The 56,141-nt window shown below is 37.0% G+C and carries 70 protein-coding genes and 5 tRNA genes (1 of these 75 running past the window's edge); 60 read left to right on the top strand and 15 right to left on the bottom strand.

The window, feature by feature from the left end:
• Positions 1-112 precede the first annotated feature (112 nt).
• Positions 113-1,075 (bottom strand): lipid A biosynthesis lauroyl acyltransferase, encoded by a 963-nt coding sequence (locus tag HZR84_03160; GenBank protein QNL20979.1) that lies wholly within the window; start codon positions 1,073-1,075, stop codon positions 113-115.
• Positions 1,076-1,215: 140 nt separating this feature from the next.
• Positions 1,216-1,289: transfer RNA gene (locus HZR84_03155), tRNA-Arg, on the bottom strand.
• Between the two features lie 169 nt (positions 1,290-1,458).
• On the opposite strand from HZR84_03155, the gene HZR84_03150 reads away from it, so the two are divergent.
• The 3 genes from HZR84_03150 (at position 1,459) to HZR84_03140 (ending at position 4,775) form a co-directional block, all read left to right on the top strand.
• Positions 1,459-2,097, top strand: a complete 639-nt coding sequence (locus tag HZR84_03150; protein ID QNL20978.1) for a TetR/AcrR family transcriptional regulator — start codon at positions 1,459-1,461, stop codon at positions 2,095-2,097.
• Complete coding sequence (locus HZR84_03145; protein QNL20977.1) at positions 2,098-3,402, top strand: AarF/ABC1/UbiB kinase family protein; 1,305 nt, start codon at positions 2,098-2,100, stop codon at positions 3,400-3,402.
• Positions 3,403-3,467: 65 nt separating this feature from the next.
• The gene (locus HZR84_03140; GenBank protein QNL20976.1) at positions 3,468-4,775 is read left to right on the top strand and encodes an adenosylhomocysteinase; all 1,308 of its coding nucleotides are present in this window, start codon (positions 3,468-3,470) and stop codon (positions 4,773-4,775) included.
• An 88-nt stretch (positions 4,776-4,863) separates the two neighbouring features.
• Here HZR84_03140 and HZR84_03135 read toward each other — a convergent pair whose 3' ends face one another.
• Genes HZR84_03135 through moeB form a run of 5 tightly spaced genes read right to left on the bottom strand, consistent with a single transcriptional unit; the run spans position 4,864 to position 8,674 of the window.
• Positions 4,864-5,742 carry an ATP-binding cassette domain-containing protein gene (locus tag HZR84_03135; protein ID QNL20975.1) on the bottom strand — a complete coding sequence of 293 codons (879 nt, stop codon included), beginning with the start codon at positions 5,740-5,742 and terminating at the stop codon, positions 4,864-4,866.
• A 1-nt stretch (position 5,743) separates the two neighbouring features.
• The gene (modB, locus tag HZR84_03130) at positions 5,744-6,400 is read right to left on the bottom strand and encodes a molybdate ABC transporter permease subunit (GenBank protein QNL23171.1); all 657 of its coding nucleotides are present in this window, start codon (positions 6,398-6,400) and stop codon (positions 5,744-5,746) included.
• Entirely contained in the window at positions 6,400-6,798 is a 399-nt protein-coding gene (locus HZR84_03125; protein QNL20974.1) for a TOBE domain-containing protein, read from the bottom strand. Before HZR84_03125 ends, modB begins: the two co-directional genes overlap by 1 nt.
• Positions 6,798-7,550, bottom strand: coding sequence for a molybdate ABC transporter substrate-binding protein (modA, locus tag HZR84_03120; GenBank protein ID QNL20973.1), 753 nt, complete (start codon positions 7,548-7,550; stop codon positions 6,798-6,800). Before modA ends, HZR84_03125 begins: the two co-directional genes overlap by 1 nt.
• Positions 7,550-8,674 carry a molybdopterin-synthase adenylyltransferase MoeB gene (gene moeB / locus HZR84_03115; GenBank protein ID QNL20972.1) on the bottom strand — a complete coding sequence of 375 codons (1,125 nt, stop codon included), beginning with the start codon at positions 8,672-8,674 and terminating at the stop codon, positions 7,550-7,552. Before moeB ends, modA begins: the two co-directional genes overlap by 1 nt.
• 81 nt (positions 8,675-8,755) lie before the next feature.
• Between moeB and moaC the strand changes: the two genes are divergently transcribed.
• Together moaC and HZR84_03105 are read left to right on the top strand one after the other, a co-directional pair.
• Complete coding sequence (gene moaC / locus HZR84_03110) at positions 8,756-9,235, top strand: cyclic pyranopterin monophosphate synthase MoaC (GenBank protein QNL20971.1); 480 nt, start codon at positions 8,756-8,758, stop codon at positions 9,233-9,235.
• A gap of 139 nt (positions 9,236-9,374) precedes the next feature.
• Positions 9,375-10,340 carry an NTP transferase domain-containing protein gene (locus tag HZR84_03105; GenBank protein ID QNL23170.1) on the top strand — a complete coding sequence of 322 codons (966 nt, stop codon included), beginning with the start codon at positions 9,375-9,377 and terminating at the stop codon, positions 10,338-10,340.
• Positions 10,341-10,369: 29 nt separating this feature from the next.
• Here the strand turns inward: HZR84_03105 and HZR84_03100 are convergent, their stop codons facing one another.
• Entirely contained in the window at positions 10,370-11,566 is a 1,197-nt protein-coding gene (locus HZR84_03100; protein QNL20970.1) for a molybdopterin molybdotransferase MoeA, read from the bottom strand.
• A 1-nt stretch (position 11,567) separates the two neighbouring features.
• Positions 11,568-12,563 (bottom strand): GTP 3',8-cyclase MoaA, encoded by a 996-nt coding sequence (gene moaA, locus HZR84_03095; protein QNL23169.1) that lies wholly within the window; start codon positions 12,561-12,563, stop codon positions 11,568-11,570.
• Between the two features lie 128 nt (positions 12,564-12,691).
• Here moaA and HZR84_03090 point away from each other — a divergent pair, with 128 nt between their 5' ends.
• Entirely contained in the window at positions 12,692-12,934 is a 243-nt protein-coding gene (locus HZR84_03090) for a MoaD/ThiS family protein (GenBank protein QNL20969.1), read from the top strand.
• A 1-nt stretch (position 12,935) separates the two neighbouring features.
• Positions 12,936-13,352 (top strand): molybdenum cofactor biosynthesis protein MoaE, encoded by a 417-nt coding sequence (locus HZR84_03085; protein QNL20968.1) that lies wholly within the window; start codon positions 12,936-12,938, stop codon positions 13,350-13,352.
• 155 nt (positions 13,353-13,507) lie between these two features.
• Here the strand turns inward: HZR84_03085 and HZR84_03080 are convergent, their stop codons facing one another.
• The 3 genes from HZR84_03080 to HZR84_03070 are packed head-to-tail and all read right to left on the bottom strand — an operon-like array spanning position 13,508 to position 17,112.
• Positions 13,508-15,340, bottom strand: coding sequence for an ABC transporter ATP-binding protein (locus HZR84_03080; GenBank protein QNL20967.1), 1,833 nt, complete (start codon positions 15,338-15,340; stop codon positions 13,508-13,510).
• Positions 15,337-16,323 (bottom strand): glycosyltransferase family 9 protein, encoded by a 987-nt coding sequence (locus tag HZR84_03075; GenBank protein ID QNL20966.1) that lies wholly within the window; start codon positions 16,321-16,323, stop codon positions 15,337-15,339. Before HZR84_03075 ends, HZR84_03080 begins: the two co-directional genes overlap by 4 nt.
• A 12-nt stretch (positions 16,324-16,335) precedes the next feature.
• On the bottom strand, positions 16,336-17,112 hold the full coding sequence (locus HZR84_03070) for a glycosyltransferase family 2 protein (GenBank protein QNL20965.1): 777 nt from the start codon (positions 17,110-17,112) through the stop codon (positions 16,336-16,338).
• A gap of 182 nt (positions 17,113-17,294) precedes the next feature.
• Here HZR84_03070 and HZR84_03065 point away from each other — a divergent pair, with 182 nt between their 5' ends.
• The 4 genes from HZR84_03065 to HZR84_03050 are packed head-to-tail and all read left to right on the top strand — an operon-like array spanning position 17,295 to position 19,324.
• Complete coding sequence (locus HZR84_03065; protein ID QNL20964.1) at positions 17,295-17,897, top strand: sigma-70 family RNA polymerase sigma factor; 603 nt, start codon at positions 17,295-17,297, stop codon at positions 17,895-17,897.
• Positions 17,898-17,901: 4 nt separating this feature from the next.
• Positions 17,902-18,186 carry a hypothetical protein gene (locus tag HZR84_03060; GenBank protein QNL20963.1) on the top strand — a complete coding sequence of 95 codons (285 nt, stop codon included), beginning with the start codon at positions 17,902-17,904 and terminating at the stop codon, positions 18,184-18,186.
• Positions 18,183-18,755, top strand: coding sequence for a guanylate kinase (gene gmk / locus HZR84_03055; protein QNL20962.1), 573 nt, complete (start codon positions 18,183-18,185; stop codon positions 18,753-18,755). The genes HZR84_03060 and gmk overlap by 4 nt, the downstream gene beginning before the upstream one ends.
• Positions 18,752-19,324 (top strand): nicotinate-nucleotide adenylyltransferase, encoded by a 573-nt coding sequence (locus HZR84_03050; GenBank protein ID QNL20961.1) that lies wholly within the window; start codon positions 18,752-18,754, stop codon positions 19,322-19,324. Before gmk ends, HZR84_03050 begins: the two co-directional genes overlap by 4 nt.
• Before the next feature lie 51 nt (positions 19,325-19,375).
• Here the strand turns inward: HZR84_03050 and frr are convergent, their stop codons facing one another.
• Genes frr through HZR84_03035 form a run of 3 tightly spaced genes read right to left on the bottom strand, consistent with a single transcriptional unit; the run spans position 19,376 to position 21,163 of the window.
• Positions 19,376-19,936 carry a ribosome recycling factor gene (frr, locus tag HZR84_03045; protein ID QNL20960.1) on the bottom strand — a complete coding sequence of 187 codons (561 nt, stop codon included), beginning with the start codon at positions 19,934-19,936 and terminating at the stop codon, positions 19,376-19,378.
• Positions 19,937-19,944: 8 nt separating this feature from the next.
• Entirely contained in the window at positions 19,945-20,652 is a 708-nt protein-coding gene (locus HZR84_03040) for a UMP kinase (GenBank protein ID QNL20959.1), read from the bottom strand.
• Between the two features lies 1 nt (position 20,653).
• Positions 20,654-21,163 (bottom strand): acetyl-CoA carboxylase biotin carboxyl carrier protein subunit, encoded by a 510-nt coding sequence (locus tag HZR84_03035; protein QNL20958.1) that lies wholly within the window; start codon positions 21,161-21,163, stop codon positions 20,654-20,656.
• Positions 21,164-21,273: 110 nt separating this feature from the next.
• On the opposite strand from HZR84_03035, the gene HZR84_03030 reads away from it, so the two are divergent.
• From HZR84_03030 to eno, 49 genes are all read left to right on the top strand, one after another.
• Positions 21,274-23,718 carry a M1 family metallopeptidase gene (locus HZR84_03030; GenBank protein ID QNL20957.1) on the top strand — a complete coding sequence of 815 codons (2,445 nt, stop codon included), beginning with the start codon at positions 21,274-21,276 and terminating at the stop codon, positions 23,716-23,718.
• A 130-nt stretch (positions 23,719-23,848) separates the two neighbouring features.
• Positions 23,849-23,931: transfer RNA gene (locus HZR84_03025), tRNA-Tyr, on the top strand.
• Positions 23,932-23,970: 39 nt separating this feature from the next.
• Positions 23,971-24,043 (top strand) — tRNA-Gly (locus HZR84_03020).
• A 15-nt stretch (positions 24,044-24,058) separates the two neighbouring features.
• A tRNA-Thr gene (locus tag HZR84_03015) sits at positions 24,059-24,130 on the top strand.
• A gap of 75 nt (positions 24,131-24,205) precedes the next feature.
• The gene (gene tuf / locus HZR84_03010; GenBank protein ID QNL20956.1) at positions 24,206-25,393 is read left to right on the top strand and encodes an elongation factor Tu; all 1,188 of its coding nucleotides are present in this window, start codon (positions 24,206-24,208) and stop codon (positions 25,391-25,393) included.
• Positions 25,394-25,489: 96 nt separating this feature from the next.
• Positions 25,490-25,562 (top strand) — tRNA-Trp (locus HZR84_03005).
• Positions 25,563-25,575: 13 nt separating this feature from the next.
• Entirely contained in the window at positions 25,576-25,767 is a 192-nt protein-coding gene (gene secE / locus HZR84_03000) for a preprotein translocase subunit SecE (protein QNL20955.1), read from the top strand.
• A gap of 9 nt (positions 25,768-25,776) precedes the next feature.
• The gene (gene nusG / locus HZR84_02995) at positions 25,777-26,331 is read left to right on the top strand and encodes a transcription termination/antitermination factor NusG (protein ID QNL20954.1); all 555 of its coding nucleotides are present in this window, start codon (positions 25,777-25,779) and stop codon (positions 26,329-26,331) included.
• A gap of 1 nt (position 26,332) precedes the next feature.
• Positions 26,333-26,776: a 50S ribosomal protein L11 gene (rplK, locus tag HZR84_02990; protein ID QNL20953.1), complete on the top strand. Its 444-nt coding sequence runs from the start codon at positions 26,333-26,335 to the stop codon at positions 26,774-26,776.
• 10 nt (positions 26,777-26,786) lie between these two features.
• Positions 26,787-27,476 (top strand): 50S ribosomal protein L1, encoded by a 690-nt coding sequence (locus HZR84_02985; GenBank protein QNL20952.1) that lies wholly within the window; start codon positions 26,787-26,789, stop codon positions 27,474-27,476.
• A 6-nt stretch (positions 27,477-27,482) separates the two neighbouring features.
• Complete coding sequence (locus HZR84_02980) at positions 27,483-28,010, top strand: 50S ribosomal protein L10 (protein QNL20951.1); 528 nt, start codon at positions 27,483-27,485, stop codon at positions 28,008-28,010.
• A gap of 27 nt (positions 28,011-28,037) precedes the next feature.
• Positions 28,038-28,421, top strand: coding sequence for a 50S ribosomal protein L7/L12 (rplL, locus tag HZR84_02975; protein ID QNL20950.1), 384 nt, complete (start codon positions 28,038-28,040; stop codon positions 28,419-28,421).
• 98 nt (positions 28,422-28,519) lie between these two features.
• A complete protein-coding gene (gene rpoB / locus HZR84_02970) occupies positions 28,520-32,395 on the top strand; it encodes a DNA-directed RNA polymerase subunit beta (protein QNL20949.1) in 3,876 nt (1,291 codons plus the stop codon).
• A gap of 24 nt (positions 32,396-32,419) precedes the next feature.
• On the top strand, positions 32,420-36,730 hold the full coding sequence (gene rpoC / locus HZR84_02965) for a DNA-directed RNA polymerase subunit beta' (GenBank protein QNL20948.1): 4,311 nt from the start codon (positions 32,420-32,422) through the stop codon (positions 36,728-36,730).
• A 2-nt stretch (positions 36,731-36,732) separates the two neighbouring features.
• The gene (locus HZR84_02960; protein QNL20947.1) at positions 36,733-37,053 is read left to right on the top strand and encodes a DUF3467 domain-containing protein; all 321 of its coding nucleotides are present in this window, start codon (positions 36,733-36,735) and stop codon (positions 37,051-37,053) included.
• Positions 37,054-37,148: 95 nt separating this feature from the next.
• Positions 37,149-37,523 (top strand): 30S ribosomal protein S12, encoded by a 375-nt coding sequence (locus tag HZR84_02955; GenBank protein ID QNL20946.1) that lies wholly within the window; start codon positions 37,149-37,151, stop codon positions 37,521-37,523.
• Between the two features lie 13 nt (positions 37,524-37,536).
• The gene (rpsG, locus tag HZR84_02950) at positions 37,537-38,004 is read left to right on the top strand and encodes a 30S ribosomal protein S7 (GenBank protein ID QNL20945.1); all 468 of its coding nucleotides are present in this window, start codon (positions 37,537-37,539) and stop codon (positions 38,002-38,004) included.
• Positions 38,005-38,010: 6 nt separating this feature from the next.
• Positions 38,011-40,143 (top strand): elongation factor G, encoded by a 2,133-nt coding sequence (gene fusA, locus HZR84_02945; GenBank protein ID QNL20944.1) that lies wholly within the window; start codon positions 38,011-38,013, stop codon positions 40,141-40,143.
• 10 nt (positions 40,144-40,153) lie between these two features.
• Complete coding sequence (rpsJ, locus tag HZR84_02940; protein ID QNL20943.1) at positions 40,154-40,459, top strand: 30S ribosomal protein S10; 306 nt, start codon at positions 40,154-40,156, stop codon at positions 40,457-40,459.
• A gap of 144 nt (positions 40,460-40,603) precedes the next feature.
• A complete protein-coding gene (gene rplC, locus HZR84_02935) occupies positions 40,604-41,218 on the top strand; it encodes a 50S ribosomal protein L3 (GenBank protein QNL20942.1) in 615 nt (204 codons plus the stop codon).
• 1 nt (position 41,219) lies between these two features.
• Positions 41,220-41,846, top strand: coding sequence for a 50S ribosomal protein L4 (gene rplD, locus HZR84_02930; GenBank protein QNL20941.1), 627 nt, complete (start codon positions 41,220-41,222; stop codon positions 41,844-41,846).
• A 1-nt stretch (position 41,847) separates the two neighbouring features.
• On the top strand, positions 41,848-42,135 hold the full coding sequence (gene rplW / locus HZR84_02925) for a 50S ribosomal protein L23 (protein ID QNL20940.1): 288 nt from the start codon (positions 41,848-41,850) through the stop codon (positions 42,133-42,135).
• Between the two features lie 6 nt (positions 42,136-42,141).
• A complete protein-coding gene (gene rplB / locus HZR84_02920) occupies positions 42,142-42,969 on the top strand; it encodes a 50S ribosomal protein L2 (protein ID QNL20939.1) in 828 nt (275 codons plus the stop codon).
• Positions 42,970-42,972: 3 nt separating this feature from the next.
• Positions 42,973-43,251, top strand: coding sequence for a 30S ribosomal protein S19 (gene rpsS / locus HZR84_02915; protein ID QNL20938.1), 279 nt, complete (start codon positions 42,973-42,975; stop codon positions 43,249-43,251).
• Positions 43,252-43,659: a 50S ribosomal protein L22 gene (rplV, locus tag HZR84_02910; protein ID QNL20937.1), complete on the top strand. Its 408-nt coding sequence runs from the start codon at positions 43,252-43,254 to the stop codon at positions 43,657-43,659.
• Positions 43,659-44,381, top strand: a complete 723-nt coding sequence (rpsC, locus tag HZR84_02905; protein ID QNL20936.1) for a 30S ribosomal protein S3 — start codon at positions 43,659-43,661, stop codon at positions 44,379-44,381. Before rplV ends, rpsC begins: the two co-directional genes overlap by 1 nt.
• Before the next feature lie 12 nt (positions 44,382-44,393).
• Positions 44,394-44,816 carry a 50S ribosomal protein L16 gene (gene rplP, locus HZR84_02900; GenBank protein ID QNL20935.1) on the top strand — a complete coding sequence of 141 codons (423 nt, stop codon included), beginning with the start codon at positions 44,394-44,396 and terminating at the stop codon, positions 44,814-44,816.
• Between the two features lie 2 nt (positions 44,817-44,818).
• Positions 44,819-45,037: a 50S ribosomal protein L29 gene (gene rpmC, locus HZR84_02895; GenBank protein QNL20934.1), complete on the top strand. Its 219-nt coding sequence runs from the start codon at positions 44,819-44,821 to the stop codon at positions 45,035-45,037.
• Positions 45,015-45,275 carry a 30S ribosomal protein S17 gene (gene rpsQ / locus HZR84_02890; GenBank protein QNL20933.1) on the top strand — a complete coding sequence of 87 codons (261 nt, stop codon included), beginning with the start codon at positions 45,015-45,017 and terminating at the stop codon, positions 45,273-45,275. Before rpmC ends, rpsQ begins: the two co-directional genes overlap by 23 nt.
• On the top strand, positions 45,275-45,643 hold the full coding sequence (gene rplN / locus HZR84_02885; protein QNL20932.1) for a 50S ribosomal protein L14: 369 nt from the start codon (positions 45,275-45,277) through the stop codon (positions 45,641-45,643). The genes rpsQ and rplN overlap by 1 nt, the downstream gene beginning before the upstream one ends.
• Before the next feature lie 19 nt (positions 45,644-45,662).
• Positions 45,663-45,977 carry a 50S ribosomal protein L24 gene (gene rplX / locus HZR84_02880; protein ID QNL23168.1) on the top strand — a complete coding sequence of 105 codons (315 nt, stop codon included), beginning with the start codon at positions 45,663-45,665 and terminating at the stop codon, positions 45,975-45,977.
• Entirely contained in the window at positions 45,970-46,521 is a 552-nt protein-coding gene (rplE, locus tag HZR84_02875; GenBank protein ID QNL20931.1) for a 50S ribosomal protein L5, read from the top strand. The genes rplX and rplE overlap by 8 nt, the downstream gene beginning before the upstream one ends.
• A gap of 2 nt (positions 46,522-46,523) precedes the next feature.
• Positions 46,524-46,793 carry a 30S ribosomal protein S14 gene (gene rpsN, locus HZR84_02870; GenBank protein QNL20930.1) on the top strand — a complete coding sequence of 90 codons (270 nt, stop codon included), beginning with the start codon at positions 46,524-46,526 and terminating at the stop codon, positions 46,791-46,793.
• A gap of 68 nt (positions 46,794-46,861) precedes the next feature.
• Complete coding sequence (gene rpsH, locus HZR84_02865) at positions 46,862-47,254, top strand: 30S ribosomal protein S8 (GenBank protein QNL20929.1); 393 nt, start codon at positions 46,862-46,864, stop codon at positions 47,252-47,254.
• Positions 47,255-47,263: 9 nt separating this feature from the next.
• Positions 47,264-47,815 carry a 50S ribosomal protein L6 gene (gene rplF / locus HZR84_02860; GenBank protein ID QNL20928.1) on the top strand — a complete coding sequence of 184 codons (552 nt, stop codon included), beginning with the start codon at positions 47,264-47,266 and terminating at the stop codon, positions 47,813-47,815.
• Between the two features lie 8 nt (positions 47,816-47,823).
• Positions 47,824-48,174, top strand: coding sequence for a 50S ribosomal protein L18 (locus HZR84_02855; GenBank protein QNL20927.1), 351 nt, complete (start codon positions 47,824-47,826; stop codon positions 48,172-48,174).
• A 5-nt stretch (positions 48,175-48,179) separates the two neighbouring features.
• Complete coding sequence (rpsE, locus tag HZR84_02850) at positions 48,180-48,698, top strand: 30S ribosomal protein S5 (GenBank protein QNL20926.1); 519 nt, start codon at positions 48,180-48,182, stop codon at positions 48,696-48,698.
• A 4-nt stretch (positions 48,699-48,702) separates the two neighbouring features.
• Complete coding sequence (gene rpmD, locus HZR84_02845; protein QNL20925.1) at positions 48,703-48,879, top strand: 50S ribosomal protein L30; 177 nt, start codon at positions 48,703-48,705, stop codon at positions 48,877-48,879.
• Entirely contained in the window at positions 48,879-49,328 is a 450-nt protein-coding gene (rplO, locus tag HZR84_02840) for a 50S ribosomal protein L15 (GenBank protein QNL20924.1), read from the top strand. The genes rpmD and rplO overlap by 1 nt, the downstream gene beginning before the upstream one ends.
• The gene (gene secY / locus HZR84_02835; protein ID QNL20923.1) at positions 49,325-50,647 is read left to right on the top strand and encodes a preprotein translocase subunit SecY; all 1,323 of its coding nucleotides are present in this window, start codon (positions 49,325-49,327) and stop codon (positions 50,645-50,647) included. Before rplO ends, secY begins: the two co-directional genes overlap by 4 nt.
• Positions 50,647-50,865, top strand: a complete 219-nt coding sequence (gene infA, locus HZR84_02830; protein QNL20922.1) for a translation initiation factor IF-1 — start codon at positions 50,647-50,649, stop codon at positions 50,863-50,865. Before secY ends, infA begins: the two co-directional genes overlap by 1 nt.
• 6 nt (positions 50,866-50,871) lie before the next feature.
• On the top strand, positions 50,872-50,988 hold the full coding sequence (gene rpmJ, locus HZR84_02825) for a 50S ribosomal protein L36 (protein QNL20921.1): 117 nt from the start codon (positions 50,872-50,874) through the stop codon (positions 50,986-50,988).
• A 2-nt stretch (positions 50,989-50,990) separates the two neighbouring features.
• Positions 50,991-51,368, top strand: a complete 378-nt coding sequence (gene rpsM / locus HZR84_02820; protein ID QNL20920.1) for a 30S ribosomal protein S13 — start codon at positions 50,991-50,993, stop codon at positions 51,366-51,368.
• Positions 51,369-51,376: 8 nt separating this feature from the next.
• Positions 51,377-51,769 (top strand): 30S ribosomal protein S11, encoded by a 393-nt coding sequence (rpsK, locus tag HZR84_02815; protein ID QNL20919.1) that lies wholly within the window; start codon positions 51,377-51,379, stop codon positions 51,767-51,769.
• Between the two features lie 11 nt (positions 51,770-51,780).
• Positions 51,781-52,383, top strand: coding sequence for a 30S ribosomal protein S4 (rpsD, locus tag HZR84_02810; GenBank protein ID QNL20918.1), 603 nt, complete (start codon positions 51,781-51,783; stop codon positions 52,381-52,383).
• Positions 52,384-52,402: 19 nt separating this feature from the next.
• Positions 52,403-53,392: a DNA-directed RNA polymerase subunit alpha gene (locus HZR84_02805; protein QNL20917.1), complete on the top strand. Its 990-nt coding sequence runs from the start codon at positions 52,403-52,405 to the stop codon at positions 53,390-53,392.
• A gap of 2 nt (positions 53,393-53,394) precedes the next feature.
• Positions 53,395-54,150, top strand: coding sequence for a 50S ribosomal protein L17 (gene rplQ, locus HZR84_02800; GenBank protein QNL20916.1), 756 nt, complete (start codon positions 53,395-53,397; stop codon positions 54,148-54,150).
• Positions 54,151-54,218: 68 nt separating this feature from the next.
• A complete protein-coding gene (gene carA / locus HZR84_02795; GenBank protein ID QNL20915.1) occupies positions 54,219-55,319 on the top strand; it encodes a glutamine-hydrolyzing carbamoyl-phosphate synthase small subunit in 1,101 nt (366 codons plus the stop codon).
• A gap of 5 nt (positions 55,320-55,324) precedes the next feature.
• Positions 55,325-56,141, top strand: the 5' portion of a protein-coding gene (gene eno / locus HZR84_02790) for a phosphopyruvate hydratase (protein ID QNL20914.1). Its footprint extends 458 nt past the window's final position; only the first 817 of its 1,275 coding nucleotides appear in the window; it begins with the start codon at positions 55,325-55,327; the stop codon falls past the right edge of the window.

Raw genomic sequence — 56,141 nt, 5'->3', positions numbered from 1 at the left:
ACAAAAATTGGTAATATCCTATAATTATAGCCTTATTTTACTTTAAATGAATTAGTTATGATTTTAATCCAATTTTTGAAAATAATAAAACTTAGAATGATTGCATTAATTATCAAATGAAATCCTGAACTAAACTTGTGTCTTTAACTATACCTGCCTTTACTAATTCTTTTATGCTCTCGGGAGTTGTCTTCCACCTCTCATGCATCCATACCCATTGCGAAAGATCCATTTTAACAAACTCTTCAATTTCTGCACTAAAAAGTTTGGTGTTCTCCTTTAAGTCATGAATGCGATTGCCGGTTTTTACTAATTCCAGTTCCGGTCTAATGGTGAATTGGTGTTTGTCGTTTTTCTTTCTGTGCATCGACATGGGAACGACAGCAGCCTCTGTGTCCAAAGCCAACATTGCAGCACCAACGGGGGTGTATGCGGGATGTCCTAGGAAATCGACAAAGCAACTTTTGACTTTGGTATCCTGGTCTATCATAATTATCAGACAGTCGCCGGAATTCAAAGCCTCTACCAATTGTTTGTATGTATCTCCTCGATTTAAATTTTTCAGACCTCTGCTCTGTCTGTATCCTACAATCAAATCATTCATTTTCGGATGTCTTAATGCCTTGCTAACCGCTGTTGTTTCATAGCCCAAAATAGATGGCGTGATGGCTGAAAATTCCCATGAACCCGTATGACTCACAAGACAAATCACGCCTTTACCGCGGTCATAGGCTGTTTTTAAATGCGTTTCACCGACAATATCAACGTATTTTGCGAATGCCTCCCTGCTTTTAACCTTAATGGCATGCATATAATCCACAAGATTTTTTGATTGATGGATAAAAACTTTCTTTGCCATCTCGTGAATTTCTTTTTCCGAAAGCTTATCACCCAACGCAAAGCGGATATTGGCGATCGTTTTTTGTCTTTGTTTTTTAACAAGTAAAAAAGCAAGGTGGCCATAAAAGGTAAAAAAGAAAAGTCCTACTTTTCGAGGAAAAAAAGACACAAAGCTGACGAAGCCTTTGATTAGATTAACGAGTAAGTGGTATTTTATTTCTTTTCTTAGACGCAACTTGCTTCTATTTTGGGGTAAAAGTAAGTATTCTGTTTAAGCAGGTAGAATAATGGACATTTATGATAAGTATTTTTGGACACTTATTTTAATAATAAAAAAAAACCGCCGAATTGATATCAACGGTTTTTGAATAGAAGTACACCCGGAAGGAGTCGAACCCTCAACCTCTGGAGCCGAAATCCAGCGCTCTATCCAGTTGAGCTACGGGTGCATATAAATTAATAATCTTCAACCCCACTAATTCATATAGCTATCCAGCTTGCCCACCGAAGCCTTGGCGAAGGTGGGTTGAACTACGGGTGCATTTATGATGCAAATCTAATGTCTTTTTTTATTTAATAAATCTGAAACCAAAGCAATAAATAACTGTTTTTCTTTTAATGGATAAGAAAAAAATTTTAAAGCAATATATGGAGATGCTTCTTACGGATAAGGAAGCATTGAATTCAGTTCTTTCTTTTTGTAAAAAAATAAAGCTTGACGAAAAAGAATTTTACAATCATTTCAATTCGTTAAATGATCTTGACAAAGCAGTTTGGGAGCATATCTTTGGAGAAGTGGAATCTTCCCTTTCGAAAGAAGAGAACTATGTCAATGGATCTGCGAGGGAAAAAGTGCTGTTTTTCTACTATACCCTTGTTGAAATGCTCAAGTCTTATCGCAGTTATATTCTGTTCAAAAGGGGAGATGAACGACTAATAAAAGCAGCTAAAGATACAGCCGATCTTAAAAAATTTAAGGAAAAGTTTGAGGAATGGATGAAAGCTATTGTTGAGGAAGGTATTGAAAAGGAAGAAATTGCCGATCGCCCACGACTCACCGATCAGTATTTTCGGGTATTCTGGATTCACTTTTTATTTATCCTTGAATTTTGGATCAAAGACGATTCAAGAGGATTTGAAAAAACAGATGCTGCCATTGAGAAATCAGTTAATCTGGCTTTTGAACTTATAGGAAAAGGACCATTAGATTCAGCGATTGATTTCGCAAAATTCATCTTTCAAAATCAAAGTAAATAATTGAAATCACAAGAAAGTATACCTGCAAGTAAGGTTCAGAGAGCCACTGCATTCGTCAAGACGGGAGTAAAAGTTGGTGGTAACTACGTAAAGCATTACGCTAAGAAAGCGGTCAATCCGGAAAAATCTAAAGATGACTTGCATAATGATAATGCCGAAGAGATTTACGGCATGCTCAGCAATCTTAAAGGCAGTGCTCTAAAAGTAGCACAAATGATGAGTATGGATCAAAATATTCTTCCTACAGCTTATCAGGAGCGATTTGCAATGTCTCAATACAGTGCTCCGCCGTTATCAGGCCCGCTAATTGTGAAGACTTTTAAGAGTTATTTTGGAAAATCACCTTCAGATATTTTTGACACCTTTACTAAGGAGGCGGTCAATGCAGCATCAATTGGTCAGGTGCATAAAGCAAGTAAAGATGGGAAAGAGTTTGCTGTAAAAGTACAGTATCCGGGAGTCGCAGAAAGCGTTCAATCAGATTTGAAGATGGCCAAACCTTTTGCCAAACGATTAATGAATGTAAAAGGTAAAGACCTCGACAAATATATGAATGAGGTTGAAGAAAGACTTACTGAGGAGACCGATTATGAATTAGAACTAAAACGATCCGTGGAAATTTCAGAAGCCTGCAAGGACATAGGAGATGTTGTTTTCCCAAAATATTATCCTGAGTTTTCTGCGCGAAAAATTCTCACAATGGATTGGATTGATGGTGCACATATAAAAGAATGGCTCCTCACCAATCCTGATCAAATAATGAGAAACAAAGTGGGTCAGATTATGTGGGATTTTTATGACTATCAGGTGCATAAGCTGAAAATGGTTCATGCTGATCCTCATCCGGGGAATTTTATGATAACAAAAGAAGGAAAATTAGCCATTCTGGATTTTGGATGTGTAAAAGTTATTCCTGAAGAATTCTATATCAATTATTTCAAATTGCTTAGAGCTGATCGTCTGACAGGAAATGAAGAATTTGAAAAAATTCTTGAGGATATCGAATTAATTACGTCTAAAGATTCTCAAAAAATCAGAAATCTCTTTGTTGAAATTTATGCAGAATTAGGTGATTTGCTATCCAAACCTTACAGGTCTGAGAAATTTGATTTTGGTGACAATTCCTACTTTAAAGACATTTATGACTTGGGTGAGAAAACCGCGACAATGAAAGAATTGCGAGAAGCAGGCACTGCCAGGGGGTCTCAACATGCACTTTATGTAAACAGAACATATTTTGGTTTATATAATTTACTAAATCAAATAAAGGCTGAAATAGAGCCAAGAACTCATTGGGAGTTTTAAGAGGTTGGAATTTGCCTTTAATAAATTTATTTTTGCAGTCAATTTGAAATTATCAATCCAATAAAATGATCGAAACAAAAGAAAATTATAAAGTAAAAGATATCAATCTGGCAGATTGGGGAAGAAAAGAAATTAAATTAGCTGAAGCCGAAATGCCCGGTTTGATGTCGCTAAGAGAAGAGTTTGGAGGTTCAAAACCTTTAAAAGGAGCCAGAATAGCCGGATGTCTTCACATGACCATTCAAACTGCGGTACTAATTGAAACACTTATCGAATTAGGAGCCGAAGTATCGTGGTCTTCCTGTAATATATTTTCTACTCAGGATCAGGCAGCTGCAGCAATTGCCGAAGCCGGTATTCCTGTCTATGCCTGGAAAGGTATGACTGAAGAAGAATACGAATGGTGCATCGAGCAAACACTTCATGCTTTTGAAGGTGGACAACCTTTAAATATGATATTGGATGATGGTGGAGATTTGACCAATGTTGTTTTGGACAAATATCCAGAATTAGCTCAGAACATTAAAGGTATTTCTGAAGAAACAACGACTGGAGTCTACAGATTGTATGAAAGGGTAAAAAATGGTACTTTACCGATGCCTGCTATTAATGTAAATGATTCAGTAACTAAATCTAAATTTGACAACAAATACGGTTGCAAAGAATCTGCAGTAGATGCTATCAGAAGAGCAACTGATATTATGATGGCCGGGAAAGTTGCAATAGTTGCCGGTTATGGTGACGTAGGAAAAGGAACCGCTCAATCATTAAGAGGAGCCGGTGCTCGTGTAATTGTAACTGAAATTGATCCAATTTGTGCATTACAGGCAGCAATGGATGGGTTCGAAGTAAAACGAATGGAAACTGCTATTCCAAGAGCCAATATTATTGTTACTGCTACCGGAAATAAGGATATTTTGACAGGAGAGCATTTCCAAATGATGAACGATAAAACAATTGTTTGCAATATCGGTCACTTCGATAATGAAATCGATGTAGCCTGGTTAAATAAGAATCATGGTAATTCTAAATACACCGTAAAGCCACAGGTTGATGTGTACAATGTCAATGGCAATGAAATTATTCTTCTTGCCGAAGGACGTTTGGTAAACCTTGGATGTGCTACGGGTCATCCGTCTTTTGTGATGTCAAATTCATTTACAAATCAGACATTAGCACAAATGGAACTTTGGAATAACAATGATAAATACGAAAACAAAGTATACATTTTGCCAAAGCATTTGGATGAAAAAGTAGCAATGCTTCATCTTGATAAAATAGGAGTGGAGCTAACTACACTCAGTAAAGAACAGGCTGAATATATCGGAGTGGACACTAAAGGGCCATTCAAGTCTGAACAATACAGATACTAATTCATTTTTATAGAATTAAGTCTGCCCTATTGTGCAATTGGGTAGATTAAACTGAGAAAGCCACGAAGCAATTAAGTTTCGTGGTTTTTTATGGCCTTAGAATTTTGCTTACAATGGGATTGAATGCCTTTGATGCTAAACTAACCTTATCGCCAAGTTTAAAGTCTTCTTCGCTATTTTCACAAACAGCTTTTATCAAATTTTGCCCAACCTGTACATGCAGAATGGAAATAAAACCCTGCTTTTCGATGTTGACAATTTCGCCGGTAAATTGATATTTGGCGCTGATTTTATTCTTAAGAAAGACTTCTTCTGCTGTTCCGGAACGAATTATTTTCCCATTTTCCAGAATATGAACAACATCGGAAAGTTTTAGAATTTCCGATACATCGTGTGTCACCAACACCATGCTTAGATCAAACTCCTTATGAATTTTTAATATATAAGACTGCAATTCACTGCGCATCTTTCCATCAAGAGCAGATAGAGGTTCATCCAAAAGTAATAGATCAGGCTTATTGACAATGCTTCGCCCCAAAGCAAGCCGTTGTTTTTGACCTCCGGAAAGTTGATTAGGTTTTTGCTTTTCAAGCCCTTTTAAGCCCAGTAAATCCAGGGTTGAGTTAACAAGAATTGGATTTACGCCTTTATCCAAACCGTATTTTAAATTTTCAACAACCGACATATTGGGAAACAAGGAATAGTCCTGGGAGAGAAATCCAATTTTCCTTTTTTGGACGGCCATATTTATTTTCTTTTCGGAGTCAAATAAAATTTGTTCTCCTTTTATAATTTGCCCTTCATCGGGTTTCATTAGTCCACATATCATTCGCAGGATAGAGGTTTTTCCTGAACCCGATGCTCCAAAAAGACAAAGTAGTTGGCCTTTGCTGATATTGAAATTCACCTTCAATTCAAGTTTTCCTTCAGAAGAATTCAATTGCTTTTTGACATTGATATTTATCATATTACAGAATTCTTTTATTGAATAGATTTAGTCCAAATAATATGAGAAATGCAATTACAATAATCACAAGAGAATAGATATTGGCACTATTGTAATCCAGGGCTTCAACGCTGTCGTAAATTGCAATAGACGCTACCCTGGTTTTATCAGGAATATTTCCTCCAATCATCAATACGAGGCCAAATTCTCCTAATGTGTGAGCAAAAGCCATAGCAAAGGCAGTAATTATGGAATTCTTGGTATTCGGGATAATGACATTTAAAATCGTATTCAGCTTTGACTTGCCAAGTACCCATGAAGCTTCGATGATGGATTTATCCATACTGGCAAAAGCGGAACGAATTGGATTTACCATAAATGGCATGCTGTAAACCACAGATGCAAATACAAGACCTTGAAACGAAAAAAGGATATCGATCCCAAAATATTCTTTTAAGAAAGAAGCGGGAAATTTATCAGGACTGAAAAAAAAAAGAAAGTAAAATCCTAAGACAGTAGGTGGCAAAACCAAAGGCATGCTCACCAGGGTTTCGATAAATGATCTAATTTTATTTTTACTAAAGGCGAGCCAATAAGCAATGGGAATGCCTATTAACATCAAAATTAATGAACTAAAAAAAGCCAGTTTTAGCGAAAGCCATATGGGATTTAGATCGATCAATGCGATAAAATAATTTCATTGGTTTTAATCATGGCGAAAACCGTATCGTCAATCTTAAGATTTAGTCTTTCGGCTGAACCCCTGGTGATTATAGAGGTAATAGTACCCACCTCTGTTTTAAGAACTATTTTCGAAAGTATGGCAGTATGTTCTATTTTTTCAATATTTCCTAAAATGCGGTTTCTTAAACTGCTGTTATGATTTGTATTTGTGTCAATAATTACTTCAGTTTCTTTAAATAATATTTCTATTTCATTGCCTATGAAAAGATAATTTGAGTTCTGGGGATTGTCTAAAACAATACTTGTAAAAAAGTTATTTCCCGATTTCAATTTGACCAGACTCATGGATCCTTCCGATTCAACTTCTTCAATTATCGATTTAAAACGATTCATTATGGTCGAAAATAACCAAATTCTGATAGAATTTTGCGGCCATCATTTGAAAGAATAAAATTGGCAAAGCGATTGGAAATAGTATCTGGTTTAAGAACAATAAAAGCCTGAACAATTGGAGAATGAAGACTTGTATCAATTTCTAAATAATTGGATTCGTTTTTAAATGAGGAACCATACATTAATGATCTCGCAGTAAATCCAGCCTGTACAGCTCCACTTTGTATAAATAAAGCCGTTTGCGAAATATTTTCTCCAATCACTAATTTACTTTTTAGTGTTTCGTATTGATTAATAGCTTGTAAAAATTCTACAGTGGCTTTTCCATAAGGTGCAAGTTGCGGATTGGCGATTGCAATATTTTCGATGCTTTCGGATTTTAATTGTTCCAAGCTTATTTTTTCACTTAGGACAGTTGACCATAATATCAAACTCCCCTTCGCGTAATTTTTTGGAGGCAGGCAATTGGCATACTTTCCGTAAATGAAATCGGGATAATACCGGTCGGCAGAAATAAATATATCGTATGGCGCCCCCTGTAATATTTGAGCGGCGAGTTTTCCACTGGACGAACTTATTATCTCAATATTTACATCTTCAGTTATCTCGAATTCTTCCACCAAGGCTTTTACGACAAACTGTGCGTTTGAAGATACAGCTATGCTCAAATATTTTTCTTCTGTCTTCTCGCATGAAATGAATAATATGCCGTTGATTACAATGGCGAGAAAAGAATAAAACCGATGATCCATCAGGCAATTATCAGATCAGGATCGAAATGATTTTTCCATGCCGTTATTCCTCCTTCAAGGTTAATTAGATTATCATAAGCGTATTTCTCACTTAAAAATTTGATAATCGTTGCACTTCTCTGACCGCTTTTGCAGTAGAGTATGACTTTGCCAGACTTAGGTATCTCTTTGTAACTATTTTGAATTTCCGACATCGGAAGGTGTTGTCCTCCGAGATTGGAAAGTGTATGCTCATTAATTTCCCTAACATCGAAGAGTTGATATTCTTTATTATTCTCCTTCCATTTTTTAAATTCTTGAACATCAATGCTTTTCATTTTTTTTGACTTTAATCCACAAAATTCCTCATAGTCGATGAGTTCTTTTATAAGAGGTTTCTTTCCGCTGATTGGATTGTCGGTGTCTTTTTGAATATTTATTTTCCTGAATTCCATGTCTTTGGTTTCAACCAAAAGAAGTTTGCCCGATAGTGGTTCTCCAATGCCCGATAGCACCTTAATAACTTCTAGTGCCTGCATGGTTCCAAGTATCCCCGGCAAGACGCCCAAAACACCACCATCAGCACAGTTTGGTACGATTCCGGGAAGTGGCGGCTTAGGAAACAAATCCCTATAATTTGGACCTCCCATGTAATTAAAAACACTCAATTGACCTTCAAACTGAAAAATAGAAGCAAAGACATTTACCTTACCTGTTAAAACACAAGCATCATTAACAAGATATCTCGTTGGAAAATTATCTGTTCCATCGGCAATCACATCGAAATTTTGAAAGATTCTCAAGGCATTATCTGAGCTCAGTTTTTCATCGAAAATCTTATAATTTATATGTGGATTATTGTCTTTTAGCTTTTTTATGGCTTGCCTGCTTTTCTTTTTCCCAAGATCAGAAGTGCCGTAAAGAACTTGTCTGTGAAGATTGGAAACATCGACAATGTCAAAATCTACGATTCCAATTGTCCCAATTCCTGCTGCTGCTAAATACATCAAAAGAGGAGTGCCTAAGCCACCGGCACCAACGACCAGAACGCTGGAATTTTTTAATTTTTCCTGGGATTCCCTGCCAAATTCAGGCAAAATAATTTGTCTAGAATAACGTAATATCTCATCCTTTGAAAGCGACATAAAATCAAAAGTAATAGATTCAGGAATGATCAGCACATATGTCTCATACTATTCATAACTTCGAAATAGAAAATTTATATCATGTCAAAGGATTTTACACATTTGAACAAAAGCGGAGATCCCAAAATGGTGGATGTCACCGAAAAAAGTGAAACCTACAGAATGGCGGTGGCCCAATCACTGATAAGCATTGATCAGGAAATAATTAACAGGCTTGAAAATGACGAGATTCACACCAAAAAAGGACCTGTATTTCAAACGGCTATTATCGCGGGAATCCAGGCGGCCAAGAAAACCAGCGATTTAATACCACTTTGTCACCCTCTTCAATTGGATAACTGTGAGGTGGAAATTAAAATAAATGATCAGAAAATGATCGAAATAAGGTGTTCAACCAAAATAAAGGCAAAGACTGGAGTAGAAATGGAAGCATTAACAGGTGCCAGTATTGCCGCACTTACTATATACGATATGTGCAAAGGCTTTTCTCAGAATATTCAGATAAAACAAACCATGCTGATTGAAAAAACAGGAGGTAAAAGTGACTTCAAAAGAGCATAAAAAACACGCTGATCTGGAAAAGCCGTTGGGAGGAAAATATCATAGAAATGAAATTGCCTTTATCGGTGCTCCTTGTGTTGAAATTCAGGATTTAGTAAAAGACATCAGTCCAAAATTGAAAAATATCAATGTCGGTTACATGGATGCGGATCATGGGGAAGGTGAAAAAGCCCTGGACTTCAATTTGACTTACACCGATAAAATCTCTCATCATCAGGTCAATTTCAAAAGTGATTATTCGGAATTCGAACTGCGCTCGCAATTTCTGGATCTTGACCTCTTATTGATTAATGGAAATCATTTTTTGGGTGATAAGCAAATTGTCATAATCAATGAAAAGAAAAAAGAGTCGCTAAGCCGTAAACTAGACCGACTTAAAAATGTAGTAGCTTTTGTGTTTGCTGAAGGAGAGACTGAGATATATGATTTCCTGAAAGAAGCGATCAAAGACTGGAAAAGTATTCCAACATTTAAAATTAGGTGGATTGAAGGAATTGCAACGTTAATCAGAGGAATAGAAGAAACAAAGAGACCCAAATTAAAAGGCCTTGTATTGGCAGGAGGAAAGAGTTTGAGAATGGGTAAAGACAAAACAAAGATCGATTACCATGGCAAACCTCAAAACGAATATATCTATGAATTAATTTCGGGTTTTTGTGAAGAAACCTATTTATCTGTGGCCCAAAAATCTGATTCAAAACTTCCTCAGATAGAAGATAAAATCACAGGATTGGGACCTTATTCAGGAATTGTTTCTGCGTTTATACATGATCCGAATGCCGCATGGCTTGTTTTAGCGACAGACATTCCATTGCTTAATAAAGAGACGATCAATCAGCTGGTAGGTAATAGAAACACTTCAAAATACGCCACTTGTTTTCACAATCCTGAGACCAATTTTCCCGAACCGCTGATCACCATTTGGGAACCGAGATCTTATCCGCGCCTATTAAACTTTCTATCGCTTGGATTCTCATGTCCGAGAAAAGCATTAATCAATTCAGATGTTGAGGAGTTGGAGATTGAGAATAAGGAACATTTATTCAATGCCAATACACCTGAGGAAATGGCAAAAATCCGATCAAAAATAGATTCTTCAAAGTAAAAGTATTGGAATTGAATTGAGTAAATAATTTATCGGTAGATCAGGACAGGAAAAACTTCACCTTTTTTATAAATTTCACGTCCCCTTGGAAGAATAGTAAAAGCAGAGTTGTTGGTTAAATTCGCAAGATCTCCCGACCCATTCCCTTTGTTTGGGAAAGCTATGAGTTCAGCTTTTTCTGTATACTCCAGATTGACTTCCAAAAAATAAGTAAGATCTGCTTTGAATTCAATATCTCTACCCAATTTTGCTAATGGCCTTTGGTTTTTATAAGCTTCAATTGAACCGTTTAGCCAATCGAAAAAGTAATAATTGATACACAAAAAAGATGAAACCGGATTTCCGGGAAGTGCAAATACACTTACCTTATTTTCGAGGGTTCCAAACCAAAACGGTTTTCCGGGCCTTTGCGCAATTCTGTGAAAACATTTTTTCAAGCCCAATTCTTCTAACGCATTGGGGATAAAATCAAATTTTCCTTTCGATACACCACCGCTTAAAATAATTATTTCAAATTCATTTAAAAGTTCTTTGAGAATTTTGATTATGGTATCATAATCATCCGGTAAATGCATTGTATTCGCTTCAATTTGAACTTTTTTTAGAAGGGCCTGAATGGCATATACATTACTTTCTCTAATTTGATGTGCCTCGGGCTTATCGTTTATCCCTACAAGTTCTTTTCCTGTTGATATAATAATTGTTTTTGGAAGCCGACTGACCTTAACTACAGATTTTCCAACCGTGGCACAAAGGCCGATTTCAGCCGCTGAAATTTTCATTCCGGATTTAATCAATACATCCCCTTTTCTACGATCTTCTACCCTGAAGTGAATATTCTGTTTGTATTTAATTTCTTCTGTTTTCAGATAAGCTTTACCTTCTCTTATTTCTATTTTTTCATAAGGGACTACCGTATCCAGGCCATCTGGCATTATTGCTCCGGTCATTACTTCCAGACAAGCCCCTTTTTCTCTCAATGATTTTTGCGGATCACCGGCAGCAGCGGCACCTCTTATAGAAAAATCTTTTTCGCCTTTTTCAATAGCATTATATCGAATAGCGATGCCGTCCATTGTTACACGATCGAATGGCGGAAAATCGCGATCTGCTATTATATCTTCTCTTATAATTCTTCCGACTGATTTTTCAATGGGGATTTTTTCGGTCCCAAAATCTCTGTAATTCTCGGATAGAATTTTTTCGGCTTCTTCAACGCTGATCATATTATCCTCCTATGCTTGCCATGGATTCAAAAGATTGATTGACTCTTCTGATATGTTTCTCAGCTTCAAATCCATTTTTAGCCCTTTGATTTAAGACCACTTTTAAATGTTTTAGTAAATCTTCATCTTCGATCTCGCTTCTTAAAAGGTCTCGAATATTTAATACACCATTGCCATACAAACATGTACGTAAATCGCCTTGAGGTGTGATTCGTATCCGATTACAAGTTCCACAAAAAGTCCTGGTATAGGCGGCGATTATTCCAAAACTACCTTTGAACCCCTTAATCCTATAATTGTAGGATGTAGAATATTCAGGATCCGGAATTTTTTGGATCTCGTATTCGGATTGGATAAAATCGAGAATTTTCTTCATCGGCCAGAATGATGCATTTCCTCTGCCATCGGTTCCGTTAAATGGCATTTCTTCAATAAAACGAATTGATACCTTGTCTTTTTTTGCAAGTTCAAGCATGGGATAAATATCTTCAATATTCTTCCCGTCCATGACCACCATATTGACTTTCACATCAATTTTTGATTTTAATAATTCCAGGTAATTTGAATAAACTTTTTCGAATAGATTTTTTCTTGTTATTTGATAAAATCTTTCCTTGTCAAGACTATCAAGACTGAGGTTTAGAGATTTTATTCCTATTCGACGGAGTTCATCAATAACATCATTATCAAAAGTCCCATTTGATGTAATGTGAATTTGTTCTACATTCTGAATTTTGGAAGCCTCTTTTAGAAAGTCAATGATATTCTTCCTGGCAAAAGGTTCTCCTCCGGTAATGCGAAGTTTTGAAATACCGGCTGAAGCAAATACATGAATTGTCCTTAACAACTCTTCAAATGACATTAAATCTGTGCGTTTCACATATTGAATTCCATTTTCAGGCATACAATAAAAGCATCGCAGATTGCATCGATCTGTAACAGCTATTCTCAAATAGTTTATTCTACGACCGTGATTATCAAAAAGACTCAATGGAATGATTTAGTTTAATCTGATTAATTGTGAATATTGAATTATCCTTTGCAAGGTAAAAATTAAGATATTCAGACCAAAGCTTTAAATTTACACTGTCAATATTTTGAAATTTAGACATTAATTTGATTTTTATGCAGGTTAAGCTCTTGGCCTTTGGAATTGCAAAAGAAATACTAAAAAAGAAGGAGTTGACTCTTCATCTTGAATCGGGCACTAAAATAGCAGATCTAAAAAACAAACTGGTAAATGAATATCCTGGTTTTCATAAACTTAGAAGTCTAAAATTTGCAATAAACGAAGATTATCAGTCCGATGAATATCAGATCAAGGAAAACGAAGAAGTTGTGATCATTCCACCTGTAAGTGGAGGGTAATATGATTGAAATTAAGATAAAGGAGGAAAAATTAGATTGCGGATTCTGTCTTGATTTTGTCAGACATCATGAAGCCGGAGGGATAGCCACTTTTATTGGTACAGTTAGAAATCAAACCAATGGCAAAACTGTTGAACGTCTTGAATTTGAGTCTTATATTCCAATGGCAGAAAAAGAAATGCTTAAAATTGCTCAATTTATTGAATCAAAATGGGATGCCCATAATATCTGCATACATCATAGAATTGGGGTTTTGGAAGTCGGGGAAACGGCAGTAGTAATTGCTATTTCAACTCCACACAGAAAAGCCGCATTCGAAGCATGTCAATACGCTATAGATACATTAAAAGAAAACGTTCCAATCTGGAAAAAAGAGTTCTTTGAAGATGGTGAAGTATGGGTAGCTACACACCCTTAATCAATTACGAATTACGAATTATCAATTACGAATTATCAATTACGAATTATCAATGACGAATTATCAATTACGAAATTTTAATTGCGAGCTATATATTTTTTGAATATTGAATCAACCCTAAATTTATTCGTAATCCGTAATTGTCAATTCTAAATTCAGTTGAGGCTTTGCATTTGCTTTAATCGCGTATATAACCCGTGTTTATTTTCAATCAGATCAAAATGATTACCTCTTTCGATGATTTCACCTTCCTGAAGAACTATAATTTCATCGGCTTCCTGAATGGTACTTAAACGATGGGCAATTACCAATGAAGTTCGATTCATCATCAATTTATTTAATGCCTCTTGAACCATTCTTTCAGATTCGGTATCCAGAGCAGAAGTGGCTTCATCTAAAATAAGTATGGGAGGGTTTTTAAGCACTGCTCTCGCAATACTTATGCGTTGTCTTTGTCCGCCGGAAAGTCGCATACCGCGATCGCCAATTGTGGTATTGTAGCCGTCTTCAGTCGCCATGATAAAATCATGTGCATTGGCAATTTTTGCAGCCCGAATGACCGCTTCTTCACTGGCTTCTATTCCAAATGATATATTGTTGAAAATACTGTCATTAAATAAAATCGCCTCCTGTGTAACAATGCCCATTAGATTTCTGAGCGATTGGATGTCAATTTCTTTTAATTCATAGCCGTCAACCAGGATTTGACCACTTTTAGGATCTGCAAAACGGGGAATTAGATCGGCCAATGTAGACTTACCACCACCGGAAGGCCCAACAAGCGCGACCATCTTGCCTTTTTTGACTTCGAAGTTTATGTTTTTCAATACCTGCTTTTCACCGTAGTAAAAATTGATATTTTTTAATTCTATTTTGTCATTAAAATCTTTTATAAAAACAGGATTATCCGATTCAACAATTGGATTCTTCTTTTCCATCAATTCAATCACACGATCACCGGCAACCAAACTTCTTTGAACTGAACTAAATGCCTCGGTTATTGATTTTGCAGGACGCATAACTTGAGAAAATACAGCCAGATATGCGATAAATTCGGAGGCGCTTAATGAACTTTGATCTGCCAAAACAAAATACCCACCTATAAGTAATATACCTGATACCAAAAGAACGCCTAAAAATTCTGAAGTTGGACTCGCCAGTTCTTTTTTCACATTCATTCTTCTGACTTTGTGAGCATAATAGTCATTTTCTTTTTTGAAGTTCTTTTTAATAAACCCCGTCGCGTTAAATGCTTTTATAACCCTTAAGCCTGAAAAGGTTTCATCCATCATACTAATTAAGCGACTTAATGAATTTTGGGTGTTTTGTGAATCTTTTTTGAGCTGTTTTACCAATACGCCAATCATCCCACCCATGACCGGTATAATAATTAGAGAAAACAGTGTGAGTTTAATTGATAGTGAGAACAGAATAAAGAAATAACCCAAAAGCATTAATGGATCTTTGATAATGACTGATATTGTACTGGTTAATCTGTTTTCGATCTCTTGTATATCGGTGGTTATTCGTGAAATTATATCTCCCTTTCGCTCATTTGTGAAAAATCCAATATTGAGTGAAATCGTATGATTATATACCCTTTCTCTGATGTTTCTAACGATTGAAGCGCGAATGGTTTCAACCAGTCTTTGCGATAAATACCGAAACACATTGCTGAGAAAAGTAGCTGCAATTACTACAAGGCAAATAACCTTTAAAGCCTCAAAAGCACCGCTTTCTATAATTATATTTTTGAGATAATAATTAAATGAATTTTTTAAGTACTCAATAGAAAATTCAAATGCCCCCGGTTCGATGAGTTCTGCAGGTGTGGATTGGACCTTTCCAAATAATAGATCCAAAAGGGGCATGATCAGAATAAAATTAAATTGACTGAAAACAATATACAGTAGTGAGAAAAGAAAGTAGATTGGTATGTACTTCTTTATCGAAGGGGCAAAACCTAATAATCTGAAATAAGTTTTCATTCCTGTAAATCTCGTGAATTAAAAAATGAAACTAACTCTGATGTAACTTTTTCAGGACTTATCTTCTTCATACAATCGCAATTTGAAGGAATGGGGCAATTAATACAATTCGATTTTCCTGTCAATGTTTTAACATATTTTCCTATAGGAGCCCATCTGCCAGGGTGCATCGGCTTAATTGGTGGATAAAGCCCAAGGGCAAAAACGTTTTGAATGGCTGCGATATGCAGGGGGCCAGTTGAGCAAGCTACTACCGCATCAGAATCTCCAATAAAGTCAAACAATTGTTCCAGACTGTATTTCCCCATATGATTTTTTACACCTGAATCAATAAAAAATTGCGGATCTTCCTGATTTATAATCTCCTCTTCTTTTTCAGTGCCTGTAACTATAATTTCAAATTCATCATCGGGAAGAAGTAAGGCCAGTTTTTTATAATTGCCCAGTGGCCAGTCCCTGGCACTGCCTCTTGATTTAGGGTGAAAAAGAATCCTTTTTTTTGTCGATTTTTCCTTGGATTTTCTTTTAATTCCTAAATAGCTAGGTATTTCATCTAATTCAGGGACGAAATCAATTTCCAATCCCTTTAGCAATTCAAAATTGAGTTGAGACTCATGTAAACTCGAATTTTTTCTGGTGAAATCAACTCTTTTATTCAAATGCAACCAATGCCACCATCGATGTGAAGTCCCAATTCTTGTTTTGACCTTATATTTTTTAGCCAGCAATGATATTTTTTTATCTGGGAATACTATAATAATCGCATCCGGTTTATTCTTGTTGAAATATTCATCAACTTCTGTATCTAGTATTACCGAATCGATATTTTCTGAACGTTGTATTATGGCTTTAGTATAATTTCTTGCAATAAAGTCAATCTTAATTTCAGGATTGAGGGATTTGAGATACCCGCATAGTGGTAAGGTGAGGATTACATCTCCAATGGCATCGGTTCGGCTTATTGCAATTCGTGACAACTTCAATTCTTCCAAATTCTATTTGTCAATCCCCCTGCGATTAAAATCCATCAATTTCGCATATTTCAAAAATGAAGCATGGGCTGAATTCAAGGCAATTACCAAACCGTAATAGCCATCTAAAAATCCCAAGCGGACAAAATAAGCCATAACAAATTTAATCATAGGGCTAAAAATTAATTTCAAGTAGTTTGATTTTTTACCGGCCTTATGTAGATCTCTGGCCATGATTTCAGTGAAATAATCCATTTGTTTTAAATGGTCTGAAATATTATCCATGGTGTAATGAAGTATATCTCCTTTAATAAAGCTTATTTCTTTTCCTTCCATGACATCAAAACGGTCATGTGGATTTGATCCTTTCCAGGATCCTGCATCTTTTTTAAAAAGTCTTATTTTGCGGTCAGGATACCAGGTCCCGTGACGAATCCATTTTCCACAATAACTTGTCAATCGATTCATTTTATAGGCATCGGCTTGCCAACCAGACTTTATTTTCAAGATGTTTTTTCTTAGCTGTTCAGATAGTGCTTCATCGGCATCTAAAGAAAGGACATGTTCGTAATATGCATTTTGAAGGGCGAAATTTTTCTGTTCAATATGTCCTTCAAAAGTGTTTTGAATCACTCTTGCACCTAGTGATCCTGCAATTAGGACCGTTTGATCTGTGGAATAAGAATCAACGACCAAAATATCATCAACTACTTCCTTGGCGCTATTGATGCAATTGGCCAGCTTGTCTTCTTCATTGAATGCAATAATCACTAAAGATATCTTTACATCTGTTGCCTCCATAGCTCAATATTAGCCATTATCAATGAAATATAAGATCAATAGTATCGTAATATCATTTCAATCACAAGCAAACATAATTGATGTTTAGTTAATTAATATAATAAGTAGAGCCTGCGACAATTAATGGGTATTATAAAAACTTAAAATGGCTTGATCTAAATAGAATTCTTATTTTTGAAACAATGGCAGAAAAAAAAGTGGATATTTCAAATAGACCTCAAATTAACCTCAAAGGTGGAAAAAGACATAAACTTTTTATTGATGAGTTTATGGGTTATCTGGATTCACTTTACAATTTTGCATACCGACTAACCCTGGATGAAGATGACGCCAATGACCTGGTTCAGGACACCTATTTAAAAGCTTATCGTTTTTTTGATTCATATGAGCCGGGAACCAATGCTAAAGCATGGTTGTTCCGCATCCTGAAAAATAGTTTCATCAATGAATTTCGCAAGAAAAGCAAGCAACCAACAAAGGTTGATTATAGCGATTTAGAGCACACTTATAACTCTGAGGATGCAGATTCAAATAAAACGGTTGATTTAAGAACTGAAACTGAAAGAGATAAAATTGGTGATGAAGTAGCCACAGCTTTAAATGCGCTTGATGTTGATTTTAGAACTGCAATCATATTGTGTGATCTGGAAGGATTCACTTATGAAGAGATGTCCAAAATACTTGATATACCGATTGGCACGGTGAGATCACGACTTCACAGAGCAAGAAATTTGCTTAAAGAGAAACTAAAAATGTACGCTAAGACTTTAGGTTATAAGAGTTAGGCTTATGAATAAAACTACTACTAATGAAAATGGAATGAATGACGGTGAAAAATATACTTTATGTCCTGAGTTCATGAAACTGGCTCACCTCGTAATGGATGGAGAAGCAAATTCTGAAGAAGAAAAATTATTTTTAGCTCATGTTGAGGGAAGTAAGGATTGCAAGGACCACTATATGGAAGAGCAAAATATCCGTGCTGTCCTCAAAGAAAAATGTGGAAATGTTAGAGTTCCTGATAAACTGGTGAAAGCAATCCAGCTGAAGCTTCGGGAAATAACGATCGCATGAGTAAAAAAGGTAAGCTTCTCATTTTTTCTGCGCCATCTGGTGCAGGTAAGACGAGCATAGTAAAAAGGATTCTTTCAAAATACCCCAATATTGGATTTTCAATATCGGCCACCAGCCGCAATACCATAAGAGAGGGTGAACAAAACGGTAAGGACTATTATTTTTTGACATTGGATGAATTCAAAGAAAAAATAAAAAATGAGGAATTTGTCGAATGGGAAGAAGTATATGAAAACGCCTTTTATGGTACGCTAAAGTCTGAATTGGAGCGGATATGGACTGAGGGCCGCCATGTGATTTTTGATATTGATGTAAAAGGTGGTTTGAACATTAAAAAACAATACGGCGATAGAGCATTAGCAATCTTTGTACAACCTCCATCAGTTCAAACCTTAGAAGAAAGACTAAAAAAACGCGGAAGCGAAAATGATAAAAGTCTGCAGGAAAGAATTAATAAGGCCGAGTCAGAAATGAAATATGCTTCGCATTTTGATGTGGTGATAGAAAATGATAATCTGGATCATGCCGTTCAGGAAGCCGAAAAATACATAAACAAATTTCTCACTTGAAAGTAGGACTATTTTTTGGCTCTTTTAATCCCATCCATATTGGACATTTAATTATTGCCAATACAATTTTGGAGAAAACAGATATTCAAAAGGTAATGTTTGTTGTTTCTCCTCAAAGTCCTTTTAAAAAAAATACTTCACTTATTCCCGAATACGACAGACTTGAAATGGTCCGACTGGCTATTTATGATAATTTGGAGTTTGAAGTATCAGATATTGAATTTCATATGCCGAAACCGAGCTATACGGTTGACACGTTGGCGTATTTAACGGAAAAATATCCGGAAAGGGAGTTTTCACTGATAATTGGGGAAGATAATCTTGTACATTTCAACAAGTGGAAAAATTACGAAGCGATTTTAAAATACCATCGTTTATTAGTTTACCCAAGACCCAACACGCCGGAAGTATTAGAAGATTATGGGGAATCAGTCAAAATGATTGAAGCGCCTTTAATGGAAATATCAGCGACATTTATTAGAGATTGTGTGCGGAATAATCAATCGATCAGATATCTTGTGCATCCGGATGTAGAGGAATACATTATTCGCAATAAAATTTATTCCTGATTGATGAATTTTTTTTAAATCAAATGATCATTATCAAATTGATCCAAAAAATTAGATGGTCATTATTTCTTCTTCCTTGACCTTAAAAATTTCATCTAACTTTTCTGAGTGTTTATCTGTGATTTTTTGAACTTCTCCTTCTGCATCCTTGATCAGATCTTCGGGAGCACCATCTTTTTGTAATTTTTTCAGTTCATCATTCATATCCTTTCTTACTGTTCGGATACTAATTTTACCTTGTTCACAATCCGATTTCGCTTGTTTAACCAATTGAATACGCCTGTCTTCTGTAAGTGGAGGTAAATTGATTCTAATATTTTCTCCGTCGTTTTGTGGATTTAAGCCAAGATTTGAATTGATTATCGCTCTCTCAACATCGGCTAATATTGATTTTTCAAAAGGCTTGATTAAAAATGAACGCGCGTCCGGAGTGTTAACACTTGCGAGTTGATTTAATGGAGTCATCGCACCATAATATTCGACCATTACACCTTCAAGTATTGAAGGATTGGCCTTCCCCGCCCTAATTTTTGCTAATTCAGATTTGGTATGAGCGACTGCCTTATCCATGCTTTCTTCAGTCAACTCCAATATCATTTCTATTTCTTCCATTTGTATTATTAATTAGTAACCAATGTGCCTACTTCTTCCCCTTTAACAATTCGGAGTAAGTTGCCCGATCTATTCATATCGAATACAATTATTGGCAATTCATTTTCTTTACACAAAGCAAAAGCCGTCATATCCATCACTTTTAATCCTTTCAGAATTACCTCCTCAAAAGAAATGTGATCAAATTTAATGGCTTCAGGATCTTTTTCAGGATCGGCATTATATACACCATCAACTCTGGTTCCTTTGAGAACCACTTCTGCTTCTATTTCTATTGCTCTTAAGCTCGCAGCTGAATCAGTCGTGAAATAAGGATTTCCGGTTCCGGCTCCAAAAATTACAACACGTCCTTTTTCCAAATGACGTACGGCACGACGTTTGATAAATGGTTCGCAGACCTGGTCGACTCTAATTCCGGATTGAAGTCGTGTATAAACACCATTTTTTTCAAGAACACTTTGTATGGCCATTCCATTTATAAGCGTGGCAAGCATGCCCATATAGTCACCCTGAACTCTATCGATTCCGAGTGCTTCAGCATCGGCACCGCGCATTATATTTCCACCACCTATTACTATGGCCACTTCAACACCGGCTTTTACAACTTCTTTTATTTCAAGTGCAAAGCGATCAAGAATTTCAGTTTCAATGCCATGACCGTGTTTTCCGGCCAGTGCTTCACCGCTGAGTTTTAATAGGATTCTTTTATATTTCATTCTACTCTGACTTGAATTCAATCAATTTGTGATTTTTTTCAACATTCTCTCCGGTTTTCACAAGTACAGTTGCAATTTCACCATCAATCGGAGATTTAATAACATTTTCCATTTTCATAGCTTCAAGAATCAATATCGCCTGATCTTTTGCAACGGTGTCGCCCTCATTTACCATTACATTTAGAATTGATCCCGGCATTGGTGCTTTTATATCATTGACTTTTTTACTAGTCATATGTGCCATTCCAAGCTTTTCCAGTAAAATGTCGAATTTGTCTTTTAAAGCTACATCCAATAATTCTCCATTGATTCGGAACAATACTTTTTTGTTTTCTGTATCTATTGATAGGATTTCAGAAATAAAAGACTCGTTCTCGAATATTATATGAAATAGCTTGTCGTTGACTTTGTGTAAATCCCAATCAACTATTTTATCATCAATCAATAAATTTCCATCACTATCCTTATCGACCTTGTGCTGTTTTTTTCCGTTTATTGTGACCTGATTCATTGATCCGAATTTTGAGCCAAAGATATATGAAAATATCCAAATTGAAATTCTATAATTTAAAGACAAGTTTAGTCTTTTTAATTGCGATTCTAACGCTTATGGCTTCTTGTATGAAGAAATCCAAGCCAGAGATAAGTGCTCAAAAAGCGCTTGCCAAAAAAGTTGAACTTTTAGAGGAAAAACCCCTTCAAATCCAGGATCAAAAAATAGTTGATATCCTGCATACCGAGTTACAGCTTTCATTCGATTGGCAAAAACAGGAGGTTGGAGGATTAGCTGTTTTAACAATAAAGCCAAATGTTAAGGACATCAAAGAATTTTATCTCGATGCTAAAAGCATGGAAATATTAAACGTGTCCATAAAACCACTTGATAGATTTAATTGGCAATACAATTACAGAAATGACAGAATTTATTTTAAAGTAGATACAGCCTTAAATAAATATGATGTTCTTACAATTAACATAGCTTATCGCGCTAAGCCAAATCGCTTCTACGATTCACTTTCACCTGAAGACAAAGGTTTGTTTTTTGTAGATCCACTAGACACCATTCAGGGTATTTCACCTCAGATTTGGACACAGGGTGAGACCAGTTATAATTCTGTTTGGTTTCCGACTTTGGATCGACCCGATGAAAAATTTACTCAGGATATCTATCTTACTGTTGACACTTCGATGGTAACATTATCCAATGGAAAGTTAAAGGCAAAAACGTTTAATGAGAATGGTACAAGAACTGATCACTGGTCACAACAACTGCCTCATTCTGCATATTTGACAATGATAGCCGTAGGATCTTGGAAAATTCTTGAATTAAAATCTGAATCGGTTCCACTTTATGTTTACACAGAAAGGGAATATGAAAATTCCATGGATGATGTTTTTGCAAACACCTCAGAGATGATCAATTTCTATTCCTCGCTTTTTAATTATCCATTTCCCTGGGAAAAGTACGCTCAAATTCCGGTGCGCCAATTCATCACAGGTGCCATGGAAAATACAAGTGCATCTGTTTTCATGAGTAACTTATATGTTGATAAAAAAGAATTAACAGATGAAAATTTTGATTGGATTATATCCCACGAATTGGTTCATCAATGGTTTGGAGACCTGGTGACTTGCGAATCCTGGCCATATGTCAGTTTGAATGAATCATTTGCAAATTATGGAGAGTACTTATGGTCAGAATATAAATACGGTGAAGAAGCCGCTGCTTTAGTTCGCCTGGCTGAACTCGATGATTATTTTTCAGAGGCGCGCGACTACCGGGCACCTATTATTCGCCACAGATATGATTATGCGGGAGATTTATTTGACGCCCATTCCTATTCAAAAGGTGGTTTTGTAATCCATATGCTTCGAAAGGAATTGGGTGATGATTTATTTTTTGAAGGCATTAGTGTTTACCTGAAAAAATTTAAATACCAAAATGTGGAACTATCCGATTTGAGAAAGGTATTTGAAGACCTCTCAGGAAAAGACCTTCATTATTTTTTTGAACAGTGGTTTGAAAGACCTGGTCACCCGCAATTAAAAATAAAATATGAGGAAATGGAGCCGAATATTTTAGGCATAGAAATTAATCAAATTCAAAAAGAAGATGCTTTTAGAATACCCTTGAAATTGCGCTATTTATATCGGGATAGAATTCCTTTTGATACTGTGATTGTAATTAGCCAAAAAAGCACAAATTTCAAATTGGAATTGGAAGCATTGGGGGGCACATTAATAGCTGATCCGGATCACAATCTTTTGATTGAAGTTTCAATTAAAAAAACATACGATGAATTGGTTTTGCAATATTACAATAGCAATGATTTTCTAAATCGTTATGATGCTTTTATGCTCTTACGCGATAGCTTCCCGGAAAGAGTAAAAAGTACGGGAATATCACAGGTGTTTTTACTGGATAGCTCTTACACGATTCAGGAATTGACCTTGGATTTTATTGAAAGAGAATATGATATAATAGGTGCCGATACAAAAAGGCGGATTATAGAAATAGCTAAAACCTCAAACAAATCTTACGTAAGAGGAGCGGCTCTTGAAACCCTAATGTATATAGTTGAACCGGACACAATTTTTTATGAAGCTTTCCTTAAAGACTCTTCCTGGTATGTCAATGCTATAGCGCTCGATGCATTGATTGATATAAAAAAAGATAGTGCGGAAAAAATGGAAATTGTTCAGGCATTCGAAGAATCAAATAATCCGCATGTGTTAAATGTAGTGGCATCTTATTATGCTTCCTTATCCATAGATAAATCTGATTGGTTTAAAGAGAAGTTGAATATAATTTCAGATCAAAATAAATATGCCATATTAGGCTATTACGGTTTGGGAATGCTAAATGCTGACTCTGTTGAACAGCAACAGGCGCTTAACTTATTATACAATATTGCCACAAACGATAAGTATTCGTTCAACCGTGTAATGGCATATCAATCCTTGCTAGTTTATTTGGACAGACCTCTTGTGAAAAAACAGTTAATTGATATATTAAAAAAGGAGGATTCCGATGCTATCAGAAAGTGGTTTTCCAATATGTTATAAAAGTAAAAAAAGACTCTTTGTAAAAATATTATACAAAGTTTGAATAAATTAAAAAAGCATCTACTTTTGCATCTCCAAAAAAATTGGAGCGGCATTTTATATGCCAAAAAGTTCTTGAATTTGATGAGAGGGGGAGATACCAAAGCGGCCAACTGGGGCAGACTGTAAATCTGTTGTCTTACGACTTCGTAGGTTCGAATCCTGCTCTCCCCACTTTGATATCTATCTTGAGTTCAGCAATGAACATTATAAGCGGGAGTAGCTCAGCTGGTAGAGCGACAGCCTTCCAAGCTGTAGGTCGCGGGTTCGAACCTCGTCTCCCGCTCTTATAATTTTTAAAGCCGATGTAGCTCAGGGGTAGAGCGCATCCTTGGTAAGGATGAGGTCACGGGTTCAATTCCCGTCATTGGCTCTGCTGATAAAATAGGATTTAAGGAAAGTAAAACGTAATTTGTAAAATTTTTAATAATTAAAATTGAAATAAGAAATGGCTAAGGAAACATTTCAACGGGATAAGCCCCACGTTAACATAGGTACTATAGGACACGTGGATCATGGCAAAACAACATTAACAGCAGCAATCTCTAAAGTATTATCTGATAAAGGATTTGCTGAGAAAAAAGATTTTGATGCAATTGATAATGCTCCGGAAGAAAAGGAGAGAGGTATTACAATTAATACTTCGCACATTGAATATCAAACTGCAAACAGACACTATGCTCACGTAGACTGTCCGGGTCACGCTGACTATGTTAAAAACATGGTTACCGGAGCTGCACAGATGGACGGAGCAATTTTGGTTGTGGCTGCGACTGACGGTCCAATGCCTCAAACCAGAGAGCACATTCTTCTTGCCCGTCAGGTAGGTGTTCCGGCAATCGTTGTATTTATGAACAAAGTTGACCTTGTTGATGATGCGGAATTATTGGAATTAGTTGAGATGGAAATCAGAGAGCTTCTTAGCTTTTACGATTTTCCTGGCGATGACATACCTGTAATTCAAGGTTCGGCCTTAGGTGGTTTGAATGGCGAAGGCAAGTGGGTTGAAAAAATTGAAGAATTGATGAATGCTGTTGATGAATACATTCCAATTCCTGAAAGACTTGTTGACCTTGATTTCTTAATGCCTGTTGAGGATATTTTCTCAATTACTGGTAGAGGTACAGTTGCGACAGGAAGAATTGAAAGAGGTGTCATCAACTCTGGTGATTCTGTTGATATCATCGGAATGGGTGCTGAAAACTTGAAGTCTACAGTTACCGGAGTAGAGATGTTCCGTAAAATATTAGATAGAGGTGAAGCTGGTGATAATACCGGACTTCTACTTAGAGGTATAGAAAAAGAATCAATCAAGAGAGGAATGGTAATCTGTAAGCCGGGTTCTGTTACTCCTCACGATAAATTCAAAGCTGAGATCTATGTACTTAAAAAAGAAGAAGGTGGAAGACACACTCCATTCTTTAACAAGTATCGTCCTCAGTTTTACTTCAGAACTACTGACGTTACAGGAGAAATCATGCTACCTGATGGCGTTGAAATGGTAATGCCTGGTGATAACGTTACAATTACTGTTGAATTGATCAGTACTGTAGCGATGGAAAAAGGATTGCGTTTCGCTATCAGAGAAGGTGGTAGAACTGTAGGAGCCGGTCAGGTAACTGAAGTTTTAAACTAAGCCATTTTCACATAAATAATGCCTCCGCAAATAATTAGCGGAGGCATTTGTTTTTTTGATCCTACAGTCGTAATTTTGCAGTCCTTTTTTCTGCATACGGGTGTAGCTCAGCTGGTAGAGCAGTGGTCTCCAAAACCAAAGGTCGCGAGTTCGATTCTTGCCACCCGTGCTAAAAATGAGTAATGAATAAGATTAGAGCGTATATATTAGAGTCAGTAAACGAAATGAGATACAAGGTGTCTTGGCCAAAATATGGTGATCTTCAATCAAGTTCCATTCTGGTTTTGGTTGCATCCTTGATCTTCGCCTTAATTATTGGGGTAATGGATCTGGCTTTTGATAACGTGATGACCTGGTTTTACCGGGAATTTTAATTTTAGAATATGTCAGATTTGAATTGGTATGTAGTTAAGGCGATTTCTGGACAGGAAAAGAAAGTTAAAACTTACCTGGAGAATGAAATTGGCAGAGAAAATCTGACTGAAGTCATACCGCAAATTCTTATTCCTTCTGAGAAGGTTTATGAAATGAGGAATGGCAAGAAAAGAATCAGGGAGAAGAATTTCTTTCCTGGCTATGTTTTGGTTCAAATGGATCCATCGCATGGCGAAGTAATTCATGTTATTAAAGGAATACCCGGTGTATTGGGATTTCTGGGTAACGAAAAAGGAGCTTCCAAGGAACCTGTTCCATTGAGACAAACCGAAGTAAATAGAATACTTGGGAAAGTTGATGAAAGTGAAGAAATGGAAATGAAGTTGGATCAACCTTTTATAGTAGGTGAAGAGGTTAATGTAATGGATGGGCCGTTCAACGGTTTTACCGGAACTGTTCAGGAAGTTTTTGAAGATAAAAAGAAATTAAATGTAATGGTTAAGATTTTCGGGCGAAATACCCCAGTGGAACTTAACTATATGCAAGTCGAGAAAATAAAATAAGATGGCAAAGGAAGTAAGTGGCTTTTTAAAATTACAAGTCAGAGGTGGAGCAGCAAACCCATCTCCTCCGGTAGGACCTGCTTTAGGTGCTAAAGGAGTTAATATCATGGAGTTCTGCAAACAATTTAATGCAAGAACCGAGGATAAAAGAGGACAATTGCTACCCGTTGTAGTGACGGTTTATGTTGATAAATCCTTTGATTTTGTCATTAAAACACCTCCCGCTGCAACACTCTTGCTGGAGAAATCGAAGCAGAAGAAAGGCAGTCCTGAATCCAATAGAAAAAAGGTTGGTTCAGTAACATGGGATCAGGTGAAAGAAATCGCGGAAATTAAAATGCCGGATTTAAATGCTCATACAGTTGAGTCAGCAATGAAGCAAGTGGCAGGTACTGCCAGAAGCATGGGTTTAAATGTTAAAGGTAAAGCTCCTTGGGCTAACTAATATTATTAAAATGGGACTTTCTAAAAAAAGAAAAGAGGCTCTCTCTAAAGTAGATAAATTAAAAGAATACAGCATTTCAGAAGCTGCTTCTCTTTTAAAAGAGGTGAGTTATACATCATTTAACGCTTCGGTAGACATGGATATCAGGCTGGGAGTAGATCCGAAAAAAGCCGATCAAATGGTAAGAGGCGTAGCCACGTTACCTCATGGTACCGGTAAGGAGGTTAAAGTTTTAGTTCTTTGTACTCCAGATAAGGAAGAAGAAGCTAAAGCTGCCGGTGCGGATCATGTGGGCCTTGACGACATGATTAAAAAAATTGAAGGTGGATGGGTCGATTTTGACGTAGTTATCACCATGCCTGCAGTAATGGCAAAAGTTGGAAAACTGGGTCGTGTTCTTGGTCCAAGAGGTTTAATGCCGAATCCAAAGTCTGGAACTGTTACTCCTGATGTTGCAAAAGCTGTAACCGAGGTAAAAGCTGGTAAAATTGATTTCAAAGTAGATAAGTTTGGAATCATTCATATGAGCATTGGCAAAATGGATTTTAACGCAGATCAAATAGTTGATAATGCCAAAGAAATCATGGGCACCATTAATAAATTAAAACCCGCCTCATCAAAAGGAGAATACATCAGAAGTATTACTCTTTCGAGTACAATGAGTCCGGGCATTAAAATTGACCACAAAACATTAGCTTAAGGAATCATGACTAGGGAGGAAAAAGCACAAATTATAGACGATCTTAAAGTTAAGTTATCAGAAACAAACCATTTCTATTTTGCGGATGCTTCTGGTATGACTGTGGATCAAACCAATGAATTCAGAAGTCTTTGTCATAAGGCTGGCATTGAATACAAAGTGGTTAAAAATACGCTTATAAAAAAGGCACTTGAAGAAATAGAAGGTGATTATAGCGAACTGTATGATGTTCTGAAAGGATTTTCAGGGATTATGTTCTCTAAAGAGGTTGGAAATTTGCCCGCCAAAGTGATTAAAGATTATCGCAAAGGCAAGGGTGAAAAACCGAAATTGAAAGCAGCTTCAATTGAAAATGCTTTTTATATCGGTGAAGATCAATTAGAAGCATTAAGTAATCTGAAATCTAAAAATGAACTCATTGGAGAAATCATTAGTTTACTTCAATCACCAATGGCGAATGTTATGTCCGGTCTGCAGAGCGGCAAAAATAACATCGCAGGTATAGTAAAAACTTTATCAGAAAAAGAATCTTAAACAATAACGGAATAAATACTTTTTAAAATGGCAGACGTAAAAGCAATAGGGGATCAGCTTGTAGAATTAACAGTTAAAGAAGTTAATGAATTAGCTGACTATTTAAAAGAAACACATGGTATCGAACCGGCAGCAGCAGCCGCTCCAGTAATGGTAGCAGGTGGTGGAGCAGGTGAAGGCGCAGGAGCAGCTGAAGAAAAATCAGAATTCGACGTAATCCTTAAATCACCAGGTGGAGCTAAACTTCAAATTGTAAAATTAGTTAAAGAAGTAACTGGTTTAGGTTTGAAAGAAGCTAAGGAAATCGTTGACGGAGCGCCAAAAGCAGTAAAAGAAGGTGCACCTAAAGATGAAGCGGAAGCTTTAAAAGCAAAATTAGAAGAAGCAGGAGCAGAAGTAGAATTAAAATAAGAGCTCTCAAAGGAAATTTAGTCCATTGTAGGCCTGGCTTGCGTCAGGTCTTTTCCTGTTTGTACCTAGTAATAATTTTTCATTAAAAAACCCGAGCCTTGGCTAGTGTAGATAAAACAACCGGAAGAATTAATTTTTCTTCCACTCAATCATCAATAGAATATCCGGATTTTTTAGATGTCCAGTTAAAATCTTTCAGAGATTTTTTCCAGTTGGATACCAATCCGGAAAACAGATTGCAAGAAGGTCTTTACAAAGTATTTTGTGAGAACTTTCCTATCTCAGATTCCAGAGAAGTCTACGTATTGGAATTCATTGACTATGTCATTGACCCTCCAAAATACGACATCGATGAGTGTATCGATAGAGGACTAACATATGCTGTCCCTTTGAAAGCTAAACTAAGGCTTTCATGTAATGATGAGGAACACGAGGAATTTGAGACTATTGAACAAGAAGTATTTCTTGGTAATATTCCTTACATGACTCCCAAGGGATCTTTTGTGATCAACGGAGCTGAACGAGTAATCGTTTCTCAGTTACATAGATCTCCGGGTGTATTCTTTGCTCAGAGTAAACATACTAACGGAACCAAATTATATTCTGCCAGAATTATTCCATTTAAAGGTTCTTGGATAGAATTTGCTACAGACGTCAACAATGTCATGTACGCATACATCGACAGGAAAAAGAAATTTCCTGTCACTACTCTTTTAAGAGCTATCGGATACGGTTCAGATAAAGAAATACTTGAATTATTCGGTTTATCTGAAGAAGTCGAGGCGACAGCGAAAAATCTTAAGAAAATTATTGGCCGAAAACTAGCGGCGAGGGTTTTAAGAACCTGGACAGAGGATTTCGTGGACGAAGATACCGGTGAGGTAATCTCAATCGATAGGAATGAAGTTTTACTGGAAAGGGATTCCGCCATTGAGGCAGATGATATAGAGCTTATTGTAGAATCCGGTTCAAAATCTGTAATTCTTCATAAAGAAGATGTTAACATTGCCGATTACCAGATTATTTACAATACACTTCAAAAGGACAATTCAAACTCTGAGAAAGAGGCCGTTGAGCAAATTTATCGTCAGCTGAGAAATACCGAAGCACCAGACGAAGCTACGGCTCGTGAGGTAATTCAAAATCTTTTCTTCTCAGATAAACGATACGATTTGGGTGAAGTAGGTCGATATAGAATCAATAAGAAATTGGGTCTTGATATCGATTCTGAAGTGAAAGTTCTAACCAATCAGGATATTATTTTAATTGTAAAGTATCTTATTGGTTTAATTAATTCAAAAGCAGTGGTGGATGATATTGACCACCTGAGCAACAGACGTGTAAGAACTGTTGGAGAACAATTGTATTCTCAATTCGGAGTTGGACTGGCCAGAATGGCTCGTACTATTAAAGAGAGAATGAATGTTCGTGATAATGAGGAATTCAAACCTGTTGACCTTATTAATGCGAGAACGCTGTCATCGGTCATCAATTCATTCTTTGGAACAAATCAGCTATCTCAGTTCATGGATCAAACAAATCCTTTGGCTGAGATAACCCATAAAAGAAGAATGTCGGCTTTAGGACCCGGAGGACTTTCAAGAGAAAGAGCAGGATTCGAGGTTCGGGATGTTCATTATACTCACTATGGAAGGCTGTGTACCATTGAAACACCTGAAGGTCCGAATATTGGACTGATCTCTTCACTTTGTGTTCATGCCAAAGTGAATAACATGGGATTTATTGAAACACCGTATAGAGAGGTTAAAAAAGGAGTTGTAGATATCAACGGTGAGGTTAAATATCTTACAGCTGAAGAAGAAGATGATACCTTCATCGCTCAGGCAAACGCACCGGTAGATGCGAAAGGTAAATTTATAAATGACAAAGTAAAAGCACGACTTGAAGGTGATTTTCCTGTTATTGAGCCTGATAAAATTGCCTTAATGGACATTGCTCCAAACCAGATTGTATCTGTTGCCGCTTCTTTAATTCCATTTTTGGAACACGATGATGCCAACAGAGCACTTATGGGATCTAACATGCAACGTCAGGCAGTTCCACTTTTAATTCCTGAAGCTCCAATAGTGGGCACAGGAATGGAAGCAAGAGCAGCCCGTGATTCCAGAACCCTTATTAGAGCTGAAGGAGATGGAGAAGTAATTTTCGTTGATGCTAAAAAAATCACAATACGATATTCCTTAACTGCAGAGCAGGAATTGGTGAATTTTGAAGAAAACGAGAAGACATACAATCTTATCAAATTCAGAAGAACCAATCAGGACACTTGCGTAAGCCTTAAACCTATTGTCAAAAAAGGGCAGAAAATTAAGGAAGGCGATATTTTATGTGAAGGTTTCTCAACTGAAAACGGAGAGTTAGCCCTTGGTAAAAATATGCTCGTAGCCTTTATGCCTTGGCAGGGATATAACTTTGAAGATGCAATCGTAATTTCAGAAAGAGTTGTAAAAGACGATGTATTTACATCAGTTCATATTGAAGAATTTGAACTCGAAGTTCGTGATACCAAAAGGGGTGAAGAGGAATTAACCTCTGAAATTCCTAACGTAAGTGAAGAAGCCGTAGCTAATTTGGATGAGAACGGTATCATTCGTGTAGGTGCGGAGATTAAAGAAGGCGATATCCTTATCGGTAAAATAACACCGAAAGGGGAATCTGATCCGACTCCGGAAGAAAAATTACTTCGAGCAATCTTTGGAGATAAAGCCGGTGATGTTAAAGACGCTTCATTGAAAGCACCTCCTTCTCTAAAAGGAGTCGTGATTGACACCAAATTATTCTCTCGACCTAAAAGAGATAAAGATTCAAGAGTAAAAGCTAAAAAAGAAGTTGAAATCTTAAAGCAAAAATACGGCAATCAATTAACTGAACTCAAAGCAAGAGCGGTTAAGAAATTGGCAGAAATTCTTGCTGGTAAACCATCAAATGGTGTAAAACACAAATTTGGGGATGATATCATACCTAAGGGAACGAAATTTACTGAAAATAATATTCGTGAAAAGATCTTCCCTGAAAAGAATGTTTATCGGGACGAGAGTAATTACTCGGTACCGGAAGAAGCAAACCTACTCAGTGATTTGATTCACGAAAACTGGACAGATGATGAGAAATTGAACACTAAAGTTAAGCAACTGGTGAAGAATTTCACATTGGAGCGAAACAAGTTCATGGGATCATTTAAAAGAGAGCGATACACCTTAGAGGTAGGCGATGAATTGCCAACCGGTATTGTTAGCCTTGCCAAAGTGTATGTCGCTAAGAAAAGAAAACTGAAAGTAGGGGATAAAATGGCAGGTAGACACGGAAACAAAGGTGTCGTTGCAAGAATTGTGAGAGAAGAGGATATGCCATTCCTGGAAGACGGAACTCCGGTTGATATTGTGCTCAATCCATTGGGTGTGCCTTCCCGTATGAACCTCGGCCAGATTTATGAAACTGTTCTTGGATGGGCCGGGCTTAAAATGGGTAAAAAATATGCAACCCCAATTTTTGATGGTGCTACAGCCCAAGAAGTTGAAAATGAGCTAAAAGAAGCAGGATTGCCTGATTACGGAAGGGCTTATTTATACGATGGCTTAACTGGTGATCAATTTGATTTACCGGTAACTGTTGGTGTAATCTACATGTTGAAACTAGGTCACATGGTAGATGACAAAATGCACGCGAGATCAATTGGACCATACTCACTCATCACTCAACAGCCACTTGGAGGTAAAGCTCAGTTTGGTGGTCAGAGATTTGGTGAAATGGAGGTATGGGCACTTGAAGCATTTGGTGCTTCTAATGTTTTACAGGAAATGTTGACTGTAAAATCGGATGATGTGATTGGAAGAGCGAAAACTTACGAATCAATCGTAAAAGGCGAAAATACTCCAACACCAAATGTTCCCGAATCATTTAATGTACTTGTGCATGAATTAAGGGGATTAGCATTAGAGGTTACACTCGACTAATTATTTAAGATTTAAATTGTCATTATGGCTTTTAGAAGAAATAAGAAAATAAAAAGTGATTTTAATAAAATTACGATCAGTCTGGCTTCGCCGGAGTCTATCCTGGAAAGTTCTTACGGAGAAGTAACTCAGCCGGAAACCATAAATTACAGAACTTATAAACCGGAAATGGGAGGATTATTCTGTGAAAGAATTTTCGGGCCCGTAAAGGATTATGAGTGCCATTGCGGTAAATACAAGCGAATTCGATACAAAGGAATCATTTGTGACCGATGTGGAGTTGAGGTTACTGAAAAGAAAGTCAGAAGAGAAAGAATGGGACATATCGAATTGGTTGTTCCTGTTGCTCATATCTGGTATTTCAGGTCTTTGCCAAATAAAATAGGATACCTTTTAGGATTACCTACTAAAAAACTGGATCAGATCATATATTATGAAAGATATGTGGTAGTTCAGGCCGGTATTAAAGAAGAGGACGGAGTCAATTATTTGGATTTCTTAACAGAAGATGAGTATCTGGACATTCTGGATAAACTTCCAAGGGAAAATCAAAGTCTCGATGACAGCGATCCTAATAAATTTATCGCTGAAATGGGTGCAGATGCACTTGAAATGCTTTTGAGTAGACTGGACCTTGATAGCTTGTCTTATCAATTGCGTCATCAGGCTGCCAATGATACTTCACAACAAAGAAAAGCCGAAGCGCTTAAAAGACTTAAAGTTGTTGAAGCATTCAGAGAAGCAAGAACAAGAATCGAAAATCGTCCTGAATGGATGGTCATTAAAATGGTTCCCGTTATTCCACCAGAATTAAGGCCACTTGTGCCTTTGGATGGTGGAAGATTTGCCACTTCAGATTTAAATGATCTTTACAGAAGGGTTATTATTAGAAATAACCGTTTAAAAAGATTAATAGAAATAAAAGCGCCGGAAGTTATTCTTAGAAATGAAAAAAGAATGCTTCAGGAAGCAGTTGATTCACTTTTCGACAATTCAAGAAAAGTAAATGCAGTAAGAGCTGAAGGTAACAGAGCTTTGAAATCTTTAAGTGATATGCTTAAAGGGAAACAAGGTCGTTTCCGTCAAAACCTTTTAGGAAAAAGAGTTGATTATTCGGGTCGATCAGTAATCGTTGTAGGCCCACAACTGAAAATGCACGAATGTGGCCTTCCTAAAAATATGGCGGCTGAGCTTTTCAAACCTTTCGTGATTAGAAAATTAATCGAAAGAGGAATTGTAAAGACCGTAAAATCAGCGAAGAAAATTGTTGAAAGGAAGGATCCTGTAATTTGGGATATTCTTGAAAACGTATTGAAGGGACATCCTGTGATGCTTAACCGTGCACCAACTTTGCACCGATTGGGAATTCAGGCCTTTCAACCAAAACTAATAGAGGGTAAAGCTATTCAGTTACATCCATTGGTTTGTACTGCATTCAACGCTGACTTTGATGGTGACCAAATGGCAGTTCATGTACCTCTTGGACATGGCGCCGTATTGGAAGCGATGTTGCTAATGTTGGCCAGTCATAATATTTTAAATCCTGCCAATGGTGCACCTATTGCTGTCCCATCACAGGATATGGTATTGGGATTGTATTATTTGACGAAAGGAAGAAAGCATACAAAAGAATATCCAATAGACGGCGAAGGAATGACCTTCTACGGTCCTGAAGAAGTAATAATTGCCATTAACGAAGGGCGATTAAACAAGCATGCTCACATTAAAGTACGTACGAATGTAAGAAATGAAGCTGGTGAGCTTGAAACAAAATTAATTGAGACAGTTGCAGGAAGAGTTCTTTTCAACCAGTATGTACCTGAAGAAGTAGGGTTTATCGATGAGCTTTTGACAAAGAAAAAGCTGCAAAAAATCATTTCTTCTATTTACAAAACTTGTGGTGTATCAAGAACAGCAAACTTCCTGGATGACATCAAGGAATTAGGATTCCAAAATGCTTACAAAGGAGGATTGTCAATGGGACTATCTGAAATTATCATACCTTCTGTGAAAGAGGAATTGATAGTTAAAGCAAAAGAAGAGGTAGAAGCAGTTTCCCAGAATTATATGATGGGTCTGATTACTGATAATGAAAGATATAACCAGGTGATAGACATCTGGACCAGGATCAATTCTCAAATCACAAACACGCTGATGAAACAATTGGAAACTGATGAGCAGGGTTTCAATTGTATATATATGATGATGCACTCTGGAGCCAGAGGATCAAGAGAGCAGATTCGTCAGTTGGGTGGAATGAGAGGATTGATGGCCAAACCACAGAAAAACTTAGTTGGTAGTGTTGGTGGTATTATTGAAAACCCAATTATTTCGAATTTCAAAGAAGGTCTTGATGTAATTGAATATTTCATATCTACACATGGCGCAAGAAAAGGTCTGGCTGATACAGCATTGAAAACTGCTGATGCGGGATATTTGACAAGGAGATTGGTAGATGTATCTCAGGATGTTGTAATTACCGAGGCAGATTGTGGCACCTTAAGAGGTATCAGTACTTCCGCTTTAAAAGATAATGAAGAAGTAGTTGAGCCATTATCTGAAAGAATTTTGGGTAGAGTTGCCTTGAATGATATCATTGATCCTATTTCCGAAGAACTAATTCTAAAAGCGAATGAGGAAATTACCGAAGAAATAGCAGATAGAATTGACAACTCCGGTATTGAGACAGTGGAAATCAGATCGGCATTGACTTGTGATTCTAAAAAGGGAATCTGTGCTCAGTGCTACGGTAGAAATCTTGCCAGTGGAGATATGGCACAAAGAGGTGAGGCTGTTGGTGTTATTGCAGCTCAATCGATTGGTGAGCCAGGTACTCAGCTGACTTTACGTACGTTCCACGTTGGTGGTACAGCGTCAAATATTGCAACTGAAGCTTCAATCCATGCCAAGTTTGAAGGCGTTGTAGAATTCGAAGATTTAAAAACTGTTACCACAAAAGACAAAGATGATAACGATTCTGAAGTAGTTATGTCTAGAATGGGTGAGATAAAAATTATCGATCCTAAGTCTAAAAAGACCTTAATTACGAATCATGTACCTTATGGTGCTTTCTTAAAGGTTACGGAAAAACAGAAAGTTAAGAAAGGAGAGGAATTGTGTTATTGGGACCCTTACAATGCTGTTATTTTATCAGAATTTCCGGGAGAAATTGCCTATGAGTCAATTGAAGAAGGGATTACTTTTAGAGAAGAGTCTGATGAGCAAACAGGTCACAGAGAGAAAGTGATTGTTGACACCAAAGATAAAACCAAGAATCCTGCAATTATTGTTAGTGATTCTAAAGGGGAAAGCAAGGGATACAATATTCCTGTGGGTGCCCACATTAATGTGAACGAGCGTCAAAAAATTAAAGCTGGTCACATTCTTGCAAAAATTCCAAGATCTACAAGTAAAACAAGGGATATCACGGGTGGACTTCCAAGAGTAACTGAGTTATTTGAGGCTAGAAACCCTTCAAACCCGGCGGTGGTTAGTGAAATTGATGGTGTAGTTTCTTTTGGTGGTATCAAAAGGGGAAACAGAGAGATCTTTGTTGAGTCTAAGGATGAAGTGAAGAAAAAATACCTTGTGCCTTTGTCAAAACATATTCTTGTACAGGATAATGATTTTGTTAAAGCCGGGTATGCACTTTCGGATGGAGCAATAACACCGTCTGATATTTTATCCATTAAAGGGCCAACAGCTGTTCAGGAATATATCGTTAATGAAATTCAGGAAGTATACCGACTTCAGGGTGTAAAAATTAGCGATAAACATATTGAAGTTATCGTTCGTCAAATGATGCAGAAGCTTGAAATTATCGATTCAGGTGATACCAGCTTCCTCAAAGGACAGAATGTTAACAAATTTGCTTTCATGGAAGAAAATGATAACATCATTGAAATGAAAGTAGTTGAAGATCCGGGAGATTCTCAAAATTTGAAACAAGGTCAAATTGTTTCTTTGAGAAAACTCAGAGATGAGAACTCAAGTTTGAAGAGAAAAGATATGAAACCCGTAAAAGTAAGGGATGCAAAGCCTGCATTGGCAAGTCCTGCACTACAGGGAATCACTCAAGCTTCTTTGGGAACTGAAAGTTTCATTTCTGCAGCATCATTCCAGGAAACAACAAAAGTATTAAGCGAAGCTTCAATACGTGGAAAGGCTGATGATCTGCAAGGTCTTAAAGAAAATGTGATTGTTGGTCACAAGATACCTGCCGGTACAGGTTTTAGAGATTTTCAAGATGTAATTGTGGGTTCAGCAGATGATTATGATCTTCTTATGGAAGGGGAAAAAGAAGCTGAATTGAGCGATGAAAAAGTCTCTGAATAGTTATGGCTGATCAGCAAAAGAAAGAGAAAAATCAGATAAATATAGAGCTCTCCGACGAAATGGCGGAGGGCATCTATGTTAATTTAGCAATGATCGCTCATTCTTCGAGCGAATTTGTGATTGATTTTATTAAAATGATGCCGGGTACACCGAAAGCCAAGGTTAAATCTAGAATCGTAATCACACCCGAACACGCCAAAAGATTAATGCGTGCTTTAAATGATAATATTCGCAAATACGAAGAAAATTTTGGAGAGATCAAGCAGGCTGACGGTGAAATGAAGATTCCAATGAATTTTGGTGGACCAGTTGGTGAGGCCTGATCTCAATATTAATTCTAAAATCGATTGGTAAATATTAAGTTTTTAAATAGTTTTGCAGTCCAAAAATTTTGGCTGAAACAAAAATATTATTATAAATGCCTACAATTCAGCAACTTGTAAGAAAAGGAAGAAAGACTTTGATTTCAAAATCTAAGTCTCCGGCTTTGGATTCATGTCCTCAAAGAAGAGGGGTATGTACCAGAGTATATACAACTACACCTAAGAAGCCTAACTCTGCAATGAGAAAAGTAGCAAGGGTGAGGTTGACAAACGGTAAAGAAGTGAATGCTTATATCCCTGGTGAAGGACACAATCTTCAGGAACACTCTATTGTCTTAATCAGAGGTGGAAGAGTTAAGGATCTTCCGGGTGTGAGATATCACATTATCCGTGGTGCATTGGATACAGCGGGTGTAAACGGTAGGCTTCAGAGAAGATCAAAATACGGCGCAAAACGACCCAAAAAATAATTTCTAAAGGGAAATGAGAAAATTAAAACCAAAAGCAAGACCACTCCTTCCGGATCCTAAATTCAAAGATGAATTGGTCACTCAATTTGTAAACAACTTGATGTTGGGAGGCAAGAAAAATGTTTCATATGCAATTTTCTATGACGCTTGTGAACTAATTGAAGAAAGAACAGGTGAGAACGGATTGGAAACCTGGAAAAAAGCATTGAATAATATCATGCCTTCAGTTGAAGTGAAAAGCCGAAGAGTAGGAGGGGCCACATTCCAGGTGCCTATCGAGGTTCGACCTTCAAGAAAAGTAGCATTAGGGATGAAGTGGATGATAAAATTTGCAAGAGCCCGGAATGAAAAAACAATGACCGAAAGACTTGCAGGTGAAATTATTGCTGCTTCAAAAGGCGAAGGTTCTGCGGTGAAGAAAAAAGATGATACACATCGTATGGCTGAAGCAAACAAAGCATTTTCTCATTTTAGATTCTAATTAATAATGGCTAAAGTCGATTTAAAACATACGAGAAATATCGGTATCATGGCACACATTGATGCCGGAAAAACAACCACAACAGAAAGAGTACTGTATTATACCGGACTAACTCATAAAATTGGTGAAGTGCATGATGGTGCCGCTACCATGGACTGGATGGAGCAGGAGCAGGAAAGAGGAATTACGATTACCAGTGCTGCCACAACTACATTCTGGAAATACCCGACACAACAGGGACAAGCTACGGCTGAGACTGAGGACTATAAAGTAAATATTATTGACACTCCCGGCCACGTTGACTTTACAGTTGAAGTAGAGCGTTCTTTGCGTGTGCTTGATGGTGCTGTCGCACTATTCTGTGCAGTATCCGGAGTTGAACCACAATCTGAGACAGTCTGGCGTCAGGCCGATAAATATCGTGTTCCAAGAATCTGTTTTGTTAACAAAATGGATAGAGTAGGGGCTGATTTTTTCAATGTTGTTAAAGAAATTAAAGAGAAATTAGGTGCAAACCCGGTTCCTCTTCAGGTTCCAATAGGAGCAGAAGATTCGTTTAAAGGAGTTGTTGACCTGGTATTAAACAAGGCCGTCATCTGGAATGATGAAGATCTTGGAATGACCTATAAAGTAGTTGACATACCTGAAGACTTAAAAGAAGATGTTCTTCAATGGAGAACTGAATTAATTGAAAACGTGGCGCTTTACGATGAGGAACTCTTCATGAAATTTGATGAAGATCCCGATTCTATAACAGCTGAAGAAGTTATGGCAGCTGTGAGAAAAGCAGTAATTGACATGTCTTTTTCTCCGGTTCTTTGCGGATCGGCATTTAAAAACAAAGGAGTTCAGGCTTTATTGGATGCTGTTATTTCTTATTTGCCTTCTCCTATGGAATTACCTCCTGTAACAGGAACAAATCCGGATACAGAGCAGGAAGAAAAAAGAAAACCAGAAGCTAGCGAACCATTCTCTGCTTTGGCCTTTAAAATTATGACTGACCCTTTCGTAGGTAGACTCTGCTTTATGAGAGTTTATTCAGGAAGACTGGATGCAGGCTCATACGTTTTCAATAATAGGACTCAAAAGAAAGAAAGAATTTCAAGGCTAATGCAAATGCACTCCAACAAGCAAAATCCGATTGATTTTGTAGAAGCGGGAGATATTTGTGCAGCCGTTGGATTTAAGGACATTAAAACCGGTGATACTTTAAGTGACGAGAAAAAGAAAATCATTCTCGAAGAAATGTCATTCCCGGAGCCGGTAATTGGTTATGCTATCGAACCTAAAAAACAGGCAGATGTAGACAAACTCGGTGTAGCAATTTCAAAACTTGTTGAAGAAGATCCTACACTTGTAGTTGAGACCAATCACGAAACGGGGCAAACCGTACTTAAAGGTATGGGTGAACTTCACCTTGAAATTATCATCGACCGATTGAAGCGCGAATTTAAAGTTGAAATCAATCAGGGTGCTCCACAAGTTGCTTATAAAGAGGCATTGACTTCGAGTACAGAACATAAAGAAGTTTACAAGAAGCAAACAGGTGGTAGAGGTAAATTTGCAGATATCGTATTTGAAGTTGGTCCAGCGGATGACGAAAAGAAAGAAGGTTTGCAATTTGTCAACGAAATTGTAGGTGGTGCTATTCCTAGAGAATTTATTCCATCAGTAGAAAAAGGTTTTAAAGAAGCAATGAAGAATGGTATTCTTGCAGGATATCCAATTGATTCTTTGAAAGTGAGATTATACCACGGTTCTTTCCACGATGTGGATTCAGATGCATTGTCATTTGAAGTTGCAGCAAAACTTGGTTTTAAAGCAGCAGCAAAAAATTGTGGCCCGAGATTAATGGAGCCAATCATGGCTGTAGAAGTTGTTACCCCAGATGAGTTTACAGGATCTGTAACCGGAGACCTGAATAAGAGAAGGGGTATTATGAAAGGCATGGATTCAAAAGGTGGTGCTCAAATAATAAAAGGAGATGTTCCTCTTAGTGAATTATTTGGTTATGTAACAGATTTAAGAACGCTTACTTCAGGTCGAGCATCTGCATCTCTTACATTCTCACATTATGATTTCGTACCACAAAATATTGCAGAAGAAGTAATTGCATCCGAAAAAGGAGCTCTCGCTTAAATTTATAAACATGAATCAGAAAATCAGAATTAAGCTCAAATCATACGATCACAATTTGGTCGATAAATCTTCGGAGAAGATTGTAAGAGCGGTAAAGTCTACCGGAGCCGTAGTTAGTGGCCCGATTCCTTTGCCAACTGTAAAGGAGATTTTTACTGTTTTGAGATCGCCTCATGTAAACAAGGAGTCAAGAGAGCAATTTCAGCTTTGCACATATAAAAGACTTGTTGATATTTATTCAACTAGTACTAAAACTGTGGATGCACTAATGAAACTTGAGCTTCCAAGTGGAGTTGAGGTTGAAATAAAAGTATAAAATCATTGCATTTTCAAAAAGGAGAGGTCGGTTGCGAATCGGTCTCTCTTTTTTTTATGATGCCTTTTGAAATATTATTAAAAACGCTAACTTTGCAGTCCTTTTTGCGAAAAAGCCAATGGGCTAGTTAAAAGAATAAAGATAATGTCAGGAATAATTGGGAAAAAAATAGGGATGACAAGCATGTTCGAAGACGGTAAAAACGTTGCTTGTACGATAATAGAGGCCGGTCCTTGCGTGGTCACTCAGGTGCGAACCAAAGAGAAGGATGGCTATGAAGCTATACAACTTGCTTTTGGTGAGCGCAAAGAAAAAAATACACCCAATGCACTACTTGGGCATTTCAAAAAAGCCAAGACTACACCTAAAAGTAAGCTAGCAGAATTTTTACCAGAGAATGAATGGAATTTAGGTGATGAAGTGACCCCTGATAAGGTCTTTGAAGAAGGAGAATTTGTTGATGTTGTTGGTATTTCCAAGGGAAAGGGATTTCAAGGCGTAGTTAAAAGACATGGTTTTGGCGGTGTAGGACAATCTACCCACGGTCAACACAACAGAATGAGGGCACCTGGTTCAATTGGTGGAGCTTCTTATCCGGCCAGAGTTTTTAAAGGTCTTAGAATGGCTGGTCGAATGGGTAATGACAGAACAAAAATTCAAAACCTAAGAGTATTAAAAATAATGCCCGAGAAAAATTTGATGGTCCTCAGTGGATCAATTCCGGGGGCAAATAATTCATTCGTAATTATTGAGAAATAAGATGAAATTACCAATCTACAATATCGAAGGTAAAGAAACAGGTAAACAGGCAGAACTGGCTAAGGAAGTATTTCAGATTGAGCCAAATGAGCATGTAGTCTATCTTGCCGTTAAAAATTATCTGAATAACCAGAGACAAGGAACGGCAAAATCGAAAGAAAGAGCTGAAATTACCGGATCAACTAGAAAACTAAAACGTCAAAAAGGTACAGGTACGGCTCGCCAGGGTAGCATCAAATCACCAATTCTTAAAGGTGGGGGTACTGTATTCGGTCCAAGGCCAAGGAACTATGGTTTTAAGCTTAATAAAAAAGAAAGAATTTTAGCGAGAAAGTCTGTATTGAGCCAAAAAGCAAAAGATAAGGGTATTACAATCCTCGAAGACTTTACTCTCAAGCAACCAAAAACCAAGGATTTTATTACTATCCTTAATAATCTTGGTAAATCAGATTCTAAGTCACTGATAATTACTGAGAAGAGTGATTCAAATCTTTACAAATCATCAAGAAATATTCCTAATACAAAAGTAATCCCCGCATCTGAGGTGACTACTTATACCTTGATGAATTGTAATTCATTGATTTTTACAGAATCAGGTCTTAAGGCGATAGCTGAAAATATTAATTAAGATGAGCGTATTAAAGAAACCTATAGTAACCGAAAAAATGACCGATTTAAACGAGAAAGACAAATACGCTTTCGTCGTTGATAAAAAGGCAAATAAGGTTGAAATAAAGAGAGCAGTAGAGCAAATGTATGGCGTTAATGTTATAAAGGTTAATACCATCCTCGCTTCCAGCAAACCTAAGACAAGATATACTAAATCGCAGATTATTTCAGGAAGAACTCCTTCTTACAAGAAAGCGATCGTCACTGTCGCAGAAGGTGAGATAATTGATTTTTACAGCGAAATCTAATAAGAAATGGCAGTTAAGAAATTAAGACCAAATACACCAGGACAAAGACATAGACTAGCGCCATCTTTTGATGAGCTAACTGACAATAGGAATACGCCTGTTAAATCATTGACCAATGGTAAATTTTCTAAAGGTGGAAGAAATAACCAAGGGAGAATGACTGTCAGAAATGTTGGTGGTGGTCATAAAAGAAAATACAGAGAGATTGATTTCAAAAGGGATAAGTTTGATATTCCGGCAACAGTAAAATCAATCGAATACGATCCAAATAGAACAGCAAGAATTGCATTGTTGAATTATAAGGATGGTGAGAAAAGATATATAATTGCGCCTAACGGTTTGAAAGTTGGAGCGGTCATTCTTTCTGGAGAGCTATGTCCTCCTGAGTTGGGAAATTCATTGCCTTTATCTAAAATTCCTGTAGGTACGATAATTCACAATGTTGAATTAAAACCCGGGAAAGGTGCAAGCATGGCAAGAAGTGCTGGATCTTATGCACAGCTTGTTGCCAGAGAAGGAAAATATGCAACCATTAAATTACCTTCCGGGGAAATGAGGATGGTATTGGTTAATTGTTATGCAACCGTTGGTGTAGTGTCTAATGGTGAGCATATGAATGCGAAAGCTGGAAAAGCAGGACGCAACAGATGGTTAGGTAAAAGACCTCGTACAAGAGGAGTTGCCATGAACCCGGTTGATCACCCAATGGGTGGTGGTGAAGGTAAAGCTTCAGGAGGACATCCGAGATCGAGAAATGGTTTGTATGCTAAAGGTTTAAAAACAAGAAAACCTTCAAAGTACTCTGATAGATTAATAGTTTCTAAAAGAAAATAATTAATGGCAAGATCATTAAAAAAAGGACCCTATATAGATTTCAGGGTAGAGAAGAAAGTTGAAGCAATGAATGAGTCTGGTAAAAAGTCTGTAATTAAGACTTGGTCGAGACGTTCTATGATTTCTCCGGATTTCGTAGGTCATACATTTGCGGTACACAATGGAAATAAATTTATACCGGTGTATGTAACTGAAAACATGGTAGGACATAAAATGGGCGAATTTGCCCCAACCAGAAATTTCAGAGGACATGCAGGTAAAAAAGATAAAGCAAAAAGATAAATGGAGGCAGTAGCAAAATTACGAAACTTCCCTATCGCACCTCGTAAAATGAGGATGATAGCAGACCTTATCAGAGGTCAGAAGGTAAATTATGCCTTAGGTGTTCTTCAGTTTGACTCAAAAGCAGGATCTCCATATATGGAAAAACTTTTGCTTTCTGCTATCTCAAACTGGTCCAACAAATATGAGGATATGGATGTCGAAGAGGCTGATTTATACATCAAAGAAATTTTTGTTGACGGTGCGAGAATGCTTAAAAGAATTCAACCGGCACCTCAGGGAAGAGCTCACAGAATTAGAAAAAGATCCAGTCATATTACTATTAAACTGGAACCTAGTGTAGCTGTAGCGGAAGAGGTGGAAATAGAAGAAGCCGATCAAAAAGAAAAAAAAGAAACTAAGAAATAATGGGACAGAAAGTTAATCCGGTAGCATTTCGATTAGGGCTTGTAAGAGGTTGGGAATCCAACTGGTATGGTGGTAAAAGCTTTGCCAGTAAATTGGTTGAAGATGAGAAAATCCGTGAGTATATTTTAGCCAGAATTCCTAAAGGCGGTATTTCAAAAATAATTATAGAAAGAACGATTAAAAGAATCACGATAACTGTTCACACAGCCAGACCCGGAGTAGTTATTGGTAAAGGTGGAGCGGAAGTTGACAGGCTTAAGGAAGAATTAAAAAAAATCTCAGGTAAGGATGTTCAGATTAACATTTTTGAGATTAAAAGGCCAGAGCTTGATGCCAAATTAGTTGGAGACGGTATAGCACAACAACTAAAAGGAAGAATTTCACATAGAAGAGCGATGAAACAGGCAATTGCATCTGCAATGCGTGTTGGAGCAGAAGGAATTAAAATAAAAGTTGCAGGACGTTTGGGTGGTGCTGAAATGGCAAGAACCGAAATGTATAAAGAAGGTAGAACTCCATTACATACATTAAGAGCTGATATTGATTATGCAGTTTCCGAAGCAGAAACGGTATATGGTAAAATCGGAATTAAAGTATGGATTTTTAAAGGAGAAATCTATGGCAAACGCGATCTTTCTCCAAACGTTGGTATGGGTAGTACTCAAAGCGGCGGAGGTGGTGGAAGACCAGGTAAAAGAGAATCTAAAAGAAGAAAAAAATAAAATCGGTAAAAGATGTTACAACCGAAACGAACCAAGTTTAGAAAAAAGCAGAAAGGCAGAGTTAAAGGTATTGCCGGAAGAGGATTTACATTGGCATTTGGTGCCTTTGGTCTTAAATCCCTTGAACCGGGATTTATCACTAGTCGCCAGATAGAAGCAGCCAGGATATCCATAACCAGATATCTAAAAAGAGAAGGTCAGGTCTGGATTAGAATTTTTCCTGATAAGCCTATAACAAAAAAGCCTGCTGAAGTTCGAATGGGAAAAGGTAAAGGTGCACCAGAATATTGGGTCGCTGTAGTAAAACCTGGAACTATCATGTTTGAAATTGGTGGAGTTGGCCAGGAATTGGCTCAGGAAGCAATGCGTCTTGGCGCTCAAAAGCTTCCGGTTAAAACAAAATTTGTCGTACGTAGAGATCATATACCTCAATAAAGATGGACGCAAAAGATATAAAAGGAATGACAGTAGAAGAGATCAATGAGATGATCGCTGGAGAACAAGGTATGCTTCAAAAGTTGAAATTTTCTCATGCAATTTCTCCTATTGAGAATCCAATGAAAATTCGTCAAACCAGAAGGATTTTGGCCAGACTGAAAACTGAATTACACGCAAGAGAACTTGCTGAAATAAATGGCAATGGAAAGAAATCTTAGAAAAGAAAGAGTAGGTAAAGTAGTAAGCGACAAAATGGAGAAATCCATTGTCGTTGAAGTAGAAAGAAAAATTAAGCACCCGATCTACGGTAAGTTCGTTAAGAAAAGTAAAAAATTTACTGCTCACGATGAGAAAAACGACTGTAAGCCAGGGGATACGGTGCGAATTGCTGAGACTCGGCCTTTGAGCAAAACAAAAAGGTGGAGAATGGTTGAAATTATAGAAAGAGCAAAATAATGGTACAACAAGAGAGTAGATTAGCGGTTGCTGATAATAGCGGAGCAAAAGAAGTGCTCTGCATTCGTGTTTTAGGTGGTACTAAAAAAAGATATGCTTCTGTTGGCGATCAAATAGTTGTTACCGTCAAAAATGCACTTTCCTCAAGTTCAATGAAAAAAGGAACTGTCTCCCGTGCCGTTGTGGTGAGAACCAAAAAAGAAGTTAGAAGATCTGATGGTTCTTATATCAGATTCGAGGAGAATGCTGCGGTTTTAATTACCAATTTGAACGAGCCAAGAGGTACAAGGATTTTTGGACCTGTGGCAAGAGAGTTGAGGGAAAAGCAATTTATGAAAATAGTTTCGTTGGCTCCTGAAGTCGTATAAAGATATTGTAATGACAAAGATTAAGTTAAGAAAAGGAGATAATGTAAAGGTCATTGCCGGTAATGATAAAGGCAAAACCGGGAGAGTTCTTCTTGTTGAAAGAAATAAGAACAGGGTAATTATCGAAGGTGTAAGAATGGTTTCAAAACATACCAAACCTTCTGCTGAAAATCCCAATGGTGGAATTATTGAAAAAGAAGCACCTATTAATATAAGCAATGTAATGTTACTTGATGATGCGGGAAACCCAAGCAGAGTTGGGCGAAAGCTTAACGACAAAGGTAAATTGCAGAGGTATTCAAAAACAACTGGTGAATTTATAAAAGATGAATAGTCCAAGATTATTTAACAAGTATAAAGAGGAGATTGTACCTGTACTGAAGGATAAATTTAAATATACTTCAGCAATGCAAGTACCTAAGCTCAAGAAAATTGCTATCAATAAAGGTATTGGTGAAGGAGTATCTGATAAAAAAGCGCTGGAAGCCGGTGTTGAAGAACTTACCATGATTACTGGTCAAAAAGCAGTAATGACAATTGCCAAAAAGTCCGTTTCTAACTTTAAGTTAAGAGAAGGAATGCCTATTGGAGCAAAAGTTACTTTGAGAGGGGCAAAAATGTATGAGTTCCTTGACCGATTGATGTCTGTATCACTTCCAAGGGTAAGAGACTTTAGAGGAGTGAATGATAAAGGATTTGATGGAAGAGGTAATTATACGCTTGGAATTAAGGAACAAATTATTTTTCCTGAAATAAGCATTGATAAGGTGAATAAAATCAGTGGGATGAATATCACTTTTGTAACATCCGCAGATACTGATGAAGAAAGTTATGAATTACTAAAGGCATTTGGTATGCCTTTTCAAAATAAAAACTAATTATGGCTAGAAAAGCAGTAATTGCCAGAGAGCGAAAAAGACAAAGACTTGTGGAGCGCTATGCCGAAAAGAGGAAGGCTTTAAAAGAAGCTGGGGATTGGCAAGGTCTTGATAAGTTGCCAAAAAATTCAAGTCCGGTTAGGTTGCATAACAGGTGTTTAATTACCGGTAGACCTAAAGGTTATATGAGAAAATTTGGCATTAACAGAGTGACCTTTAGAGAGATGGCTTCGGATGGGAAAATTCCCGGTGTAACAAAAGCCAGCTGGTAATATTTTTAAAATATAATTTTTTATCTTTGCAGCCCGAATTTTTTTGGGGCTGTTAATTTTTTGTTAAAATGGATTCAATTGCAGATTTTTTAACGAGGGTACGAAACGCCATAGGTGCGAATCATAGAATTCTTGAAGTTCCATCTTCTAAAATGAAAGTGGAAATAGCAAAAGTTCTTTTGGAAAACGGTTATATACAGAATTTCAAGGAAGAGGGTGAAGGGTATAAAAAAGTCCTTAAAATGGCTTTAAAGTACAATCCTGTTACTAAAAGATCTGCAATAACAAATATTGAAAGGGTAAGTACTCCTGGTTTAAGACAGTATACAAGTGTTGATAAAATGCCAAGAGTTTTGAACGGACTTGGAATTGCAATTTTATCAACTTCTAAAGGTATTATGACAGACAAGCATGCAGTTCGAGAGAATTTGGGTGGCGAGATTTTATGTCGCGTTTATTAATTAAAGAAGATGTCAAGAATAGGAAATCAACCAATCGTCGTTCCGGAATCAGTGCAGGTAAGCAATACCAATGGACTCGTTGTAGTAAAAGGTCCAAAAGGTGAGCTTAAGCAACAAGTAGATCCGGGAATTACTGTTAAGCAAGAAGGAAATGAACTTCTTGTAAGCAGAGCTACGGAACAAAAACGCCATAAAGCAATGCACGGTTTGTATCGGTCATTGATCAATAATATGGTTGAAGGTGTGGAAAAAGGTTTTAGCACTGAATTGGAATTAGTAGGGGTTGGATTTAGAGCAACGGTTTCCGGGAGTAAAATTGATTTTAGTCTTGGTTATAGTCACAATATACTGTTTGTGCTTCCTCCGGAAGTTAAAGCAGAAGTGACCGCTGAAAAAGGTAAAAATCCTATTCTGAAATTGGAATCTTTTGATAAGCAACTTTTGGGTCAGATTGTGGCTAAAGTGAGAGAGTTGCGGAAAGTTGAGCCATATAAAGGCAAAGGAATAAGATTTAAAGGAGAACAAATAAGAAGAAAAGCTGGAAAAGCAGCTGCTAAATAATTCGTAAGATGAGCGAGATAAAGAAATTAAATCGAAGAAGAAGACTCAGAAAGAGTATTCGATCGAAAATCAGTGGAACTGCTGAGAGACCAAGATTAAGTGTCTACAGAAGTAATAAGCAGATTTACGCTCAAATTATAAATGATAATGAAGGAAAGACATTGGCCTCTTTCACTTCAAGAAGTCTTGACGATAAAGGAAATAAAACAGAAATAGCCAAGAAAGTTGGTCTTGAATTGGCAAAAGTTGCAAAAGAAGCGGGTATTGAATCTGTGGTCTTTGACAGAGGTGGATATTTATTCCACGGAAGAGTAGCAGCTTTAGCAGCTGGAGCAAGAGAAGGTGGCTTAAAATTCTAAATAGAATGATACAAGGAAACGTAAAAGCTGTTAAGGCAAGCGAAATTGAATTAACCGAAAGGGTAGTGGCCATTAAAAGGGTTGCTAAGGTTGTTAAAGGTGGACGTCGATTCAGTTTTGCGGCTATTGTTGTAGTTGGTGATGGAAACGGTGTAGTTGGATATGGACTGGGAAAAGCCAATGAAGTAACTGATGCTATCAGCAAAGGTATTGATGATGCTAAGAAAAGTCTCATAAGAGTTCCTGTAGTTAAAGGAACCATACCTCATGATGTGGAAGCGACATATTCCGGTGGCCATGTATTTATGAAACCTGCTGCTGAAGGTACTGGAGTTATAGCTGGTGGAGCGATGCGTGCAGTATTGGAAAGCGCCGGAGTTAAAGACGTCTTGGCCAAATCGAAAGGGTCATCTAATCCTCATAATGTTGTAAAAGCAACGATTAAGGCGCTTGAAAATATGAGGGATCCTTATACAATTGCGCAAGACAGAGGAATTTCACTTGAAAAAGTATTCAACGGATAAAAAAATGGCTAAAGTTAAAATACAACAGGTAAAAAGTACCATCAACAGGCCTAGCTACCAGAAGAAAACAATCCAGGCATTGGGTCTTGGTAAGATAAATCGTCAGGTTGAAGTTGAGTTAACTCCTCAGATTCAAGGTATGATAAGTAAAGTTCACCACTTAGTAAAAGTTGTAGAATAATGGAATTACACTCTTTAAAACCTGCAAAAGGTTCAACAAAAAATTCAAAGCGAGTTGGTCGCGGTCAGGGATCTGGCAAAGGCGGAACAGCTACGCGTGGTCATAAAGGTGCACAATCAAGATCCGGATACTCAAGAAAAATTGGATTTGAAGGTGGCCAGCAACCATTACAAAGAAGAGTACCAAAATTTGGATTTAGAAATCCAAATAGAGTTGAATACCGCGTGATCAATTTAGACACTTTAAGTGAATTCGCTGAAAAAAATAAATGGAAAGAAGTTACAATTGAGAATTTGATTTCTTCCGGATTGGCAAGTAAAAAAGATAAAGTTAAAATTCTTGGAGATGGAGAACTAGCCAAAGCACTAAATATTAGCGCTCACAAGTTCTCTAAAAAAGCACAGGAATTAATTGAAAAAGCGGGAGGCAAAGTCACAGTCATCTCATGAAGAAATTCATAACTACCATAAGGAACATTTTCTCAATTGAGGAGCTTAGAAATAGAATTATAACAACTCTGGGTCTGTTGCTTATTTTCAGACTTGGTTCATTTGTAGTTCTTCCCGGTGTAAATCCAGATAAATTATCTGGAGAAGCAACCGGAATTTTCGGTTTACTCGATACTTTCCTGGGAGGAGCATTTAGCAACGCGTCTATTTTTGGGTTGGGTATTATGCCTTATATTTCGGCCTCGATTGTATTGCAATTGTTGACTGTTGCTGTTCCTTATTTCCAGAAATTACAAAAAGAAGGAGAATCAGGGCGTAGAAAAATCAATCAAATTACCCGATTGCTTACGATAGCCATAACCTTGTTCCAATCTATAGGATATGTGACAGCAACTATTCCTGCTGAAGCTATTATGGTAGATCAGACATTCTTTACTATTTCCTCAATGATTATTTTAACTGCCGGTACCATTTTTACAATGTGGATCGGTGAGAGAATAACAGAAAAGGGTATAGGTAATGGTATCTCCATGTTAATAATGGTTGGAATCATCTCGAGATTTCCCGGAGCCATTCTGGCTGAAGCTACTACGAAAGGAATGAGCGGTGCGCTTTTATTCATACTTGAAATTTTAGCATTGTTTTTTGTAGTAATGGGTACTGTAATGTTGACCCAGGCTGTAAGAAGGGTGCCGGTTCAATACGCTAAACAGGTATTAGGATCTAAAATATATGGAGGACAACGTCAATTTATTCCTCTAAAAGTTAATTCCAGCGGTGTAATGCCAATTATTTTTGCACAATCTTTAATGTTTTTACCTGCAATGATTGCTCAATTTTGGGCTGAAAGCAATGAAAGCGACATTGCAGTTTATATAGGTACTACATTTTCAGATTTTACATCCTGGCAATACAATTTACTCTTTGCATTCCTGATAATAGCATTTACTTTCTTTTATACAGCTATTACGGTAAATCCAAATCAGATAGCAGATGATATGAAGAGAAATGGTGGTTTCATTCCGGGTATTAAGCCTGGCCGTGACACAAGTAATTTCCTGGATACGATATTAACCAGAGTAACATTTCCAGGATCGGTATTCCTGGCAATTGTAGCCATACTTCCTGCCTTTGCGAGTATTGCAGGAGTAGGTAGAGAGTTTAGCCAGTTTTATGGTGGAACATCTTTATTAATTATGGTTGGTGTGATTTTAGATACCCTTCAGCAAATTGAAAGTTATCTCCTTATGAGACATTATGAGGGAATGATGAAATCAGGAAAGATGAAAGGTAGAACTCAAAACATGGCAGTAGCGTAATGGCAAAACAAGCGTCCATAGAACAAGACGGTACAATTGTAGAAGCATTATCAAATGCTATGTTCAGAGTTGAACTAGAAAATGGTCATCAGGTAGTTGCGCATATTTCAGGGAAAATGAGAATGCACTATATCAAAATATTACCTGGTGATAAAGTTAAATTGGAGATGTCTCCATATGATTTATCAAAAGGAAGAATAGTTTATCGCTATAAATAAAATATTATGAAAGTAAAAGCCTCCGTAAAAAAAAGAAGCGCGGATTGCAAAATTGTAAGAAGAAAAGGGCGCTTGTACGTCATAAATAAAAAGAATCCCAAGTTTAAACAAAGACAAGGTTAATTATGGCCAGAATTCAAGGAGTCGATATTCCGGATAACAAGAGAGGAGTCATTAGTTTGACTTACATCTTTGGTATAGGAAACAGCCGAGCTGCATTAGTACTTGATAAAGCCGGTGTGGATAAAGATAAAAAAGTAGTGGATTGGACAGATGATGAAGCAAAAAACATTCGTGACATCATAGCCAATGAATTTAAAACTGAAGGTGAATTAAAATCTGAAGTTCAACTCAATATTAAAAGATTACTCGACATTGGGTGTTACAGAGGTTTAAGACACAGAAGAGGACTTCCGGTTCGCGGTCAGAGAACTAAAAATAACTGTCGAACGAGAAAAGGTAAAAGAAAGACTGTTGCTAATAAGAAAAAAGCAACCAAATAATATTTAACATGGCTGAAAAGAGAAAAGATAAAGCTAAAAAGCGTGTTGTTGTTGTAGAGCCGATCGGCCAGGTGCATATTAAAGCATCATTTAACAACATCATCATTTCGATAACCAATACCGCAGGTCAGGTGATCTCATGGGCAAGTGCAGGTAAAATGGGATTTAAGGGGTCGAAAAAGAATACGCCATATGCAGCCCAGGTTGCTGCTTCTGAATGTGCCAAGACCGCATATGAGTTAGGTTTGAGAAAAGCTGAGGTTTTTGTTAAAGGACCCGGTGCAGGAAGAGAATCTGCGATAAGAACAGTTCAAAATACAGGAATCGAGATTACTGCAATTAAAGATGTGACTCCATTGCCACATAATGGTTGCAGACCTCCAAAAAGAAGAAGAGTCTAAAAGATATTTAAATGGCAAGATATACAGGACCAAAAGCAAAAATTGCAAGAAGATACGGAGAACCGATTGAGGGAAACACAAAGGCTCTTTCAAAAAAGAACTACCCTCCGGGAATGCATGGCAAAGGTAGAAGACGTAAGCAATCGGAATATGCGATTCAGCTTATGGCGAAGCAAAAAGCAAAATACATCTATGGTGTATTGGAAAAACAATTTGCAAATGCCTTCCACAAAGCAGCCAGAAAAGACGGAATTACCGGTGAAAACCTATTGCAATTATTGGAATCGAGATTGGACAATGTTGTTTACAGGTTGGGAATTGCTCCGACTCGAAGAGGAGGAAGACAACTTGTATCCCACAAACACATTTTGGTAAACAACCACATTGTCAATATTCCTTCTTATTCGGTAAAACCAGGTGATGTTATTTCTGTAAGAGAAAAATCAAAATCACTTGAAGCTGTTACCGAGTCTTTAGGAAGACCACAAAAAAATTATTCCTGGTTAGAATGGGATTCTGTGAATCACTCCGGAAAGTTTGTAAACTTTCCTCAGCGTGATGAGATTCCTGAGAATATCGAGGAACAACTAATAGTTGAATTGTACTCTAAATAATTAAACACAGAGCATTATTATGGCTTTAATATCATTTCAAATGCCCGAAAAGGTGGTAATGGAAAAAAATACAGATTTCCATGGATTATTTGAATTCCGACCACTTGAAAAGGGATATGGTGTAACAATAGGTAACGCATTAAGAAGAATTCTTCTTTCATCTTTAGAAGGATATGCCATTACCGGAATTAGAATTCCTGGTGTATTGCATGAGTTTTCTACTGTGGAAGGCGTTGTCGAAGATGTAAACGAAATTATACTAAACCTTAAAATGGTAAGGTTTAAAAAAGTAGTCGATGAACCGGAAACTAAAATTAAATTGATGGTTTCAGGTAAAACTGAATTAAAAGCAGGTGATTTAAGCGGTGCTACGTCATCTTTTGAAATTTTAAATCCTGAGCAGATTATTTGCCATATGGAAAGCAAAGTAAGTTTGGAATTAGAACTTACCATTGAAAAAGGAAGAGGCTATGTTGCTGCTGATGATAATAAACCGGCTGAACAGGTCGCGGGTTATATCACTACTGATGCTATTTTTACACCTATTAAAAATGTAAAGTACAAAGTAGAAAACACAAGGGTTGAGCAAAAAACAGATTATGAAAAATTAATTTTGGATATCGAAACTGATGGATCGATAAACCCTGAAGATGCTTTACAGGAAGCAGCTAAAATATTGATTTATCATTTCCAGCTTTTCTCTAAGGAAACAATTGCTCTTGATACGGCAAAACCTGAAGAAGAGGAAACAGTAGATGAGGAAATCCTTAAAATGAGAAAGTTATTAAAAACATCTCTTGCAGATCTCGATCTTTCTGTGAGAGCCTATAACTGTCTTAAAGCAGCGAATGTAAAATCACTTGGGGATTTGGCTTCTCTGGAAGTTTCCGATATGATGAAATTTAGAAATTTCGGTAAAAAATCATTGGCTGAACTTGAGCAGTTAATCGCTGACAAAGGTCTTACATTTGGTATGGACCTATCTAAATACAATTTGGACGACGAATAAAAATGAGACACGGCAAAAAATTTAATCATTTAAGTAGAACTACTGCACATAGGAAAGCTATGCTTGCAAATATGGCTTCCTCTTTGATTAAGCATAAAAGAGTATCTACAACTGTTGCTAAGGCAAAGGCATTGAGAAGTTATGTTGAGCCAATTATCAACAAATCCAAAGAGGACACAACTCATTCAAGACGAGTTGTATTTTCTCACTTACAGGATAAAGATACTGTCAAGGAATTATTTGCCGTAGTAGCTGGAAAAGTCGCAGAAAGACCAGGTGGATATACCAGAATCATTAAGGTTGGTAACAGAGCCGGCGATAATGCGGATATGTGCATCATTGAATTAGTCGACTTTAATGATAACTTGTTAAAGGACACTTCTAAATCTTCAGGGAAATCTCGTAGAAGTAGAAGAGGCGGTAAGAAGAAAAGCGATGCAGTTCAGGATGAGAATACGGAGAAAGTTGAGGCTAAAAAAGAAACTTCTGAAGTTAAAGAAGTAAAAACTGAAGCTAAAGTTTCAGAGAAAGCTGAGCCAAAAGCAGAAGTAAAACCTGAATCAAAAGAAGAAGCCAAAGCTCCAACAGAACCTGAAGCAAAGACCGATGATAAGGCAAAAGAAGAAAAAGTAGATTCAAAAATAGAATCTAAGCCTGATGCGGATGACAAAGCTGAAGCAAAGTCTGAATCTAAGGAAGAATCAAAAAAGGAAGACAATTCTCCAAGTGATTCCAAAGATGAAAGTGATAAAAAATAATATATCATAAATCATAAAAACTTTAAGGGATATTCAATGAATATCCCTTTTTTTGTGTCAAAAATATTATGACCGGAAAGGATAATCAGAAAGCAGTACTAATTCTTCAGGATGGGACCATTATGGAAGGAATTGGTATTGGGAAAAAGGGCACCACAGCTGGGGAAATATGTTTTAACACCGGAATGACCGGTTATCAGGAAATTTATACAGACCCCTCTTATTTTGGTCAAATAATTATTAATACTACAGCGCATATTGGGAATTATGGTGCTCATAAAGATGAAGTTGAGTCTGATTCAATAAAATTTGCCGGATTGATATGCAATGAGTTTTCAGAAATAAAATCAAGACAAAGTACAGATATAGATCTTGATGGATATTTAAGTGATTCGGGCATAGTGGGTATAGCGAATGTAGATACAAGGGGCCTTGTAAGACATATTCGCTCAAAAGGAGCAATGAATTGTATCATTTCTTCCGAAAACCTGGCTTTAGAAAACTTAAAAAAGCAGCTTAAAGAAGTGCCCTCCATGGAAGGTTTGGAATTATCTTCCAAAGTCTCCACAGAAAGTACTTACGAATTGGGAAACCAAAAAGCCAAATACCGGGTGGCTGTTTTAGATCTGGGTATAAAAACAAATATTCTAAGGCAGTTAGCCGAGCGAGACTGTTATTTAAAAGTTTTTCCATTTAATACATCTATTGAAGAAATGGAAAGCTTTAATCCTCATGGTTATTTTATTTCGAATGGTCCGGGCGATCCTGCCAGCACAAAATACGCTGTGGAAATAGTCAAATTAATACTGAAAAAAGAAAAACCTCTATTTGGAATTTGTTTAGGACATCAAATTCTGGCTTTGGCAAATGGATTAGAAACATTTAAAATGCATCACGGTCATAGAGGTTTAAATCACCCTGTAAAAAATTTAAATACAGGAAAATCTGAGATTACAAGTCAAAATCACGGATTTAATGTTGCACCATTTGATGAAAAAAAATTTCCGGATGTTCAAGTCACACATATAAATTTGAACGACCAAACTATAGAAGGAATCAGAATAAAAAATAAACCGGCCTTTTCAGTTCAATACCACCCTGAATCATCTCCTGGTCCCCATGATTCAAGATATTTATTTGATGATTTTATTCAATTAATGAAAAACTAAAAAAAATGAGCATAATAGAAAGTGTTTTTGCAAGACAAATTTTTGATTCAAGAGGTAACCCAACCGTGGAAGTGGATGTAATGACCTCGAGTGGATTTATGGGAAGAGCTGCCGTGCCTTCTGGTGCTTCCACAGGAGTACATGAAGCTGTTGAACTAAGGGATGGAGGTAAGGAGTACATGGGAAAAGGAGTCCTAAAGGCTGTAGAAAATGTCAATGCTGATATTGCTCAGGAATTGGTAGGACAATACATATTTGATCAGACTTTGATTGATCAAATAATGATAAGTCTTGACGGGACAGAAAACAAAAGTAAACTAGGTGCCAATGCTATTCTCGGAGTATCCCTGGCCTCGGCAAAAGCAGCAGCGCTCGAAGCGGGTTTGCCATTATTTAGATATATAGGGGGGGTAAATGGCAATATATTACCCGTGCCAATGATGAATATTCTCAACGGAGGCAGTCATGCCGATAATTCTATCGATTTCCAGGAATTTATGATAATGCCCATTGGTGCTGAAACTTTTACTCATGCAATGAGAATGGGCTCTGAAATATTTCACAATTTAAAAAGTGTGCTTAAAGCAGCGGGTTTATCAACCAATGTAGGAGATGAAGGTGGTTTTGCACCAAATATAAAAAGTAATGAAGAGGCCATTGAAGTTGTATTAAAGGCAATCGAAAAAGCTGGATTTAAACCGGGGGATGATGTAATGATTGCTATGGATGCGGCCAGTTCTGAATTTTATGATGATGAAAATGGTGTATATCATTTTAAAAAATCCGATGGAAGAAAGCTGAATTCAGATGAGATGGCGGAAT

The organism is Hyphobacterium sp. CCMP332, assembly GCA_014323545.1.
GTDB lineage: Bacteria > Bacteroidota > Bacteroidia > Cytophagales > CCMP332 > CCMP332.
This window is presented reverse-complemented; position numbering and strand designations above follow the sequence as displayed.

Coding starts and splice junctions, on each gene's coding strand:
- HZR84_03150 (QNL20978.1), top strand. CDS start 1,459: ATGGATAAGAAAAAAATTTTAAAGCAATATATGGAGATGCTTCTTACG.
- HZR84_03140 (QNL20976.1), top strand. CDS start 3,468: ATGATCGAAACAAAAGAAAATTATAAAGTAAAAGATATCAATCTGGCA.
- HZR84_03135 (QNL20975.1), bottom strand. CDS start 5,742: ATGATAAATATCAATGTCAAAAAGCAATTGAATTCTTCTGAAGGAAAA.
- HZR84_03125 (QNL20974.1), bottom strand. CDS start 6,798: ATGAATCGTTTTAAATCGATAATTGAAGAAGTTGAATCGGAAGGATCC.
- modA (QNL20973.1), bottom strand. CDS start 7,550: ATGGATCATCGGTTTTATTCTTTTCTCGCCATTGTAATCAACGGCATA.
- moeB (QNL20972.1), bottom strand. CDS start 8,674: ATGTCGCTTTCAAAGGATGAGATATTACGTTATTCTAGACAAATTATT.
- moaC (QNL20971.1), top strand. CDS start 8,756: ATGTCAAAGGATTTTACACATTTGAACAAAAGCGGAGATCCCAAAATG.
- HZR84_03105 (QNL23170.1), top strand. CDS start 9,375: ATGGATGCGGATCATGGGGAAGGTGAAAAAGCCCTGGACTTCAATTTG.
- HZR84_03100 (QNL20970.1), bottom strand. CDS start 11,566: ATGATCAGCGTTGAAGAAGCCGAAAAAATTCTATCCGAGAATTACAGA.
- HZR84_03090 (QNL20969.1), top strand. CDS start 12,692: ATGCAGGTTAAGCTCTTGGCCTTTGGAATTGCAAAAGAAATACTAAAA.
- HZR84_03085 (QNL20968.1), top strand. CDS start 12,936: ATGATTGAAATTAAGATAAAGGAGGAAAAATTAGATTGCGGATTCTGT.
- HZR84_03080 (QNL20967.1), bottom strand. CDS start 15,340: ATGAAAACTTATTTCAGATTATTAGGTTTTGCCCCTTCGATAAAGAAG.
- HZR84_03070 (QNL20965.1), bottom strand. CDS start 17,112: ATGGAGGCAACAGATGTAAAGATATCTTTAGTGATTATTGCATTCAAT.
- HZR84_03065 (QNL20964.1), top strand. CDS start 17,295: ATGGCAGAAAAAAAAGTGGATATTTCAAATAGACCTCAAATTAACCTC.
- HZR84_03060 (QNL20963.1), top strand. CDS start 17,902: ATGAATAAAACTACTACTAATGAAAATGGAATGAATGACGGTGAAAAA.
- gmk (QNL20962.1), top strand. CDS start 18,183: ATGAGTAAAAAAGGTAAGCTTCTCATTTTTTCTGCGCCATCTGGTGCA.
- frr (QNL20960.1), bottom strand. CDS start 19,936: ATGGAAGAAATAGAAATGATATTGGAGTTGACTGAAGAAAGCATGGAT.
- HZR84_03040 (QNL20959.1), bottom strand. CDS start 20,652: ATGAAATATAAAAGAATCCTATTAAAACTCAGCGGTGAAGCACTGGCC.
- HZR84_03035 (QNL20958.1), bottom strand. CDS start 21,163: ATGAATCAGGTCACAATAAACGGAAAAAAACAGCACAAGGTCGATAAG.
- HZR84_03030 (QNL20957.1), top strand. CDS start 21,274: ATGAAGAAATCCAAGCCAGAGATAAGTGCTCAAAAAGCGCTTGCCAAA.
- tuf (QNL20956.1), top strand. CDS start 24,206: ATGGCTAAGGAAACATTTCAACGGGATAAGCCCCACGTTAACATAGGT.
- secE (QNL20955.1), top strand. CDS start 25,576: ATGAATAAGATTAGAGCGTATATATTAGAGTCAGTAAACGAAATGAGA.
- nusG (QNL20954.1), top strand. CDS start 25,777: ATGTCAGATTTGAATTGGTATGTAGTTAAGGCGATTTCTGGACAGGAA.
- rplK (QNL20953.1), top strand. CDS start 26,333: ATGGCAAAGGAAGTAAGTGGCTTTTTAAAATTACAAGTCAGAGGTGGA.
- HZR84_02985 (QNL20952.1), top strand. CDS start 26,787: ATGGGACTTTCTAAAAAAAGAAAAGAGGCTCTCTCTAAAGTAGATAAA.
- HZR84_02980 (QNL20951.1), top strand. CDS start 27,483: ATGACTAGGGAGGAAAAAGCACAAATTATAGACGATCTTAAAGTTAAG.
- rplL (QNL20950.1), top strand. CDS start 28,038: ATGGCAGACGTAAAAGCAATAGGGGATCAGCTTGTAGAATTAACAGTT.
- rpoC (QNL20948.1), top strand. CDS start 32,420: ATGGCTTTTAGAAGAAATAAGAAAATAAAAAGTGATTTTAATAAAATT.
- HZR84_02960 (QNL20947.1), top strand. CDS start 36,733: ATGGCTGATCAGCAAAAGAAAGAGAAAAATCAGATAAATATAGAGCTC.
- HZR84_02955 (QNL20946.1), top strand. CDS start 37,149: ATGCCTACAATTCAGCAACTTGTAAGAAAAGGAAGAAAGACTTTGATT.
- rpsG (QNL20945.1), top strand. CDS start 37,537: ATGAGAAAATTAAAACCAAAAGCAAGACCACTCCTTCCGGATCCTAAA.
- fusA (QNL20944.1), top strand. CDS start 38,011: ATGGCTAAAGTCGATTTAAAACATACGAGAAATATCGGTATCATGGCA.
- rpsJ (QNL20943.1), top strand. CDS start 40,154: ATGAATCAGAAAATCAGAATTAAGCTCAAATCATACGATCACAATTTG.
- rplC (QNL20942.1), top strand. CDS start 40,604: ATGTCAGGAATAATTGGGAAAAAAATAGGGATGACAAGCATGTTCGAA.
- rplD (QNL20941.1), top strand. CDS start 41,220: ATGAAATTACCAATCTACAATATCGAAGGTAAAGAAACAGGTAAACAG.
- rplW (QNL20940.1), top strand. CDS start 41,848: ATGAGCGTATTAAAGAAACCTATAGTAACCGAAAAAATGACCGATTTA.
- rplB (QNL20939.1), top strand. CDS start 42,142: ATGGCAGTTAAGAAATTAAGACCAAATACACCAGGACAAAGACATAGA.
- rpsS (QNL20938.1), top strand. CDS start 42,973: ATGGCAAGATCATTAAAAAAAGGACCCTATATAGATTTCAGGGTAGAG.
- rplV (QNL20937.1), top strand. CDS start 43,252: ATGGAGGCAGTAGCAAAATTACGAAACTTCCCTATCGCACCTCGTAAA.
- rpsC (QNL20936.1), top strand. CDS start 43,659: ATGGGACAGAAAGTTAATCCGGTAGCATTTCGATTAGGGCTTGTAAGA.
- rplP (QNL20935.1), top strand. CDS start 44,394: ATGTTACAACCGAAACGAACCAAGTTTAGAAAAAAGCAGAAAGGCAGA.
- rpmC (QNL20934.1), top strand. CDS start 44,819: ATGGACGCAAAAGATATAAAAGGAATGACAGTAGAAGAGATCAATGAG.
- rpsQ (QNL20933.1), top strand. CDS start 45,015: ATGGCAATGGAAAGAAATCTTAGAAAAGAAAGAGTAGGTAAAGTAGTA.
- rplN (QNL20932.1), top strand. CDS start 45,275: ATGGTACAACAAGAGAGTAGATTAGCGGTTGCTGATAATAGCGGAGCA.
- rplE (QNL20931.1), top strand. CDS start 45,970: ATGAATAGTCCAAGATTATTTAACAAGTATAAAGAGGAGATTGTACCT.
- rpsN (QNL20930.1), top strand. CDS start 46,524: ATGGCTAGAAAAGCAGTAATTGCCAGAGAGCGAAAAAGACAAAGACTT.
- rpsH (QNL20929.1), top strand. CDS start 46,862: ATGGATTCAATTGCAGATTTTTTAACGAGGGTACGAAACGCCATAGGT.
- rplF (QNL20928.1), top strand. CDS start 47,264: ATGTCAAGAATAGGAAATCAACCAATCGTCGTTCCGGAATCAGTGCAG.
- HZR84_02855 (QNL20927.1), top strand. CDS start 47,824: ATGAGCGAGATAAAGAAATTAAATCGAAGAAGAAGACTCAGAAAGAGT.
- rpsE (QNL20926.1), top strand. CDS start 48,180: ATGATACAAGGAAACGTAAAAGCTGTTAAGGCAAGCGAAATTGAATTA.
- rpmD (QNL20925.1), top strand. CDS start 48,703: ATGGCTAAAGTTAAAATACAACAGGTAAAAAGTACCATCAACAGGCCT.
- rplO (QNL20924.1), top strand. CDS start 48,879: ATGGAATTACACTCTTTAAAACCTGCAAAAGGTTCAACAAAAAATTCA.
- secY (QNL20923.1), top strand. CDS start 49,325: ATGAAGAAATTCATAACTACCATAAGGAACATTTTCTCAATTGAGGAG.
- infA (QNL20922.1), top strand. CDS start 50,647: ATGGCAAAACAAGCGTCCATAGAACAAGACGGTACAATTGTAGAAGCA.
- rpmJ (QNL20921.1), top strand. CDS start 50,872: ATGAAAGTAAAAGCCTCCGTAAAAAAAAGAAGCGCGGATTGCAAAATT.
- rpsM (QNL20920.1), top strand. CDS start 50,991: ATGGCCAGAATTCAAGGAGTCGATATTCCGGATAACAAGAGAGGAGTC.
- rpsK (QNL20919.1), top strand. CDS start 51,377: ATGGCTGAAAAGAGAAAAGATAAAGCTAAAAAGCGTGTTGTTGTTGTA.
- rpsD (QNL20918.1), top strand. CDS start 51,781: ATGGCAAGATATACAGGACCAAAAGCAAAAATTGCAAGAAGATACGGA.
- HZR84_02805 (QNL20917.1), top strand. CDS start 52,403: ATGGCTTTAATATCATTTCAAATGCCCGAAAAGGTGGTAATGGAAAAA.
- rplQ (QNL20916.1), top strand. CDS start 53,395: ATGAGACACGGCAAAAAATTTAATCATTTAAGTAGAACTACTGCACAT.
- carA (QNL20915.1), top strand. CDS start 54,219: ATGACCGGAAAGGATAATCAGAAAGCAGTACTAATTCTTCAGGATGGG.